This window comes from Secundilactobacillus muriivasis (assembly GCF_054785195.1).
On sequence record NZ_BAABMI010000033.1, the window covers coordinates 1 to 57,671 of the forward strand.

Genomic DNA, 57,671 nt, shown 5'->3' on the forward strand with positions numbered 1-57,671 from the left:
AGGTTTCATAACTACTTTATCAAAAAGTAGCGATAAAATACCGTCGTATTTTATCTGACTTTATCTTAGTATGATTTGGGAAAGTGTTTTCGGTCCACTTTTTCCAAAATGCTATCCGGCGTTTTGATCCGGTGTTGCATACTATCCACTAAATCGTAGTCGTTTTTCAGTTTAAATTCCCGGTTCAAAAAATTGAGCTTGTCCATGACGAAATCCATGGCAGTTCGGTAGCGAATCATAAAAGCTTCCGCTAATTTCATTGAATCAGAGATCGTTCGTTGGTCGACTAAGTCCTCGTAGAAGGCTTGATTATTCATCGTCTAAATTCCTCTTTTTTCAGGTTAACAGCTTACACCTATTATACGACATCCAGCATTTGCCACGCATGATAATTATCTGTGAGACTTGTTTCCGGATAACCCGCAATACGCTATAATAAAGCCAGCGTTAGTTACCGAGTGGGCGGTAATACCCGATTTCGGACTAATTTTTAGGGGAGGAATTTTAATTTGGCACCACAATACGTAACGATCCTAAAATTCACCTGGGTCGCGGCCACCGTTTTCTTGCTGATTTTTCTGGCGAGTTATCTGAGGGATCGCACCAAGTTGCGTAACGGGATCTGGTTTAACCTATTTTTCTATACTTTTTGGGCTGACGTTGGCGCAACGATTCTGGTATCGGGCATCAACGGCCTGATTTATCCAGTTGGCTTTTTATTTTTGTTTCTGCTATTTTGTATCGGCATGTTGTTTGCCTTTCAATCCGTTTTACTATTGTGGAATGCGGCCATTGTTTGGCGCCGAGAGAGTCATTCATTGGCAAACATGCTGACGCTGTATTTAGGCGTTGCCATTATCATCATGCCGTTTATCGCGCAGGCGATTCAGAACCACTTACCGCTATTCTGGTCAACCCTGTTCATTTCGTTTCCCACGTTGTGCATCGCGTACGCCGTTTTCTGGTTCTATAACTATTTGACGGTCTTAGTGCTCTATCAACTGTACTGGCCACGTCACAACAAAGATTTCATCATTGTTTTGGGTGCTGGTTTGATGGACGGCGATAAAGTTACGCCGCTGCTTGCCCAGCGAATTGACCGGGGCATTCATTTTTACCAAATTCAGAAAAAACGGACCGGCAAAGCGCCTAAAATGATTCTTTCTGGCGGTCAGGGTGGCGATGAAACCATTCCTGAAGGCGAAGCGATGCGCCGTTACGCCATTGCTCACGATGTTGACGTCAACGATGCGATTGCGGAGACTGAATCCCGCACGACGTTGGAGAACATGTCATTTTCTAAGAAGATTATCGACAGCTTCAAGTTGAGTAAGCCAAAAGTGATCTTCGTCAGCAACAACTACCACACGTTTAGAGCGGCAATTTTCGCCAAGACGGTGGGCTTAAAGGCAGCCGGAATCGGATCACGGACAGCACGGTTCTTCTTACCAAATGCCGTGGTGCGTGAGTACATCGCCATTGTCATGCGGCAGAAGCGGCTTCATACGATTATGCTGGGACTGATTTTTGTCTTTTCGCTGTTTTGGAGCGTTTTGTCGGCGCATCCGGAATGGATTGCTGGCGTGGTGCGGAGTTTTCAGCATTTTATTAATTCGATTTAGTTTTGAGCGTTAAAAAACGTCATGGGTTCTGAGTGGTTGTCAGAGCACATGGCGTTTTTTTGATGGTTGATTGTTCTGGTTGATTGGGTGGTGATGGTGGGGAGGTGTTTGCGGGAACTGCGCCAAAGATAGGTTTTTCCTATCGTAGAGTGGTTGATGGCGACGTGTGTTGAGGCGGCGTTTGTTTCGGCGTTATTGAGGATGGGGCGTTCCGGAATTTAGTTATTATGAAGTGGCTATTATGGAACTGGTTGCCTTTGCCGCGCCGAAACTCGTTCGGAGAAGCAGAAGGTTATGTGTAAGGTGGCCCAAGTAAAACTGCCCAAAACCCGGGCAGTTTCACTTGGGCCACCTTACACGCCACCTTCTAACCGCTTCTCCTCACGCTCTAAAACTTAATCCGCTTCCCCAACGCATAAATCAAAACCCCACCAATCGACATCGACAACAACTCGCCCAAACCAATCGTCAGCCAGCTCCAGAAGAATGGCAGGTTTGAGATCCAGTGAAGTTCGGCTGCAATGGTCAACATGGATAGTGAGACGATGATATCGGTCACGAGGAATTTGACCCGCATATCCGGGATACGTTTCGTGACCCAGCGAACTAGGATGAGGACCAGTAACGTTGAGAGGGTGCCAATTGGCACGTCCAGTGTCCAGGTTGGTGACGTGAAATTAGCTAAAAACACACCAAGGGTCACGCCCCAGATATACCGCTTGTTATAGAGCGCCAGATAGTTAAACATCTCGGCGATCCGAATCTGGACCACCCCAAAACTAATGGGGGCCAGAATGATGGTGATCGCGATGTAAAGTGCAGCGACCACGGCGGTTTTAGCGATACTCTGAGTTGAGAGACTTGATGTGTTTGCAGAATTCTTCATAATTTCTCCTTTATAACCAATATAGTGGTTAGTGATATACCCCGGCCAAAGGATTGAAGTGTCGGGGATGAAACGAATTGAAAAACATCAGCCACTAGTTTAGCACGTTTGGAAACTGATGCCAAATGCAGTTTAAGCTATCGGGCTAACCAGCCACCATCAATTGGCAACGTGGTGCCGTGAATGTAACTGGCCTGCTCACTAGCAACAAATAACGTGAGGTTGGCGACTTCTTCAGCAGAAGCCCACCGCTTAGCAGGTGTTTGATCAGCCACCCACTTAGCCATGTGACCGTCACCAGCGAAGTCAGCGGCGTTCATTGGCGTGTCGATGGCACCGGGCGCAATGCAGTTAGCGCGGATGCCTTCAGCAGCGTAGTCGATATCGAGTTGTTTCGTCAAACCAATGATGGCATGTTTGGCAGCCGTGTAGGCGATCCCACCACCACCGGCAACGAGACCGGCAATCGACGCCATGTTGACGAAGACGCCGTGTTTTTGGGCGAGAAAGGTGGGAAGGGCGGCTTTGACGAACAGAAACTGACTGTTGAGGTCAACGTTTAAGATGTGTTGCCACTGGTCAAAGCTGGTGTCCATCGCAGGGCTGTACCCGTCAAGAATGCCCGCGGTATTGCAGACGATGTCGAGACGGTTAGTGGCGGATAGCGCTAACGCAACAGCTTGTTCAGCAGTTTGAGGTCGGCTAACGTCACCAATCAACGGATGGAGTCGCTCGCTATCGGCCGTTGTGACGGTTTGTTGAAGCCCCGCCATGTCTTGGTCGACTGCGATAACGTTAGCGCCAGCCTTAATAAAACCGAGCGCTTGCGCTGCACCGATGCCAGAGGCCGCCCCAGTAACGATAACTGTTTGACCATCGAATTGACCAGCCATTAATCGGTCACCAGTTCCCAGTCGGTTGCCAAAATGTCGCAGTCAGTAGGTGACCAAGCACTGTAAGCTTCGTCAGCTGTCTTAATCAGGAAGTAAGGATTCAAGGCATCACCGTTAAAAGTACCAGCAGGCTGAAGTTCGATAAAGAGCTCAGTTCCTTCCCAACCGGTCCGAACCGCACGTTCGCCGTTTTTAATGTGGGGTAAAATTGCTTCAAATGTCATGTGGAATGACCTCCTTGAGTTGTTTGGTTTAGTGTAACATAACAGAGTGCGGAATGGGGCGGTTAAAGAGTGGTGTGTAAGCCAAGCAAGCTGAAATCCCCGGGTCTGGGATTTTAGCTTGCTTGGCTTACATGCAACTCTTTGCCCCATGGAGCACGTTTAGTCTCGAGGACAGTGAACAGCAGGAAATCAAAAGAAACGAGGCAAAGGCAATCCCATTTTAATTCCGGAACGCTCAACCACCTCCCACTACCAAAACATAAAGAATCCCCAACAATTCCCTAACCCCAGTTGTATTTTCCCAATAACGCGCCTATCATTAAAATTAAGTGAAAGAAAATACAACTTTAAAAAAGTGAAAAAATCAACAAGCAAACGGAGGACCTGCCATGGATCTAAAACAACTCAACCCAGAAATTATCGATGTTCAACCCTCAGCCCTACGCCAATTTGACCATCAAATTAGTCAGTATCCGGGAATCGTTAAGCTCACGTTAGGTGAACCCGACTTCAACGTACCAGAGCACATTAAGCAGGCTGCAATTCAGTCGATCAATGATAACCAATCCCACTATACTTACTACTGGGGGATTCAAGAACTTCGCGATGCGGCGTCAATTTACTACCGTGAAAAGTTTGGTTACAACTATTCGGCAGATCAGATCCTCTGTACGGTTGGTGCCACGGAAGGGTTAGCCGCTACCTTTAAGACGTTATTTAACCCGGGTGACGGGGTGATCATTACCGGACCCGCTTATCCAATTTACAAGACGTTAGCCAATGTGAATGGCTTAACAACGATTATGGTGGATACCAGTGATTCTAACTTTGTGTTAACTCCTGAACAAGTTGAGACGGCGATTGCGGCCCATCCCGACGTGACGGTTCGCGGGGTCGTGATTACGGACCCATGTAATCCTACCGGTGTTGTTTATACCGAAGACCAACTCAAGGCGCTAGTGCCAACTTTGAAGAACCGTGAGTTGTGGATCATTAGCGATGAAATTTACGGCGAATTGACCTACGGCGTGAAGCACTACTCCCTGTCGACGTGGCTTCCAGATCAAACCATCATTATCAACGGGTTATCTAAATCCCATGCTATGACTGGCTGGCGAATCGGCTTTGCCTTTGGGCCAACTGGGGTGATCGATGAAATTGCGAAAGCCCATCAGTTCCAAGTCACCACACCAACCTCGATCGTTCAATACGCGGCGGTTGAAGCACTGACCCACGGCCAAGATGATGCCGCTCAGATGCGGGCGATTTATCAAAAACGCTGTGATTACTTGAAGCAGGAGTTGACTAAGCTCGGCTTTGAGATGGTTGAACCTGACGGCGCCTTCTACATTTTCGCCAAGATTCCAGAAGCTTGTCACCAGACCAGCACGCAGTTTGCGGATCGGTTAGCGGCGGACTATCACGTTGGGATTATGCCAGGAAAGCCGTTTGGCGATGACCGTTACTTACGGATCAGCTACGCCTCGAGCGATGAGAATATTCGGACGGCTGTGAGCGCGTTGGGCAAGTTGTTGCAGGATTTAACGAAATAATTTTAGTGTAAAATAAAAAATACCTGAAAATCCAATCTGGATTCTCGGGTATTTTTGCTTGATGGCTGGTCGGAATAATAATCACTGAAATAGTAAGCTGAAGGCGCCGATCAAAGCGCCGGTTACCATAGCGGTCAGTCGAAGTTTGCGATCAAAGTTCACGCCAACATCTCCTTAAATTATGTATACGCTGGTTAGCATACAACGATAAGTTGATAAATTCAAGGGTGAAACGTTCGATAATAGCCATGAAATTAAACTTAAATTAGGATAAATAGTCGCCTAAATCAGTGGGCTTAGCTAACGTTTCCTGTTAGAATGAACTTATTGAGACGACTTAACGTCAATTGAAACGGGGGAATTAACGTGATTGCAGGAATTATTGTTGCCGTGATCGTTGTGATTTTGGTGATTGCTTACATTAGCGCGTATAACGGCTTGATCAAGGGCCGGACCTACGTCCAAGAGTCTTGGAGCCAAATCGACGTACAACTTAAGCGGCGAAACGACTTGATCCCAAACCTGATTGAAACGGTGAAGGGCTACAGTCATTACGAACAAAGTACGTTGGAAAAGGTGGTTGGCTTACGGAACCAAATGGCCAATGTGCCAGCTGGCGACCACCAAGCGGCCATGGAAGTGTCCGACCAACTGAGTGCTTCTTTGAAGAGCATTTTTGCGGTGGCCGAAGCTTATCCAGATTTGAAGGCGGACAGCGAGTACACCAAGTTAATGGAAGAACTGACCAACACTGAAAACAAGATTGCCTACTCTCGGCAACTGTATAACTCAAGTGTGGCCAGCTTTAACCTGAAGATTCAATCATTTCCAAGTAACATCGTGGCATCGATCCACCACTTCAAGTTGAGCGACTACCTTGAGGTGCCTGAAGAAGAAAAGGCAGCTCCAAAGGTTTCCTTTGATAAATAAGCGAGGATGATGCGGCGTGCTATACGAACAAATTGCACAAAATAAACGGCGGACGGTCTACGTCATGGTCGGGTTCGTGTTACTGTTGCTGGTGATTGGGAGTGCCATTGGCTACGTCTTTTGGGATAGCCTGATTGCCGGAGCCGTTATGGCACTGGTGTTTGCGGCGATTTACTGTGGCATCATGATCAGTAATTCTACCAACGTGGTCATGCAAATGAACCACGGCCACGAGATCACCAGTGCGGAACAGGCGCCGGAACTCTGGCACGTGGTGGAAGACATGGCGTTGGTGGCGAAAGTCCCAATGCCGCGAGTCTTTATCATTGATGATCCCAGTCCCAACGCATTTGCAACGGGGAACAACCCGGAACACGCTGCGGTGGCGGCTACCAGTGGGATCCTTGAACGGCTTAACCGTGAAGAACTTGAAGGCGTGATGGCCCACGAAATGACCCACGTGCGAAACTACGATATTCGGCTACAAACGATTGCCTTAGCGTTAGCGGCCGCAATTAGTATGATGGTGAACTTCGTGACCCACTATTTCTGGTGGGGTGGCGGTCGCCGACGAGATAACGATAACGAGGGTGGCGGCTGGTTACAGGTCGTGATGCTGGTGATTTCGATTCTAGCAGTGATCTTAGGCCCGTTAGCCGCCACGATTGCCCAACTAGCACTGTCGCGTAACCGTGAGTATTTGGCGGATGCCGGTGCGGTTGAACTGACACGGAATCCCCATGGGTTGATCTCTGCGCTGGAGAAGATTTCAGTTGCGGATCCTATGAAGGCACCGGATGCTAGTAGCGCAGCGCTTTACATTGCCGATCCGTTTAAGAAGAAACGCAGCTTTGCCCACCTGTTTGACACCCATCCACCAATGGCGGATCGGATCGACCGGTTGGAACATATGTAGTGGAAAAGACGACTACCAGTTTTGGTGGTCGTCTTTTTGGTTGCCCGTTAATCATGAATAAGCTTGTGGCCACAACCGGTTAGTATTTCGCCCGTAATCTCGTTTTCGCCCCCGAACTGCGATAAAATAGAACCGAATAGGAGGGGGTCATGTGAAACAGCAGTCAACGCTTCAAACGGTGGCTTGGGTGATCTGGGGAATTTCGTTACTTGGCGTTCTCTGGGGATTCTTAGGTGCTAGTTGGAGGCATACCGGTATGATGATGGGGATGCGGCACTATGGCATGGGCATGATGGGCAGTCATTCGTACTGGCCAGTTGGCTTCAGCATGGTGTTAGCAAGTTTTTGGAACGTTTGGAAACTGGTGTTGTTAGTCATCGCTTTTGTGGCAACTTGGCGGTTAACGCCAGTTCGCACGGCCACGATGCCAATCGTATTCCTGGTGTTGGCCTTCTTAGGGAGTCCGCTCTACGCAGTCCCGGGAATCTGGGGTCTGGTGGTGTATTTTCAACAATCAAACCTACCCAAAAGATGAAAAATCCAGCAATCAACGCGGTTTTGGTGAACTAGGGCTTTAAACCCCGGCGAGAACATGCTAAATTAAGATTAGAACATTAAAATTTAAGGAGTGTTGCGGCATGACACGAAAAATTGGCATTATCGGAATCGGAAACGTTGGGGCAGCGATTGCCCACCACGTTGTAGTTGACGGCTATGCGGACGAGTTAGTTCTCATTGATACGCGGGAAGAAAAGGTGAACGCGGATGCACTTGATTTTCAAGATGCCATGCCAAACCTCCCACACCACACGAAAATCACGGTGAACGATTACGATGCGTTGAAGGATGCAGACTTAGTGGTTTCATCAGTCGGTAACATTGCGTTACAATTAACGACGACTAATGACCGGTTCGTGGAATTTCCATTTACCAGCAAGGCAGCTCAGGACGTAGCGGGTAAGATCAAAGCGTCTGGGTTCCACGGCATCTTAGTAGTCATCACGAACCCAGTGGATGTGATCACGTCAATTTACCAGAAAATCACTGGTTTACCTAAGAACCACGTCATTGGTACCGGGACGTTATTGGACTCTGCCCGGATGAAACGAGCGGTCGCCAATGAATTAAAGATTGACGCGCGCTCCGTAAACGGGTATAACTTGGGAGAGCACGGTAATTCTCAATTTACGGCTTGGTCCACGGTTCGCGTGTTGGGTCGGCCAATCACCGAGATTGCGGCTGACAAGGGCTTGGACCTAGAAGCGCTTGATCAAGAAGCGCGGGCTGGTGGTTACACGGTCTTTAACGGCAAACATTATACCAACTACGCGATTGCTTCGGCGGCGGTTCGGTTGATCAACGTCATCCTCAGTGGTGCCGCAACTGAATTGCCGGTATCAAACTACCGCAAAGAATACGATGCTTACCTGTCTTACCCAGCAATCGTTGGCCAAGATGGGATTCAAGAACAGATCCAACTTGATCTGACCGAAGAAGAATTGAAGAAGTTACAGGTTTCGGCGGACTTCATTCAACAAAAGTTTGCTGAAAGCCAAAAAAACAGTTAAATTAAAATTGAAAAGGCCTTTTGCCGAACGCGGGAATTTTGCTAACGTTTGACGAAGGGTTTTTGTACGCTATGGGGAATGTTCACTATTGAACGATAGCGACGCCGTGACGGGGGCTGACTCCGCCGTACATAGTCTCAAATTGACCATACTCTATCTGAAAGGAAATGATTTCATGACAGCATCAAAAACGCTCTTATCACCAACAACGCTTTATCAACATGGCACGCTCGCCTTACTCGTACCGGGGTTACTTGCCGGCACCATTACCATGGGCGAACTGTTGAAGCACGGTGATACCGGCATTGGAACCGGGGAAGGCCTTGATGGTGAATTGATCATTTTGGACGGCGTACCCTATCAAGTGACAAGTGACGGCAAAGTGACCGTTGTCGATGACGACTTTACGATGCCCTTTGTGACGGTCCACCAAGCGGCCTTTAAAAAACTAGTGAACGTCAGTGATACCAACCAATTTATGCTAGAACAACAGGTTTTACAGGAGGCGGCTGCGCAAAATACCTTCTTCTCGATCGAAGTCACTGGCACGTTTACCCACGTGAAGACGCGGGCGGTCGAAAAATCAGTCGAACCCTACCACACACTGGCCCAAACAGCACGGAATCAAGGGTTATTTGAAAAGGACGATGTCCGCGGCACCTTAGTCAGCTACTACTCACCAGAAATTTTCGACGGTGCAGCGGTAGGCGGATTCCACCACCACTTCATCTCAGACGACCACGATTTCGGTGGCCACGTGTTAAGCTTCCACGTCGATCAAGCAACAGTGGGGTTACAGGTGTTTGATACGCTGGAACAACACTTACCGACTAAGAACAAACCGTATATGGATCATGATTTTTCGGATGATCAGATTACGGAGACGATTAGGGCGGCGGAAAAATAAGAGTGCGAAGCAAAGCGGTTAAAGAGTGGAGTACAACGGCACCCAAGCAATATTGACTGGTTTTTGGCCAATATTGCTTGGGTGCCGTTGTATGCAACTTTTTGCTTTGCTTGGCACGTTTCGGCGCGGTAGCCAGAACGAAATAACGCTGACAAGCTTCTTGATTGAACTAGACTTTGGGAAAGCAAAAGTTTGAACTGAGCCGAAAATAAAGTAATAGTAGTGAGCGTCGCCCAAAGCATTCAGTATCAGTAATCAGCACTTCCTGGGCTTTGGGGTTATGTTGGTGAGGCCTTATGCTCCAGCTTCTGGTTTGTGGCGCACGTTTCGGCGTGGTGGCCAGAACGGAACAACGCCGACAAGCTTCTTAATTGAACTGACTTTGGGAAAGCAAAAGTTTGAACTGAGCCGAAAATAAGGTAATAGTAGTGAGCGTCGCCCAAAGCATTCAGTATCAGTAATCAGCACTTCCTAGGCTTTGGGGTTATGTTGGTGAGGCCTTATGTGCAAGCTTCTGGTTTGTGGCGCACGTTTCGGCGTGGTGGCCAGAACGGAATAACGCTGACAAGCTTCTTGATTGAACTGACTTTGGGAAAGCAAAAGTCTAAACTGAGCCGAAAATAAGGTAATAGTAGTGAGCGTCGCCAGTCAGCCGTGTTAACAGTAATGATTGAAGCAAAGAAACCACAATAAACCACATTCCCAAACAACTGAATAACCAACCGAAAACCGGCCACCGCAACCAGCCTTGCGAATGACCGTTTTTCGCGTTTAAATAGGGATTAGTAGGGGAATTGATGTCAGCTAAAGGTAATTGATTTGGGATGAAAATGTGTGTTGCTGTTCCCAAACTAAAAATGGATTCTTTATTGAGTTTGTTGAGTGGTACTGGCGATGCGCGTTGCTACTACTGATTTTCGGCGCCACGTTAACTGTTAATTGGCAATAATTGGGCACATTAAGAAGCCTGCTTACGCTACTGGTTTTAGGCCTCCGCGCCGAAACGAGTTCCGAAGGGCAGAGCGCTGCATGTAAGGTGGAGCAAGTAAACCTCCCCAAAACCCGGGGAGCTTCACTTGCTCCACCTTACATACTGCTCTCTAACCGCCCTTCTCCACTCTCTGCTGGACTTCCCCCAAAAACAACTGTTATACTATTCTTTATGCGCAATTTACGAACAAAAAATTAATCAACCAAACAAAGGGAGGAACCGTTCATGTCAGCCAAAGTCAAACGCGCCATTTTTATTTTAATTCTCAGTGAGTTTCTGGTTTGTCTGGGAATCGGTCTCGTTATTCCGGTGATGCCGTTCTTGAAGACCGAACTGCACTTATCCGCATTGGATATGGGAATCATGACGTCGCTGTTTGCGTTGGCGCAGTTCGTGGCTTCTCCCATTGTGGGTCGAATCTCGGATAAGGTGGGGCGCAAACCAATTTTAGCGATTGGTTTGGCGCTCTACATGGTGTCGGAATTTGTCTTTGCCGTGACGAACTACCTATGGGTATTTAACATCTCACGGATCATTGGTGGGATTTCCGCTGCTATGGTGACGCCCACTGGGATGGCGTTGGCGGCTGATATTACGACCAAGCGGCAACGGGCGAAGGTGATTGGCTGGCTCTCGGCGGCATTTAGTGGTGGCTTGATCCTTGGCCCCGGCGTTGGTGGGATTCTTGCCGGCATCGACTACAAGGCACCGTTCTGGGTCGCTGGGGTTCTCGGGTTGTTGAGCACGATTGCCTTGTTAGCGATGTTACCAAAGGATTCGGATATCGACATGGTCAACACCGACGTTGAGCAAATGCAGCGGGATATCAACAGCATGAAGGGCGATTGGCGTGACCTGTTGATCAAGCCCGTCATCTTACTGTTCGTGCTGATTCTCGTGTCCTCGTTTGGGTTACAAGGATTTGAAAGTATCTACAGCCTGTACGTTAACGAAGTGTTCCACTTCAGTATCGATAACATTGCGTTAGTCTTGACGCTGAACGGGTTGATTTCGCTGTTCTTCCAGGTCATGCTGTTCGATCGCCTCGTAGTCCGGTTGAAGGAAACGCGGCTGATTCGTTACTGTTTCCTGTTAGCATTTGCAGGCACGATTTGGATTATTTTTGCCCACAGCAAGATTGAAGTCATCATCGCTACGCTGTTTGCGTTCACGGCGTTTGATCTACTGCGGCCAGCGATTACCACGTTGTTAACTAAATTAAGCGCCAAGAACCAAGGCCTGATCAACGGCCTCAACATGTCACTGACCAGTGTCGGAAACGTCATTGGTCCATTGATGTCTGGCGCGTTGTTAGATATGAATACCCACTATCCTTACATTGTCGTGGCAGGGTTCTTGGGCGTGTCCTACTTGATGACGTTTGCGGTGCGGATCAAAGCCCATGCAATCAGCTAAGGGGTTACCGATGATCAAGGGACTTTTACGGCAACTGCAGCACGATGTGATGATGTGGGTCGCCTTGGCGGTTGCGTTAGTGACAACTGTGATTAGCCGGCCACGCCTCAGCGATGTGAATTGGCAAACGATTGCGTCCTTAGCGGCGTTAATGGCGGTAGTTCAGGTATTTGAACGGCTACACGTTTTGGATGCGTTAGCGGCGCGGTTGATTGCGCCGGTGAAGCATCAACGGCAACTGGTTCAGGTGTTGTTGGTACTGGCATTTTTTAGCGCGATGCTGTTGACAAATGACGTGGCGATTATCACATTGGTGCCATTATTAGTGATGATTTCTGAGATGGTGGGCTTTTCAGCGGTGATGCCCACCGTTTTGATTGCGATGGCGGCCAACCTTGGGAGCCTGTTGACGCCGATGGGCAATCCGCAAAACCTGTTTTTACTCACGCATTACCACTTGAGTTTAGGACATTTCTTGCAGTTGTCTTGGCCAATCAGTGTAGCGAGTGCAATCCTCTTGTGGGGCCTTTCCTGGTTGATTCCGAAGCGCCAAATTGAACGTCCTCAAGCAGTGTCGGTACAACTCAATGGCCGGCTGGTAAGCATTGCCGGAATTGCGACCATTGTTATCTTGTTGGGTATCTTTTCGTTGATTCCGCTTTGGGTGATGGGGCTAGTAGCACTTGGGTTATTGGTACTGATCGACTGGCGACTGATCGTCAAAATCGATTATGGGCTGTTGCTGACCTTTATTGGCTTCTTTATTGCGGTTGGCAATCTAAGCCGAGCGCCGTGGATCGCTGGCGGCGTGCAGCAGTTGGTGCACACGCCCTTGACCACGTACCTGAGTGCACTCGGGTTGAGCCAGTTCATTAGCAACGTGCCAGCCACAATTTTACTGGCCAAATTCACCAATCAAGTTCACGCACTATTTTTAGGCGTCAACGTTGGTGGTTTAGGGACTTTAGTGGCCTCGTTGGCAAACTTGTTGGCGTATAAAGCCTACCAAAACCGGGTGGTGAAGCCTTCCGGACGGTATTTACGTGTGGCCACGGTCTTGAACTTTGGCGCGTTGTTAATCCTTGGCCTCATTGGTTGGGGGTTGCTTCAATTAGCGGGTTAAGCGTACACTGGCCCTATTAGCAAAATGATGGAGGAACGTTGTGAAAAAAGCAGAACTTGCGAGCCGGTTTTTGACCCGGCACTTAACTCAGTTTCAGTGTCCGGTGTGTCAGGGACGTTTACTGACGGCGGATGATGGCACGTTGCGGTGCGAAAACGACCATAATTTTGATGTCTCCAAAAAGGGCACGTTGTTCTTACTCAACGCCCCTGTGAAGACTGAATATTCGGATGAAATGCTGCGGTACCGGCAACAAGTTTTAACGGCCGGGTTCTTTGAACCGATGCTGCAGGAAGTGTTGCGGCACATTGACGGTGGGGGTTTGATTCTCGATGCTGGTTGCGGCGAAGGAACGACGACTAAATGGCTGGCTAACCAGCACGTTGCGGGCGATTATGTCGGCATTGATATCTCGAAACCGGCCATCAACTTGGCTGGTTCTGGCGCGATTGCTGAACACCAACCCCTGTTTGCCGTGGGCGACTTGGCGCGGTTACCGTTTGCGGACCATCAGGTTCAGACGATCGTTAACATCTTATCGCCGGCCAACTACCACGAATTTGACCGGGTGTTAGCTAAGGGTGGCCAGTTGATCAAAGTCATCCCGAATAGCCAATATTTGAAGGAATTACGGGCGCTAGTTTATCCGGAAGGTGAGCACGCAACCTACGATAACACCCCCGTTAAACAGCATTTTATTGACCAGTACGGTGACATTGACTTCACCCCAGTCCATTACGAATTTAGTTTAACGCCAGCGCTGTTTAAAGCGTTGTTTGAAATGACGCCGTTGACTTGGCAGGCGGCTGATCGGAAAGATGCGATTTTGGCGCAGGGCTTGGCGTCGATTACGGCTGACTTTGAGGTCGGCGTTGTGACGGCTTCTTAATTTAACGTTTTATTGGTCTACCTTGTTGAGGTGGGCTTTTTTGTTGTCGCTTGTGTCCAGCGACAGTGTGCGGAGCGAGGCGGTTAGAAGGTGGAGTGTAAGCATGACCCAGCGAAGCTACCGGGTTTTGGTAGGTTGGCTGGGTCATGCTTACATGCAACCTTCTGCCTCGCGCAGCACCATTCGGCGTGGTGGCCAGAAAGCGCGTGGTTGACAAGTTCTTACAACTTCAGGAACCCTAGAAATAACAGTCCAAGTGGCGCCGAATTTTGTAGCCTGAGAGCACCGGTTTTCATGCGACTTTGGCGAGCGAAGCGACGACAAACAGCCAACACCCAAATCGCACCCAACACTTACGCTGGACACAAGTGAAATAACGGAGGACAACACCCAGTAATTGTCCGTAGGCAACCGCCAAAAATGACAGTATATTAGTCCCAAGAATTCAATTGGGAGGCCTTAACATGAAAATTGCACTGTTAGTCGTCTTGATCGTAGTCGGTATCCGCTACGCCATTGTGCTAGCACTAGACATTCACCAACACTGGCAAACCGTTCGCGAGACGCCAATCAATAACACCGCTTTAAGCGTGAGCGCCCTAATCATGATGTTCCTATCAACACTTGGAGTATCTGACTTCGCAGTCGGCACAGCCCTTTATCGGCGGTTAAAGTGGGTGCCGTTAAAGCAATTACCGGCGACGCTCAACACCGAAGTCGTGATTCCAACGTTATTTATGGCGATGCTGTATATCAGTAGCGTTAACGTCGCACCGGCAACGTTACTGACCTGCATCGTCGCGCAAGGGCTTGGTGCATGGATCGGTCCCCGAATCGCGGTTCGGTTACCGGAAAATACGATTCGACTCACGATCGCCATTGGTTTAGTGATCGCAGTTGGGTCGATTATCGGAACGAAACTAGGCTTGTTACCAACGGGTGGTTCAAGCACGGCACTGTCCGGTCCTAAACTAGTAATTGCAGCCGTGTTGCTGTTCTGCTTTGGCTTTTTAAACGATATCGGCATCGGCTCCAACGCCTTGATCATGGCGACCGTTTACCTACTAGGCCTGAGTACGCAAGCAGCTTTTCCAATCATGATGGGTGCTGCTTCGTTTTCGTTGTCATTAAGTGGCGTCAAGTTCGTTCACTTAGGAGCCTATAGTCGTAAAGTAGTGCTATTGATGTCGACAGTCGGTCTGGTCGGCGTGGCATTGGCAGCCTTTGTCTTTAATCACCTACAAACGACTTGGATCCAGTGGCTAGTTGTGGTGGTTTTGCTGTATACGATTTATCAGTTAGTTCTAGAATTGATCAACGTGCATTTTCGAAAGGTGGCAGTTTGTGATGACAAATAACGTTTATTTTATTGGCGGCGGTCAGATGGTGACGGCGATGATTCGCGGGCTATTACGGCAAGGCATGGCGGCTGATCAAATTGGGGTCACGGATATTGATCCCAACCGGTTAACGTGGTTGCAAGAAAATCTGGGCGTTCGGGTGAGTGCAATACCAGATCGAGATGCGATGCATCAGGCCGAGTTTGTTGTCATCGGCGTGCGGCCACAAGATAACATCAAGCAGGTGGTTCAAACGATTGCGAAGGCAACGCCAACTGGAACGGTGCTGTCTATTGTCGCTGGGGTATCGATTGCAACCATTGCGGCGCAACTTGATAACGGCCAAACGCCAATCGCCCGCGTCATTCCCAACACAATGACCGAAACGGGCTACGGCACGAATGCGGTGAGTCTAAATGCCACCGCAGATCAGACGGCCGTGGTTAAGTTCTTAAGCGCCATTGGTAAAGTCGCCGTCATTCCGGAATCACAAATGGCGGTTTTCACGGCATTTGGCGTTGCGGGGCCGAACTACATCTACCACTTCTTCCGGGCGATGAGTAACGCTGGGGTGTTGGCTGGCTTGTCACGGGATCAGGCAAACGAACTGTTGCTTGAGAACTTAAAGGGGGCAGCTGTCATGCTGGCAGATCAGCACCCAGAAGTATTATTGGATCGCAATAATTCGGCCGGTGGAGTTGGCATTCATGCTGCTAACGCACTCGCGCAGGGTGGGTTTGACGCCGCAATTGCTGATGCGGTCTTAGCAGCCAAGACAACGACCGAAGCGTTGGGGGTGCACCATGATTGAACGGCTTTGGGACCATACCATGTTAAACGTGAACGATTTGCAGCATGCCATCGATTGGTTTGAGCAACGTGGACTGACGTTTCAGTTAGGCGGCCACCATCCGCAATGGCAGACGAGTAACGCCGTTGGGTATTTTGGTCTCAACTACATTGAGTTACTGACGACGGATCAGGCGACGAATCCTGGGTTTGGACGTGATGATGCAACGTCACTATATGACGCATTTGAGACATTACCTGAATATGAATCTTTCAATACGATTGGGATTCGAACCAACGACATCGAAGCCGTTCACCGGAGTTTGGCGGATGAATTTCGGGTTGGTCGGATCATGGATGGGTCTCGTCGAACGCCGGCGGGGGAACTCGTCACTTGGCGAATCTTTTTTGTGAACCAATTGATCGATGGGGTGGCAGCCCCGTTCTTTATCGAGTGGCCCGAATCAGATTCCGTGCGCCGCTATCGGCTAGAACAGGCCGGTTTATTAAAAGATCAACCCATCGGCCCAGTCTGGGTCAAATCCCTCCAGTACGACGTCCAGCAGCCACGAGTTGTGGCGCAAGCGTTCGGCCGCTTCTTTGACCAGCCAATTCAACAACGTCACGAGGCGTACCGGATTCAGTTAGGTGACCGACAGTTGGATTTTGTACCGGGAACGGCTAACGGCATCACAACATTAACCTTTGCTGGTACTGGTTTGATGGGTCATCAAGCGCAGTATGGCGACGCGGTGTTTCGATTTGAATAACGCCAACTAAAAAACGATTGACCAGCTTGCTAATCAAGCCCGATCAATCGTTTTTTAGTTTGGTACTAGTCACATCTTACTTCGTCACATAAATATACAACGTACTCGTCGAATACCCTAAATCAAACGATAACCCATTCGAGTGAATCGTGCTGGTAGTCGTTTGACTGGTATTCTTCTTGTTGGCCTTATCTGAGAAAGCCTTCAACACGTGTTTAGCATTAGCTCCTACGCTGGTTGTCAGTAGTGAGAAGCTGGTGATAAAGGTTTTGGCATCGGCCTTATTCTTCAAAGCAGACGTTGGCACCATTAAGGTCAGACCAATCACCTGACCGTTTTGAACGTTAGCCCGTAACGTGTTGCCTGAGGTGGTCGACAGGTTGCTGATGCCTGATTTGGCCGTTGTTGGCAGTGTCTGTGACTTAACCTGTTGTTGGGCTTGTTTCATCTTAGGTGCTAAGGCAGCTTGCGTTTGCTGAAGCTTGGCTGCACTCGCTTTAAGCTGCGTTGCTTTGGCCGCTTCTGTTTGAAGGGTGGCCGAAGCACTGGTATCACCAGCCTTTAACTTGGCTTTTGCAGCCGCAACTTTAGCGGTGATGTTAGCCTGTTCCTGCTTTAACGCTGCGGCTTGACTTGAAAGTTGGGTCGCCGTTTTTTGATCAGCGGCCGATAACTTAGTGAAGGCAAGGGCTTGGTTATACGCAGATTGAAACTTCTGGTAGCTGATCAGCTTGCCAGTTTTGGCGACCGTGACGGTTTGGTGTTGGCCAGCGGTCGTTAACTTCACCGTTTGTTGGTAAGACTTAGCTGGCAGGGTGATTGAATAGCCACCGTTGCTGGTCGTCTTCGATTGTTGGGCGCCACCGTTAATGGTGTAATGCACCTGTTTTTGGTTACTGCGGCCCTTAATGGTTGCGGCCATCCCGTTTGGCGTTAAGTGGTGATCGTCAACGGTGAGGGACGCTTTACCACAGCCCGCGAGTGCCAGTCCAAGTAAGGCGGCTGACAACACGAGTTTCATTGATTTCTTCACGATGACAACCTCCTTAGTTGAATGAGACGCCGTTGGCGAATTGACTGTTGTACAGGTTAGCGTAGAAGCCGTTTTTGGCCATCAAATCGTTATGGTTCCCGGTTTCAACGATTGAACCGTGGTTCATGACGATGATGTTATCGGCATTTTGAATCGTTGATAGTCGGTGGGCCACCACGAAGCTGGTCCGGTTCTTCAACAGTTCGCTCATGGCGTGTTGAATCTGAACTTCGGTCCGGGTATCGACAGAACTCGTTGCTTCATCCAAAATCAGAATTTCGGGGTTGGCAACGAACGCTCTGGCAATCGTGACCAGTTGTCGTTGTCCTTGTGAAATGTTAGAAGCCGATTCGTTCAAGATCGTATCGTAGCCATCGGGCAGTTTGCGGACAAATTCATCCACGTGAGCCGCCTTAGCCGCATCGATGATCTCATCGTGGCTGGCGTCTTCACGACCGTATTTGATATTATCGTAAATTGTCCCGGTAAATAGCCAGGTATCTTGGAGCACCATGGCGAAGTGGGCGCGCAGGTCTTCACGGTCAAGGCTCCGCGTATCGACGCCGTTCAAGCGGATAGCGCCACCCTTGATGTCGTAGAAGCGTTCCAGCAAGTTGATGATGGTCGTCTTCCCAGCCCCGGTAGGACCCACGATGGCGACCTGCTGGCCCGGCTTAACTTTAAGATTGTAGTCGGTCATCAGCAACTCGTTATCGTTATAACCGAACTGAACGTGTTCCAGTTCAAGGAGGCTGTCACTGTCAGCTTTGGCAGGTTGAGCGTCCTTGGTGGTGTCAGCCATTTCTTCTTCATCCAAAACGTCAAAAACCCGTTCTGCAGAAGCGATGGTGGACTGAATCGTGTTCATCAAGTTGGCTAATTGAGAGATTGGTTGTGAGAACTGGTTGGTGTATTGCAAGAAGGCTTGCACGTTCCCAAGGGTAACGGTTCCGTGGGCCACTTGAATCCCACCGATGATAGCGACGAAAACGTAGCCGATGTTGTTCAAGAACATCATCAACGGCATGATGATCCCGGAGATGAACTGGGCCTTCCAAGCGGCTTGGTAGTACTGCTTGTTTTGTTCCTCAAAGGTCACGATGGTGTCGTTTTCCTTATTGAAACTCTTCAGCACCTGTTGGCCGGTGTAGTTTTCTTCGACCTGGTTGTTCATCAACCCAAGGCTCTTTTGTTGCGCCGCAAAATACTTTTGCGAACGCGGTGCCACGATACCGACGATGATCAAACTCAGTGGAATCGTGACCAAGGCAATCAGTGTTAACTTCCAACTGATCGTCAGCATCATCCACAGGGTCCCAATAAAGGTCACGGTACTGGTAACTGCTTGGGTGAGACTTTGTTGCAGGGTGTTGGCGATATTATCCATATCGTTAACGGCCCGGCTCATGATGTCCCCGTTGTTGTGGGTATCGTAGTATTTGATCGGCACAAGGCGCATTTTACGCTTCATGTTGCCCCGCAACTTGTAGACGGTTTTTTGGGAGATCAGGGTCATGATGTACTGTTGCAGAAAGCTGAAAACGCCGGATGCGAGGTACATGATCCCAACAATAATGATAATGTGAATGATCTTTTGGTAGTTGATCGGTAACTTGCTGATGTCAAAACCGGCATTTTGTTGTGACGTGCCCTTCATGACACCCTTGTAAATTTCAGTGGTTGCTTTCCCGAGGATCTTTGGCGTCCGAATCTGGAAAATAACGCTGGTAATCGCAAAAATCAACACGAGCACCAGACCCACGATGCGGTCTGACATGTAGCTCATCAGGCGCTTAGTGGTGCCCCAGAAGTTCTTTGGCTTTTCAACAACGCCTTGGAATCGGCCGCCGCCTGGTCCGTGGCCGTGACTCGTTGTGTGTGTGTCTTCCTTAGCCATTAGTCGGTTGCCTCCTCTCGAATTTGTGACTTCACGATTTCTTGGTAGACGGTGTTGTTGGCTCGGAGTTCGTTGTGCGTGCCCTTACCGACTAACTTCCCGTTATCCAGAACTAGAATCAAGTCAGCATCGGCCACGGTTGCGATCCGTTGGGCCACGATAATGGTGATACTTTGTTGGATATGAGCGTCTTGGCGAAGCGCAGCCCGTAAGTCGGCATCGGTTTTAAAATCCAGTGCGGAGAACGAGTCGTCAAAGATGTAGACGGTGGCCTGTTTAACCAAGGCCCGCGCAATCGCTAACCGTTGCCGTTGACCACCGGAGAAGTTCCCGCCACCTTGTTCAACGTGGAGGTCAAGGCCAGCTGGGTCAGCTTCAACGAAGTCGCGAGACCGCGCAATGTCTAACGCGTGCCAAATCTCTTCGTCAGTGGCATCCGGTTTCCCGTATTGCATATTTTCACGCAGCGTCCCGGTAAAGAGGGTTGCCGTTTGAGGGACGAGGGAAACGTTATCCCGGAGTTCTGATAGGGAGAGGTCGGTTAGATTATGCCCATCAAGGGTGATCGTCCCGTTTTCGATATCGTAGAACCGGGGAATTAAGTTAATCAACGAGGTTTTCCCAGAACCAGTCCCACCAATGATGGCAACGGTTTGGCCGCTCTTGGCGTCAAAGTCGATATCGGTCAACGCGGGTTGTTCCGCGTTGCGATAGCGGTAGGTGACGTGGTCGAATTTCAGATCGTGCTGATTGGTAGCGGCCAGTGGAGCGGGATTTGATGCGATTTTAAGGGTTGACCGCAGATCGAAGACTTCTTGGATCCGCTTAGCTGAAGCTTGCGCCCGTGGAATGAAAATGAGAACCATGGAGAGCATCATAAAGCTCATTAGGATCTGAACGGCGTAAGTCATGAACGCAATCAAGTTCCCGACTTGCATCGCTTGGCTACCAATTAGTTTGGCGCCAAACCAAATAATCGCCACGTTAGTTCCGCTCATGACCAGTGTCATAACGGGCAGTGCCAACGCAAGAATCGTGTTGACGTTGATGGCGTTCTTGGTGTAATCCAAGTTGGCGTCTTCGAACCGGTCTTGTTCAAACTGGTCTTGTCGAAAAGCCCGAACGACCCGGACACCGGTCAACCCTTCACGGAAGATCCGGTTGATGCGGTCGGTCTTGGTTTGCATCGCTTGAAAGAGTGGCATCGCAAATTTCAGCATGATGCCCATAAAGATGGCTAATAGTGGTAGTGACACCACGAAAATCAGCGTTAATTGGTGATCTTTGCTGTACGCTAAGAAACTCGCCCCAATCAACATAATTGGCGCCATGATCATCATCCGTAGCATCATGATCGCCACGTTTTGAATTTGAACCACGTCATTGGTGGTCCGGGTAATCAGTGAAGAGGTTTCCACTTGATTATATTCATCAGTTGAAAAATTCATGACCTTGCGATAAATATCGCTTCGGAGATTTTGGCCCAGTTTTTGAGACGTTCGAGCGGCAAGGAAGACGTTACAGATTGCCGCAACGATACTGAGCAGGGAAAAGGCGACCATTTTCGCGCCGGTTTTCCAGATGTAGCTGATATCGCCAGTTGCAACCCCGTTATTCACGATATCGGAGGTCAAACTGGGGAGATTAAGGTTTGCAATCACCTGAACGGTCATAAAGAGGACCGCGCCGATCACGGCGAGGTAGGAGACACGTCCCTTGGCAATTTTAAGCATCGTACCAGCTCCTTTCATTAGCTGAGTTATTGATAATATAGTTAACAAGACCAGTAGATTAGTTAACAATTCGTAAACATGAACTATTCTACACTTAATTATGGTTAAAGGTTAGCATTATTTCTTGGGATGTGAAATAAAAAAGAACACCACTCAAACTCGGCTGGAGTCGGGCAGTGTCTTGATGAAAGTGGTGTGGTTAAAACCGGGTAATTTTGCGCACCGTGTTCGTTTTTAATGAGATCTTACTGCAATTTGATCGTCCCAGAGTGGGCGGTTCCCGTTAGCGTATAACTTGGGTCAGCACCAGCTTGGCCAATTGCCGCGCCTTGAACTTGAACGTCAAAGTTGGCTGATCGGTCGACTTTGACGGTGCCGGAGTTAGACTGCAGGTTGAATTTGAACTGATCTTGCTGGGGTTGCTGGGTCTTGATGGTGCCAGAGTGCGCATCAAGCTTAAGGTCGCCATCGACGGTCAACCAATCCAGTTTAATACTACCAGAGTGGGCGGAGAAACTACCGTGACCAGTGAGACTGCTACCTTTAATACTACCGGAATGGGCATTAATGTTGAAGTTGGCGGTAGTGTTATTGAGGCGAATGACGCCGGATGTGGCGTTGACCTTCAGCTGGTCAGCCGTCAAATGGTCCGCCTTGAAACTCCCCGAAGTCAGTTGGGTGTTTAACGTGTGAAGGTTAGCCTGCGTAATGGTGACGGTCCCGGACGTTAAGCTGAGGGTGCAGTCCGCGTTGACTTGAAGGTCGGTCATGGTGAGTGCACCAGATTTTAGCCGCAGTTCGATACTGCCCGAAAAATCTAGCGGGAGGGCTAATTCGATTTGAGACGTTGGGTGTCGGAACGGAATAAGGTAGTGGAGCCAACTAGGTGCGGATGCGGTTGCCTGAAGGGTATCTTGAAGTTGGTGAATCTGAAGTTGGCTTGAGGCCAGTTTAGGTTGCTGGTACTGACGAAGATGAATCTGGTTGTCAGCGCTAGGAATAAACCGAACCCGGCTGTCTTCAACGGTTAAAATGATGTGTTGAATCTGGTTAGCTGCGAAGGTTTGTTCAACGACCGCGCCAGTTTGATAGGTTTCGGTGATGGCTTGATCGCTGGTCTCGCTCACGAGTTGCAGTGGTTCTGAAAGGTCACCAAGGCCGGTAACTGCAGCGTGAACGGCTTCTTCTGGGGTTGCTGCTTCACCGTTGTCCAACAAGTCCTGCGCACTTTCTTGAACGTCGGCTTTAACTTCGTTGTAGAAATCAAGCAGGTCGTCCGTTTTGGGATAACCAGCAAAAATTTGATCAAGTTCAGTAGTAATTAAATTGTCATTAATCATGTTTGAGCACTCCTGTCGTGAGTTGCGTAATGGTGTTTTTAGCAAATTCCCAGTCTTGGCGGAACTGAGTGAGTTCGGCTAGACCGGCATCGGTAATATGGTAGTATTTGCGCCGGCCACCCTGGGTTTCACTGCCGTAGTAGCTGTCGATGAGGGCGTTTTTACTGAGACGCCGAAAGACGGTGTAGAGCGTTGCTTCGTTGATTTGATAGGCGCCGTTGGACAGCGTGTTGATTTGCTGAGCCATTTGGTAGCCGTACGAATCGCCCTGCGATAAAATGTTAAGAATGATACCATCGGTGGCACCACGCAGTAGATCCTTTGAAATATCGTGACGCGTTGTCATGACGACCTCCTTTTAATAAATTACTATTTGACACATAACAATGTAATCCATATTACTGTGTGTGTCAAACTAATTTTGAAAGTTAAAATTAATGCGTTGGCTAAATGCTATGATGGCAACGATTATGGCGGAGTGGGTATGAGAATTTTTTTAAAACCACTAAAATCGATTGTGTTTCCGAATGTATGTTCGTATAATGGAGTTAATTCAAAACGGGGTGATCGGGATGGCCGAAAAAAACAATGTCATTATTCAGTTTCCAAAAACGGTGGATATGAGTGAAATTGCACAGATTCTAGAAAACGCTTTCGAGGCGCATGGGATTGAGTCGTATGAGGTGGAGTATAAGAGCGCGAAGCAAGGCGGTTAAAGACCGGAGCGTAAGCCCCTCTTACCAGAAACCCCGTTTTTGGGGGTTTGTGGTAAGAGGGGCTTACGTGCAGGTCTTTGCCTTGCGAAGCGCGTTTCGGCGCGGCTGCCAGAACGAGTGAACATGATCAAATTTCACCTACTTAACTGACTTGTAGAAAAGAACAGGCCAAATAGCGCCGAAAACAAGGTTACCTGAAAGCACGTCGCCAAGTAGCAGTTGTTAAGTGGAAAGCTATCGTTTTTTAAGCGTGTGACAAAAGAGAGTTATGTAGCGGCTGTCTACTGGTCCTACACCATACGTTTCACTGCTAATCAAAACCAACACAAAAAGGGCGTCATGACATCCCCTCGAGGAAGCCATGACGCCCTTAATTTATCATCGTTTAAATTCAACAACTGCGAATCAGCCCAAACTACTTCTCAGGCCACTCATAAATCGCCCGTTCCCCACCAATCAGCTTTGGCCGAGAAGTCAGGAAGGTCGTGTGGGCGGCGCCAATTTCCTTGACGCTAGTTTGGACGGGAATCTGAACCCAACGGACGTGCATCCCGATTTGGGTATCACCAATGTCCATGCCGCCGTCAGCAGTGATTCGTTCAACTTCAACGGGGTCCTTAAAGGCTTTGTAGGCCGCTACTTGGCCGGCACCACCGGCGTGAAGGGCGGGAACCACGCTCACGATTTCGTAACCGCGGCGGTCAGCAACTTCGCGTTCCAAAAGAAGGGCCCGGTTAATGTGTTGACACCCTTGGACGGCCAGATTGACGTGGTGCGCATTTAGAATGGGGAGAATGGTTTGGATCACAGCGTCGCCAACTTCTGCGTTGGTTGCCTGGCCCATCCATTCGCCCATGACGGTACTCGAACTGAAGCCCAGAACGAAGAGGCCGTTTTCGGGCAGTGTGACCTGTTCAAAGTATTCAGTTAGTGCGGTCGTTAATGATGCTTTAATGTTTTCAAGTTCCATACTACTCGATCTCCTTATGTATGATGACGCTTCATAAAGACCATCATACCTTCACTGGTGAATAATTACAATCCACTAGGCTTATCAATCTGAAATTATGATGAGAATCTGTGCTGATCCGCTCAATCCCCGAATAATATAACAGGCCATTCCAAGACTTTCAAGTCAAACGCCTTAGCTGACTAATCAGCAGCGCGCTGGACCGCTTGGACTTGGTTAAATTGGCGCATCATCCACTGTTCGTAGGTAATGTGAGCCGGTTGTGATTCCGTTACCTTAACAACGGGCACGTGAGACTTGTAGGCCAGTTGTAGTAGGTTAGTGGTCATTTTACTGATTTCTTGGCTGTTAACCACGAAGAAGGCGATTTTGTGATTGGTGATGTCGGCCTGCATCTGCTTAATATCTTTAGGTGACGGGTCGGTGTCGTTTTGGACGGCTTGCGCATAATGATTGTTGTTTTGGTGATACCCCATTTCGGTCAGAGCGTAGTCGAAAACCGGTTCGCTGACGTTGACCCGCGCGCCGTTGCTGTTCGCTTTTAATTGCGCAACCTTGCGTTGTAGTGGCGCTAATGAGTTAATGTACCGCTTAGCGTTCGCGGCAAAGTAAGCTTTATTTTGAGGTTGTAAGGTCGAGAATTTTTTGACCAAATACCGCGCTAACTTCGGCATGGTTTTCATATCGTACCAGACATGTTCGTTATCGCCATCGCTCTTGTGCATGACACTTTCACTCACGTTGACGGTCGCAGCCTGCGTATCCTGCGTCAACCGCGTCATCCAAGAATCGTAGCCCAGACCGTTGTAAATAACGACGTCGGCATCGCTCACCGTTTTAGCAGTTTGCGTGGTTGCCTCGAATTCATGGGGTTCCATGCTGGGTTTATCAATAATTGAAGTGACGGTCCCTTTATCACCCAAAACTGCTTTGGCGGCCTCACCGTAAAAATCAAGTGAGCTAACAACGCGGATCGACTGTGGATGAGTCCGCTTGGCTTGGGTGTTTTGGGTACAGCCAGAGAGTGCCAAAAGACTGAAACTAATGGCAATTAAGGTAATCAATGGCAAAATCTGGCGTTTAAACAGCATGATGATGACGGCCTCCTGAAATGTAAAAAGTAATAGTTACTCTTTTAAGAATAGCATAGGTTGGCGGGTGGCGGAAGAATTTGCGTTAAGAAGTTCTAGAATTGCAAAAAAATGTCAATTAAAGTAGTGACATTCTCATTTAAATGTAATGATTTAGACGGCCTATTCCATTCGTGATATAAAAAATCTATCATGCTGAGCTACTGGTATAACAGCATTTATTACGGTACACCCCCCGCTGCTTATACGATTTCGACATGTCCGTTGACAATTAAACGTCAGCGGTCTAACATACAGGGTAATCAATTTAATCGTATTTTAATACTTGGTGTTGACGGGAAGAGTACCTGTTGCGGTTGATTTACAGAAAGTCCGGCTGTTGCGAACGGATAATCAACGAACGGGGAAGATGAGCCCAGAACCTGCTTAGTGGTGAAAGCTGCTAGGCCGCAAGGATGCGTTACCATCCCTAACTTGAACACGAGTTGTTGAGGCCTAGGCGAGCTAGGCGAAAAAGGGTGGTACCACGGTGAAGCGTCCCTTTATCTATCTTGAGCAGAGATGGGTAAAGGGGCGTTTTTTTGCGATTAAAACTGAGTTAACGATGGAAATGGAGGGTTACACATGATTGAAGTTCGAAATATCCACAAAGCGTTTGGTGAAAAAACCGTTTTGAACGGTATTGATTTGAGTGCGGATGCCGGCCAAGCGGTCACGTTGATCGGTCCTAGTGGGACTGGGAAAACCACGTTGTTGCGATGCATCAATCTGTTGGACGCACCAGCGGAAGGCAGTATCGAAATTGACGGCGTGAAGGTCACCGCAACCGATGTTAACAAGAAAAATGCGTTGGCGTTACGGCGCAAAACGGCGATGGTGTTCCAACAATACAACCTGTTCCGGAATCAAACGGTGTTACAAAACGTCATCCAGCCACAGGTGTTAGTGAAGAAAACGGATAAGAAGTTGGCTGAACAGCGGGCCTTCACCTTCCTTGAGCAGGTCGGAGTGCAGGACTTAGCTAAGGCTTATCCAAGTCAACTCTCAGGTGGTCAACAACAACGGGTCAGCATCGCGCGGGCCTTGGCACTTGATCCAAAGGTGATCTTGTTTGATGAACCAACGAGTGCCCTTGACCCTGAGCTTTCCCGAGAAGTGCTGAACTCGATTCGTAAGGTGAAGGAAGCCGGCATTGCGATTATCTTAGCAACTCACGAAATGCAGTTTGCCGAAGAGATTTCTGATGAAGTTATCTTTATGGAAAACGGTCAAATCGTTGAAAGTGGTTCATCGCATGAAATTTTCCATCAAGCACAAAGCGAACGGACCAAAGCATTCTTAAGCAATTATTCAACCCATCAGCAACAAGTAAGTGCACAAATTACAAATATTAATCAATATAAGGCGGTATAGGCATATGACAAAGAAATGGCGTTCATTATCAATTGTATTAACTTTAGTTCTCGCAGTATTTTTAACGGCTTGTGGTAAATCATCTTCAAGCAGCAACAAGAAGACTTACCAAGTTGCCGTTTCGACAGCAAGTAAGCCCCTCAGTTACGAACAAAACGGTAAGTTGACTGGTTACGAAGTCGACGTTATCAACGCCGTTCAAAAGAAGTTGGGCAACGTTAACTTTAAGCTCAACGCGGTCGATCAAACGGCTGAACTCGTTGGTTTGGATTCTAAGAAGTATGACTTTGCGGCAAACGGTTTTTACAGCAACCCAGAACGGGTCAAGAAGTACCACGTTGGCGCTGAAAACGATGCATTGAGCCTCGTTAAGGTCTACAGCAACAAGAAGAACGTTAAAAAGACCATCAAGGACTTAGGCGATTTGAAGGGCTTAAACATTGCGCCAGTTAACCCAGATGGTGGGATGTATAACCTGTTGACCACTTGGAACAAGCAACACCCTAACCAAAAGGTCAACATCAAGACGAGTGATTCATTCCCAACGCAACAATTATTGAAGGATGTTAACAATGGTAAGTACGATGTGATGATCGACCCATCTAACTTAGGTGAAGCCGACATCATCAAGGGCTTGAAGTTAACCAACGTTGCGACTTCAGAACCAGTTCGGGCCTTCCCAACTTACTTCTTGTTCACCAAGAAGAACGCCGCACTTGCTAAGCGGGTTGACAAAGCTTTGAAGGAATTGAAGAAGGACGGCACGTTGACCAAGTTATCGAAGAAGTACTTTGGTGAAGATGTGTTCAAATACCAAGTGAAGGAAAAGTAGTCAGGAGGAACTAGTATGAGCGTAAATGGCATTATTGGCTTATTTAAACAACTCGCAACGGGGGTTCCAGTTACGCTATCATTTATCGTTGTTGCCTGGATCTTAGGATTTGCGTTGGCAACGTTGGTGACGGCAGGGAGACTGAGTCGTCATAAGTGGTTGCGGTATTTATTGAACGTGTACGTTTCGTTTGTCAGAAGCGTTCCCGTGGTGTTGCAGTTATTCATTGTTTACTACGGGGTGCCGTTACTGGTTTTGACGGTGACGGGCATCGATATGACAGCGGTGAATAAAATGGTCTTTTGTGTCATTGCGTTCGTTGTGTACTACGGTGCTTACCTCTCCGAAATCTTACGACCGGCTTACCGATCGATTTCAGTCGATCAACACGAAGCAGCTTACGCATCCGGGTATACCAAGTGGCAAACCAACGTTCACGTGGTGATTCCGCAAATGCTGTCGGTTGCACTACCTGGTCTAGGTAACGAAGTCATTAACCTCGTTCATCAATCATCACTGTTATTCGTGTTAGGCACGGTTGATTTGATGGGGCAGGCAGACACGATTGTTTCAACGGATTACACCGCCTCACCAGTTTTGACTTACTTCTGTGCGGGCGTGATCTACTGGGTCATTACGGTTATTTTAACAACGATCGTTCACGCTGTTGAGCGGCGAACGGATCGTTATAAAATCGGCGATACAAGGGAGGGACGGTTGTCATGAATACGAGTATTTTAACCAGCGATTTTTGGGCGATTTGGACGGTCGTTCCGCAGACGTTAGCGCTGAGTGTGTTGATTTTAATTCTAGGCGTCATCATTGGGACGATCTTGTGGCAGTTGCATGATTCGCGTTTTAGCATTGTTCGCGGCATTTACCGCGTGTACACCTCCTACTTCCGGGGGATGCCATTGCTGATTCATTTGTTGCTGACCTACTACGCTTTACCGGTTGTTGTGAAAGTGTTCAGTGATCAGTTTCACTGGGGCATCGATACGCAACACATCAGCTCAATGTACGCGATCATTGTGAGTTACACGCTCTACTCAGCCAGTTTCTTGGCTGAAATCGTTCGCGGGTCGTTTAAGTCAGTGGGTTCTGATCAACTAGAGGCTGCTCAAGCACTTGGTTACAGCCACACGCAACAGTTTACGGCCGTTTGGTTACCCCAAGCGCTCACCGAAGCCGTTCCGAAGATTTTGAATTACTACACGTTACTGATTCGGCAACTTTCCCTTGCTTTCTTGGTTTCCTTCGTTGATATCTTCGCGAAATCCAAGTTGCAATCATCCCTTAACGCTCATTACATTGAATCATTTGTGGCCGCAGCCATCGTCTACTGGATCCTGTGTGTCATTCTTACCTTTATTTTTTCAAAATACGAAACGTACTTACGCCGATATGAAAGGGGCACTGCTCTATGAACCACGTTGAACGCATTAAAGCAACTTTGAAAGGCCAACCCGTTGACCGGGTCGCCGTTAACCTATGGGCCCACATGCCCGAATACGACCAAAGTCCCAGACTATTGGCACGCAAACAAGTTGAATACGCTAAGAAGTATGATTTTGACTTCATCAAATTAATGCCATTTGGCCTCTACGGGGTTGAAGATTATGGGGCTGAAGTAACTTACTTCGCTCAACGGGACCATCCCGCAATCTTAAATCGTCCCGGTATCTTAAACTACAAGGACTGGGAACGCATCGAACCATTGCCAGGCCGTTACGGTACCTATGGTAAGCAAGTTGAGTTGGCTCAGTATGTTGGCGAATTATCCAAAGGCCAATTTCCATTTATCCAGACCATCTTTAACCCACTCACCACGGCGCTGAAGTTAGCCGGTAACCGGTTGATCTTAGACATTAAGGAACACCCAGAAAGTGTTAAGCAGGCGCTTCAAGCGTTAGCTGAAACCACGATCAACTTCGTGAACGAAAACATTAACGCCGGTGTTGATGGTTTCTTCTATGCCACCCAAACGGCAACTTCGAACTTCTTCACGCGTGAGGAATACTTAGAGTTTGGCCGACCATTTGACTTGGAAGTGTTAGATGCATTTAAGGATAAGACCTGGTTCAACGTGGCGCATATCCACGGCGACAACACCTACTTCGACTTGATCGAAGATTACCCGGTTCAAGCCCTTAACTGGCACGACCGGTCAGTGAGCCCAACGCTGGCAGAAGCCCGCAAGTTAACCGATAAAGTGTTGATCGGTGGCTTACACGAATTACCTTACTATAATGAAGCTGGCGAAGTTGAAAAGCCAAGCATCTTAGTTACCGGTAGTCCGGAAGCAGTTGAAAATCACGTTCACGAAGCCATTGATGAAGTCAACGGCCATGGGTTGATCATCGGCCCCGGGTGTGTGGCAAGTCAGTTGGTGCCAGAGCAGAACATTTATGCGTTGCGGTCGGCGGTTAACTTTGATAGCCGGCGGTTGGCGGCGGAGGGAAGATAGTGCGGAGGCTTAACGCCTAACGTTTTTTGAACCCTATAAATTAAAAATAACGTTCAACTTTCAATCAGAAAGTCGGACGTTATTTTTTATGCTGGTGTCGTTTTAGTTGTCGTTTTTTTCGCTGTTTTCTTTTAACGCAGTATCAGCAGGCTTCTTCTCTGGGAACCAACGGTACAGAATCGCTTTGATCCAGTCAGAACCGTAATCGAGGAAGAAGACCCCGAACATCATACAAATAAAGAGTTGAATGACGAAAACGGGCCAATTGCTAATTTTGATATTCAGTGAAATTTCCATAAACGTCCCCCAAGCCAGTAACCAGGCAGGGATGAACGCAATTTTGAGTAGGGTGCCTTGAAGGATAACGGCGATGAAGGCCATGCCGCCAAATACACCAGAGGTCCACCAGAGCATGTTCATTCCGGGAACCTGAAAGAGATTCCAGGCAATCAGACCCCAGATGATTCCCATGATAAAACTGAAAGAAACGTTCCAAGGATTCTTGAGTGCCGGATCCATACCTGCATAATAGGCCGAGGTAATGAAGGCAACCGGCGCCATCCAGAATTGGAATGATCCAGAAATTAAGCCGTAAAATAGGGTGGCAATTCCAATACCAAGAGCTGTATAGAGAATCTCTTTTCCGCTTGAAGTATACCGTTTCATTGCTAACCGCTCCTTAATGTAGTTGAATTTACTGCAATAAATAAATATTGAGCAATATAATGAATGACTTAATCATACATTATTTTGTAAGCGGTTACACCACGCATGCGGATAAAATTTAGGCGGTTTTTTATCTTCAGCGGTTAACGGTGGCGTCCAGCCAGGTAATCAGCTTTTGATAGACTTGCTTTGTAGCAGCGGTGACGGTACGGTCGAAGTCATGGGCCTTGGCTGAAACGGTGACGAGGGTCGCTTCGGGAAGTTTAGCCTTTAGTGTAATGGCGTTGCCAAACGGGACATCGGGATCAGCGGTACTGTGGCAAATATAAGTTGGTGGAAAAGTCTGTGCCGTTTTCGCATCTAATAGATGATCATTGTCACCTTGGAGAATCATTGTTGCCCAACGTTGCGTTTGCCGAGCGTAAACGTACAGCAAGAAGCGACTGTCGATCGTGCTTCCCGTTAACGGCGTTGATTGTGTGAGTTCATCAGCCTGTTGGTCGCTAACTTTTGGATAACCGTTATACAGTTGGCTTGGTCGTTGCAAGTTTGGTGTCGTTAACGTGGCAAATCCGTAGAAATCAACGAAAGCTTTGGGACGCGGCGTTGTCGGTGTTAGTAGCAGTTGACAACCGAGGTAGGCGCCGGCCGAACGACCAAATAAAATGTAATCAGCACTAGGAAGCTGCCAGTCAGCGTAGTGGTCTGCGAAAAATTGGAGGCCGTCTTGGAGCGACTGCATCGTGGTGGCATAGTCACTCTCAGGTGCTAAGCAATAATCCAGTGCTAACAAAGGATAACCAGCAGCTAAAAAGGCGTCAATATAGGGTTGGGGTAGGTCGTTGCGGTTGCCATAAATGAGGCCACCACCATGAATGTAAATGATGGTGGGGCGTTTAATTGGCGTAGCAGGACACCATAGGGAAGCCTGAATAGGAAGTTCGTGAGTTGCATAGTTAAGGGTTTGCAAGGTTAAAGACTCCTTTTAAAGGTCGGTATCATCCAAAATATTTAAAACGCGCAGACCAACGTTGAGTTCGAAAACCTGGTTAACGTTATTGAAATCGATATTGACCTGTTTATGAATTTTATTGAGCCGATAGCTCATTGTTTTGGGATGAATGAACAGGGTGTTCGCGCTGGCCTTGGTATTTTGGTTATTTTCGAGATAGGTTTTGAGGGTGGTGTAGAGCTCTGAATCGTTTTCATAGAGGTCAAGTAGACTTTCAGGCACAAAAGTCTTTAAGGCATGCGGATCTTTAACCTGTAGTAAAAAGCGGTAAAAGCCGAGGTCGTTGTAGTTGAACAGTGCGTTGGGACGGTGAAGTTGGTTGGCGATTTGGAGCGTCTTCAATGCTTGCGAGGCGTAGTTTTTGAAATCGGCTGGCCGACACTTTTCGCTTAATCCAATTTGAAATTGGTGTTTCGGATTGGTATCACGTAGCAGTTCAACGATTTGTTGGAGGTTAGTCTGCGTTTTGGCGGTTGAAAAAGTCGCTTCTGCAATAATCAAAATGATTCGGTTTTGGCGAATTCGGTAAACTGCCTTTGGCCAGAATTGTTTGAAGAGGGCAATCACCCGATCAGCGCCCTTAGGATTGTCACGGAAGTAGTTTTCTTCAACGTTCCCATCGGCTAAGGTTTGAACAACGGCGATGCGATAGTCGGCCTGTGCGATTAACCCGAAATTATTTAAGGTGCTGTCGAAAGCCTCTGGGGTGATTTTGCCGTTGAGTAAATCATCGATCATATCATTGGCGTAGGTACGGAGCCCTTGGTAGAGGGCATCTTGCTTAAGAACCTCCATTTGAATGAAGTTCACGGCATTTTCAATGGCCATGAAATCAATATCTTGGAGCGGGGCGTTTTGTTGAATGATGGCGAGGTAGAGATTTTGTTGACTCTGTGGAATCTTGACCATGACTAGGACCTGATCAGAGGTGCCTAAATCAACTTGGTAGTACTGATAGTTCGTGTACTCACGCTTGGGTAACGGCCGGCGATGTGAAAAGTCGGTATCAACAAATAACGCCTCGTCGATACCGTTGGGAATCAGGTGCGTGGGGTGACCATGTTCAAGTTGAAAAATGCAGGCAGGATTGTGTACCAAATCCATCAATGCTTTAGCGATGTCAGCAAGTGACCCGTTTTGAATGGCTAACCGAACAAACTGCTGGTTAATGGCTTTATACTGATCCAGCAATCGGTTTTTTTCATTAAATAGTAACTGCATGGCTTCCAGTAGGATGTTGTTGTAACTAACGTCTTTTGAAATTTGAATTAATGGAATCGCAAATTGATTACAGCCGTCAATAATGGTTTGAGGAATCTCGGCAACAAACCGAGAAACTTTAATGATAAGACCGCTACAAGCGTTATCGTTAAGAGACTGCATAAAGTCCCTAACAGCTTCGGTTGAGAGGTGGTTGAAGCCGTAGAGTGACGAGATCAGCACTTCATGCTGCGTGAGCCACTGATTGACGTCTGGTGCTTCAAGGACCATGATGTTATCGACCCGTTTTTGACAGCCGTCTTGGCCCGCAATCAGTTTCGCGCTACTAAGGGCGTTGATTGATTGAATATCGGCTAACTTAACAGTCATGTGGATGACTCCTTTTCTAAATATCTGCATTAAGCATACTCTTGAACGGATAAAAAGCAATCCGAATTCCGCGAATAACGTTATCTTCGAGAGATAGAAAAACGCTTTCACGGTTATCTAAACGAGTAGATGTATTTAATTGATTTGTTTTCTATTATGATAGGCGTAAGACATTAATGAGGAGGGTACCGAATTTGCTCTATACAGTCATTAGAAAAAATAGTTATCAAGATTCCATCAACTTGATGTTGCTGACGCAAAACATTAGTGAGATGCCAGCAGTTAATAAAGTTCAGGTCATGATGGGCACGGATGCTAATAAAGATATCTTTAATGAAGCTGGTTTGTTAACGGATGATGCCAAAACGGCGGAACCAAACGACATGATGATCGTTTTGGACGCTGATACAGCCGACGTAATGGATGATGTTTTAAAGCAGATCGACCAATTTTTGAGCGACCTTTCTGTTAAACACGGTGATTCGGATGATGGTACAACCAATGTCACAAACTGGGAAGCCGCAATGGATCAATTACCGGATGCCAACTTAGCGTTAATTTCAGTTCCGGGATTGTACGCTGCGGATGAAATTGAAAACGCACTGGATCACAATCTTAACGCCTTCGTCTTCAGTGACAACGTTGCGATTGAAGATGAAGCTCGGCTAAAGCAAAAGGCACATGATAAAGGATTATTAGTGATGGGACCCGATTGTGGGACTGGTATTATTAGTAACGTCCCACTGGCATTTACCAACGTTGTTCGTTCTGGCAACATTGGGTTAGTTGGTGCCTCTGGCACGGGAATTCAAGAAGTCACTAGTATGATTGAACGACTTGGTGGTGGTGTGACCCACGCAATCGGTACCGGCGGCCGGGACCTTTCCGATAAGGTCGGTGCAGTGACTATGGAAGATGCCATTATCGGGTTAGCACATCACGATCCAACTGAGGTGATCGGCATTATTTCCAAGCCACCTGCAAAAGAAGTTCGGGACGAGGTTGTGCAACTATTACACAGCATTGATAAACCCGTTGTGGCGATTTTCTTGGGTGAGAAGCCAGATCACCACGAAGAAAACGTTTATTTAGCGCACACTTTGGCCGAAACGGCTGAAATCGCGATGGATTTGGCGCAATCACAACCGGTCAAAGCAAATTACTATGCTACGGAACCGTTAGTGGCCGCTGACGAGAACCTAACTGGCAAACGCATCGTTGGCCTTTATTCCGGTGGTACTTTAGCTTATGAAGCTGGAATGATGATCTCTGAGGCATTGAACTTAGGCGGCATTATCTCGGATGATGGCTACGTGTTGAAGACGGATGGCTACGAAGTCTTGGACTTGGGCGATGATATTTATACGCAAGGTCGGCCACACCCAATGATCGACCCTCGAATTCGGGTTGAAAAAATCGGTGAATACGCTGACTTAGCAGATACCGGTGTGATTTTACTGGATGATGTTTTGGGCTACGGTACGGATGACACCATGGCTGAAAGTTTGGCAGATGCGATCGACACTGCATCGCGGCAACACCCACAACTTAAGTTTGTGGCTACGGTGTGTGGTACCCGGGAAGATCCGCAAGACTACGATGCTGCGCGTCAAACGCTACAAAAAGCTGGCGCAATCGTGTGTGATAGCAATGCGGATGCCGTTCGTTATGCACTGAATTTAGTGGGGAAGGACGTTGAAGAACCTGCTAAATCGGTGGTTCCTTATACAGGTGCAACGACTGAAGTTCCAATGCCAAGTGAAGCTTTGTTAGATTTGCTATATACGAAACCACGAGTGGTAAACGTTGGGGTTGCTGAATTCTTGAAACCAGTAATCACATTTGGTGGCACGGGAGTTCAGTACGACTGGCAACCCGTTGCTGGTGGTAATCTGAAACTGATGAAGGTTCTTCGGAAGGTGAAGGCTTTACAACAACGCGAAGCTGAGAACCAAAAAGTGGTTGACGGCTTTAAACAAGCAGCACCATTCTTAGTGGATGTTGTGCCGGCCGGCAGTGTGATTTCACAACTCAAAGGGCACACGCTCTTACATGCTGGGCCACCAATCGACTACCCTGAAATGACGGAACCAATGCAGGGGGCCTGTGTTGGGGCAGCCTTGTTCGAAGGCTGGGCCGATAATGAGGCGGATGCGCGTCAGATGCTTGAAAACGGTGACGTCACTTTCATGTGTAATCACGAAGTACAAGCTGTTGGTCCAATGGGCGGGATTACGTCTGCCCACATGGCCGTTCTAGTTGTTCAAAATAAGTTAAAGGATAACTTTGCCTATTGCACGATGAACGAAGGTATCGGGAAGGTTCTTCGCTTTGGGGCCTACTCACAAGAAGTGATTGATCGCTTGAAGTGGATGGCAACGGTTCTGGCACCAACCTTGAGCAAGGCTTTGAAGAAGATGGGTGGCTTGAACGTCAACGTCATGATGGCAAAGGCAATCACGATGGGGGACGAATTCCACCAACGTAATATTGCGGCTAGTTTGGTATTTTTGAAAGAAGTGACGCCAACAATCATTGCGTTGCCAATCGATGAACAGGATAAGCAAGATGTCATTCAATTTTTGGCTGATACCGATCAATTCTTCTTGAGTATTATGATGGCAACTGGTAAATCCATGGTAGATGCTGCTCGGACTTACGAGCACGGGACAATTACCACGACGATGACCCGGAACGGGAAAGATTTCGGCATCCGGATCAGTGGTCTTGGCGATCAATGGTTTACCGCACCTGTTAATACGCCACAAGGTCTGTTCTTTACGGGCTTTAGTCAAGATGATGCTAATCCAGATATTGGTGATAGTGCCATTGCTGAAACGGTTGGTTTCGGTGGAATGGCCATGGTTGCTGCGCCAGGTGTAACTCGGTTCGTTGGCTTCGGCGGCTTTAAGGATGCACAGCGAATCAGTGACGAAATGGCGACAATTACGATTGATCGTAACCCGAACTTTACGATTCCAACGTGGGATTTCCAAGGTACCGCAACGGGGATCGACATTGTGAAGGTTGTTGAGACTGGGGTGACCCCAATTATCAACACTGGGATTGCCAGCAAGGTTGCCGGGGTTGGCCAAGTAGGTGCCGGAACGGTTCGCGCACCACTTGCTTGTTTCCAAAAGGCGTTGGTTGCCTATGCGGAAAGTCAGGACCTATTAAGCGCTGATGAAGCTGAATCGATAACGAAAGAATTAGTTAAAAACTAGGGGGTGTTTGTTATATGACACAACCGGTCAATGGAGAGAAGAGCAATATGCTCTCTCTCTATTTGTCTAACCAGGATAAGGGCGTTGTTAAAACGGTTTTCAGACACAGTTTTAATGTGGCGTTACCGCAGATTCTGTTACACGTTGGCAATGCCGGTGATTCGCTGTCGTGTCTTGGATTAACGTTGCCAGATGAGGTGATGGATCAGCTGATTACGAAGGTTGACGTAGGAAATCTAGTTCGAGCAGTCCACGAAAAGTTGTATGTCTATACTGAGCGTGAAATTGTGACCATCAACTTAGCAGCATTAGCAACCGTGGATTTACAGATACCGCGAGTTGTGGTTTCGCCAACGGACCTAACGACAGTTGTTCAGCATCTACAAGCAGTCTCGTTTACTGAAAATTGGGGATTACGTGATGTGACCACTCCGGACAAGCTTGTGGCGCAATTAATGAGTAGTCGAACGGTAACGGAGATGACCGAAATAGCGACCTATCTCTATGGTCGCGGTCGGGGGTTAACGCCAAGTGGTGACGACATTCTTGTGGGATTTTTGAGTGTGCTACAGGCAGTTGACGCGCCAATTTTGTTGCAGTGGCAAAACGTTGTGAGTGAAGTCATGACAACTCGGACGACAACGGACGTTTCGGCTGCGTATTTAAAAGCCACGTTAGCCGGGTATACCTCAGCTAGGGTCAAGGCATTATTGACCTGTATCGATACGCAGGAGCTGACACAATTACCAGCGTTAATTGATGCGATTCAACACTTTGGCCATACGTCAGGGACGGATCTGTTGCTGGGAATTGCCACGGGATTTAGACGCTATCAGCAGTTATCTATGGGAGATAAAAAGGCTTAGAGGAGCTTATCCCAAAAAATCATGGAATCTCATGTAAATTGTGCAATAATGAATTTGTAAGCGCTAACAAAGTGACATCATTCTTGACTGATAAACTAAGGAGACTTTTAAGATGGATATTCTGTTAAAGCAAGTACGGTTAAATGATGAAGAAACTTTAAAAGACGTCGCAATCACGGATGGCAAAATTGCGGCAATTGCGGAACACATTGATGAACCAGCCGACCAAGTCATTGAAGCTGATGGCAACGTGTTGATTCCTGGATTGGTGGAATCTCATATTCATTTGGATAAGGCGTTGATCTCTAATCGGGTGCATAATCAATCCGGGACGTTGAAGGAAGCCATTCAAGTGACGGCAGAAGCCAAGCCAACCTTTACCAAAGAAGATATTTACACTCGAGCAAAAAAGGCCCTCGAAATGGAAATCGAACACGGGGTCACCAACATGCGGACTCATGCGGAATTCTCACCAGACACTGGGATGGATGGGTTTAAAACTATTTTGCAGTTGAAGGAAGAATACAAGGACATGGTGGATATGCAGGTCGTAGCTTTCCCTCAAGATGGGATCTTCAAACTGCCTGGCATGACGGACATGATGGAAGAAGCAATGCAGTTAGGTGCCGATGTAGTTGGTGGGATTCCTTACGTTGATCCTGATCCAGAACAACATATTGATTTCATTTTTGAATTGGCACAGAAATATGATAAAGACATTGATTTCCACCAAGACTTCTTTGACGATGCGGATAAGATCACGGTTGATTACATTGCCAAGAAGACTATTGAAACTGGTTGGGAAGGTCGCGTTACGGTTGGTCATGAAACGGCACTCGCTGCCTTACCGCCTAAAGAACTGGAAAAGATGATTGAGCTTTTACACAAGGCACAAATCAACGTCATCTCAGTACCAGAAACTGATTTACACTTGGGTGGCCGGACTGATTCGTACAACGTTCGTCGTTGTGTAACCCCAATTCGGGCTTTGCGGAAAGGACACGTCAACGTGGCCCTTTCAACCAATAACATCCGTAACCCATTTACCCCATTTGGGAACGGCGATATCATGCAAGTTGGGTTCTTAGCAGTACCGGCGGCACACCTTGGTGGCTTAAACGATTTGCCATCAGTGCTTGAAATGCTAACAACTGATCCAGCCAAGATCTTACACTTAGACGACTATGGCATTAAGGAAGGCAATACTGCCAACTTAGTCCTGCTTGGGACGAAGCGTAAGGCGGATGCTGTGATTGACATCCCAGAACGACTCTACGTGATTAAGGATGGTCGCATCACGGTTAAAACTGAGAAACACGTCACGGTTTACCGGAAATAATTGAAACTGAAAATGCAGTGCTGGATGATGAATCGGCACTGCATTTTTTAGTTTGAAAACGGTTCCTTAAGGGATAAAAAGTAGTCCACTTTTTTAGACCGTGAAGTGACGATTTGACAGTTGGTTTTTCCTATAATGAAAATAATAATTAAACCGGGTTATAGGAGGATACTTACTATGGGAAAAACGATTGTAGTGGCACTGGGCGGAAACGCAATTTTGGCAAAGGATGCCAGTTATGAAGCGCAAAAAGCGGCGGTTGATCAAACAGCTAAGAGTCTAGCGAAACTCGTCCGCGCTGGCAATCGACTTGTAATTACCCATGGTAACGGGCCCCAAGTTGGTAATTTACTGCTTCAGCAGTTGGCTGGGGATTCTAAAAATAACCCAGCGTTGCCGTTAGATACGTTGGGCGCGATGACGCAGGGCAGCATCGGTTATTGGTTGGCCAATTCACTAACGAATGTGTTAGCTGACTATCAACCGGCGATTACAACCGTTCTGACTCAAACGGAGGTTAGCGTAACGGATCCGGCGTTTAAGCACCCAACGAAGCCGGTAGGGCCGTTCTATTCTGAGCCAGAAGTCGCAATTTTACGTCAAGAGAATCCGGATTTTGTGTACAAAGAAGATTCGGGCCGTGGCTGGCGGCGGGTAGTACCGAGTCCCGTACCGTTACGAATCAATGAAATTGAAACCATTAAAACGTTAGTCAACAACAACGTCCTCGTTATTGCTGGTGGCGGCGGTGGTGTGCCTGTGGTTCGTCGTGATGGTCAGTTAGTTGGAGTTGAAGGCGTTATTGATAAGGATCTGACGACGGCTAAATTAGCAGAACAGTTGGAAGCCGATGAATTGTTAATTTTAACGTCGGTTGATCACGTTTGTTTAAATTATGGCAAATCGAATCAAACTGAACTGGGAAAGTTAAGCTTAGAGGACGCCGAGGTTTTGATCTCGCAAGGTCAATTGGGCGCTGGCTCAATGTTACCAAAGGTACAGGCAGCTAAAGAATTTGTTGAAAAACGCCCCTTTGCGCGAGCGATTATTACGAGTCTTGATAACCTGAATCACTACTCAAGCAATCAAGCGGTTGGTACGACAATCACAAGTTTGATGGCGGAAGCAGTTGGACGATAGTCTGATGTCATTAAGATATAACTGTAATGAAATATACCGTGGATTTCCGATGGGGTGAAATCTACGGTATATTTATTTCTGTTTTGAAATTAAAGGTAACGTTATTACATTAAATCCTCAACAAAACGTACTGAGGATTGCTCCCAATACTTTAGATATTGCCGTTGCACATTACCATCTCGATTCAACAAGTACAATCGAAAGTGAACTGGATAATTCTTAGGCTGCCATTGCTCTAAATAGGTATACTGGTAAACCATCCCTAAACGTTGCATAACTGCGCCACTTTTCGGATTCTGAACATCATGAGTGGCGGTAAGGTAAGGGTAGTCGATAATGGATAATTGGGCAATGAGTGCCTGACAGGCCTCGGTCATGTAGCCGTGTCCCCAAAAGTCACGATTCAAGCCATAGCCTAAATCGTGACTTTCATCAGCATCGATGTTGAGATAGCCGATTGCTTTGTTGGTCATTCGCTGGCAAATGGCCAAATGGTAGCCGGTGGTAGTTATTAAATACTGGTCATGTAATAGTTGCCGAGCCTCGGTCATTGTTTTAGGCACGAACCACGGTAGAAATCGGTTAACGACTGGATCTCGTTGAATGGCCATGAATTCAGGCAAATCGGCCTCGGTGAAAGGCCGTAGAATGAGACGCCTAGTTGTGATTGGGGTCATAGTGAGTCTCCCTTAGTAGATTGATTGAGTTTAGTCTATCATAGTTAATGTGAGCGTTACGGATTTTTAGTGGATTTGAATGACGGATGATTTCCCGGGAAATGGACAACAAGCAATCGGGGTGTGCCTTCTGCAACACCCCAATTGCTCGACACAACACCCCCAACTCAGGTAAGCTAAACACATCAAAAGCACACAGGAGAGCAGGGGAGACAACAATGACATTAACCTTCGGCAAACAACTGCAAACGCAGCGACAAGCGCTGAAAATGACACAACAGGACTTAGCAGAACGCCTACACGTGACGCGGCAGACGGTCTCACGGTGGGAGACAGAAGCGTCTTATCCTAACTTGGATATCTTAGTTGAATTGAGCACGGTATTGAATCTATCATTAGACGACTTGTTAAAGGCAGATCAATCTAAAGTGGTTGCTGATATTAGTCAAGATGTGCGGTTAAAGCGTCGCTATCGGCGGTGGTTATTTGGGTTAGGGAGCGTGATTTTGATCCTCATTATTGGACTGGGGATTCTCAGTTGGGGTCGGTATACTCAGAACGAATTGATTGATCGCTTTAACCCGTTTTTGCCAACGGTGCGCGGTTATGCTGTTGTGCCGGAAAAGACCCCAACTAAGATCGAAACGGAGACGGTGACGCTTCAAAATGGTCGTCACAAACAGGAACGGGTTAAAACGCCACAGCCAGTTAAAGCGTTTGTTACGGATAATGCTTTTGGCGAGGGTCAGTGGTTAACCTTTCGTGTTGGCATGATCCCCAAGAAGGGCATGAACTACGCATACGTGCAACATAAGGGCAGTTATGTGAGCCGGGCACGGTTGTTAACGGCGTCGGACCTACCCAAATTAATGCGCAGTGTCATTGGGAAGACCTACTTTCCGTTTGATCAGCATAGGGAACCCACGCATGGACCGTTGAATCCGTTTAGTGCAGTGACCAGTGAAACGATGGTTGCAACGGATTAAGGACGACTATTCAGGGGACGATAAAGCGCACCACAGATGCCATGAATTAGGCATCCGTGGTGCGCTTTAATTAGGAGTTGAAGTTAGTCTAAAATATTCAGCCCAGTCGCCTTAATATCAGCTTCAAAGCCCTTAACGGTATTCATCGTCACTTCATCGCCAGTTTGACCAAACTTAGAGACTAACTTAGCGATAATGGTCGGTGGAACGGTGATGATGTCCACACCCTCTTGTTCAGCCTGGATGATGTTGTAAATCTCCCGGGTACTTGCCCAGAGGAGTTCAACTTCGTCGCGACCAGCGGTTAATTTCACGCTCTCACGGACGAATGACATTGGGTCAGCACCGGTATCGGCAACCCGGCCCACAAAAATCGAAACGATACTTGGAGTGCCAGGGGCGATGGCAGCAACACTTTCCTTCACTTGGTCAACGGTGGCGATTGCCGTGATGTTGACTTGGATGCCAGCAGCGGTCAAATCGCTGATCAATCCAGCGGTTGATTTGCCGTCAGTTGTGCGGATCGGTACCTTCACGTAAACGTTAGGGCCGAGGTCGTGCAACAACTTGGCTTCTTTAGCCATGGTGTCGAAGTCGTTACTGAAAACTTCGAAGGAGATCGATTCGTCAGGGAAGGTTGCGACAGCCTTCTTCGCGAATTCGAGGTAGTTCGTCACGCCAGCCTTCTTTAACAGGCTAGGGTTAGTGGTAAAGCCGGTAACAAATGCATTTTGGTTGATGGCCTGCATATCTTTTAAATCAGCACCATCGGAGTAGATTTTAGTTTTGAACGTTGGAGTAGCCAATGTTAATTCACCTCATCAAGTTTAGTTTATAAATCCAAGTAAGCATCCCGAACGGCGTCAGCGGTAATGCCGAACTGTTCGATGATTTGGTCTGGGTTCCCAGACTCGCCGTAACGGTTGTTGATCCCGATGGCCTTGCCATCCAAACCAACGTAGCGTTCCCAGCCAAAGGTCGTACCCATTTCGATGGAGACCCGCTTGGTGACGCTGGCAGGTAAGACCTGTTCGCGGTACTCGGCTGGTTGTGAATCGAAGAGTTCGAAACATGGGAGGGAGACAACGGAAACGTCGTGGCCAGCCTCACGGAGCTTGGCTTGGGCGTCCATTGCGGCCTTCACTTCGGAACCAGTGGCAATCAAGATGCCTTCTGGCTTGTCGGCGTGGGCTGGTGATAAGACGTAGCCGCCGCGGCAAACGCCTTCGTCAGCTAAGTTTTCGGTTTCTGGCAAAGTTGGCAAGTTTTGACGGGTCAGCACTAACAGGGTTGGTGTGTGCGCTGAAGCTAAGGCTGCCTTCCAAGCCGCCGTCGTTTCGTTGATGTCAGCGGGCCGGATCACGTTAATGTTTGGCATTGCCCGGAAGCCCATCAGTTGTTCGATCGGTTCGTGGGTTGGGCCGTCTTCACCGACTGCGACAGAGTCGTGGGTGAAAATGTAGGTTGCGGGGATCTTTTGGATCGCCGCTAACCGAATCGCTGCCCGCATGTAATCGGAGAAGACGAAGAAGGTACTACCAAATGCATGGATGCCACCGTGCAAAATCATGCCGTTAACGGCAGCGGCTTCAGCGAATTCACGCACCCCGAACCAGATGTTTTTACCCAGTGGGTTGTCGGCTTCGTAAGCGTCGGCAGCCTTAACGTTAGTCTTGTTAGATGCAAACAAATCAGCTGAACCACCCCAGAAACTAGGAAGTTGTTCAGAAAGGGCTTGAATGACCCGTTGGCTGGTGTTACGGCCAGATTCGGATTCACCCACGTGACTGACGGGTAAGTCGAGTTCGGCGTGAACGGGTTTGAAGCCGGTTAAGAATTTATCAGCCAGTTCAGGGAATTGAACGGCATAAGCTTCAAACAAGGCGTTCCACTTTTCTTCAGTCGCGATGCCACGGGCCCGAACGTTTTCGTCAAAGCCGTCTTGCACGTCTGAAGGAATTTCGAATGGCTCGTAGTCCCAGTGAAGGTTTTCGCGGGCGTACGACATGTGAGCGGAGCCAAGTGGCTTCCCGTGAACGGCGTTGGTCCCAGCGTCTGGGGCACCGTAGCCAATCACCGTCTTGATATCGATCAAGGTTGGTTGGTCGGTATGTTGCTTAGCGTATTCGATAGCGGCGCTGATTTCAGCCACATCGTTACCGTCAGCCACGTGCAACACTTGCCAGTCGTAAGCTTCGAACCGCTTGGTGATGTCTTCGGTAAAGGCCATATCGGTTGGACCATCCAACGACACACTGTTGTCATCGTATAAGACGATCAGTTTACCAAGCTTCAAGTGTCCAGCAAGACTAGCAGCTTCGTGCGAAATGCCTTCCATCAGGTCACCATCACCGGCTAACGCATAGGTGTAGTGATCCATAATGTTGAAGCCAGGTTGGTTGTATTGGGCAGCTAAATGGTTTTCAGCCATTGCCATCCCGACAGCCATCCCAAAGCCTTGGCCAAGGGGACCAGTCGTTGCTTCAACGCCGTCAACCACCCCGTATTCAGGGTGACCAGGGGTTTTACTGCCTAATTGACGGAATTGCTTCAAATCGTCAATGGTCAGCTGGAAACCTGACAGGTGTAACAGACTGTAAAGCAAAGCGGAACCGTGGCCGGCAGAGAGAATAAAGCGGTCGCGGTTGACCCATTTTTGGTCAGTTGGGTTAATGTTTAAATGTTTAGTCCATAAAGTATAAGCCATTGGCGCTGCGCCTAATGGGAGACCAGGGTGGCCAGAGTTAGCCTTCTCAATCATATCGACACTCAAGAATCTTAAGGCGTTGATTGATCTTTGGTCTAGGTTACTATTTTGCATGTCATCACGCTCCTATGTCCGAAAATATAAGGTATTAAACCGATTCTGTCAACTCGTTAGCCCGGGAATGGTATAGCTGAAACTTATGATTGTTTCAGGCTAATTCCAACAAATTAAATCGGCTTGAAAGCGCGTTACCATTGGTTTTTCCGGGAAGAAGCACCTGAGGATGGTAACGAACTGAAAATTAAAGGACGTTGATTGGAATATTGAAATAATGATCATTTCAATGCGTGATGCGAAGCAAGTTAAATAAATTGAGAATCAAAAATGAGTACCTTGAAAAAATATGAAAGCAAGTTTCATAAGGGAATGGTGGCGCGAAATTCAGGAATGCACCAATCGTTTTCAAATTTGTTTCAAGAAACCTCCAAAAATTAAAGGGAATTTAATGTAATTTTTTGAAAAGGTTAATCTTATGATACTCGATTGATTGCTAAAAAGCGAGGTTCTAGCTGAATTATTTTGCAACTTCTAAAATTGTTTGGGTACGCTGCTGGTTCTGAATTCGCGAAAGGGTTAAAATTTGAGGTGAAAACAATCGATGAGGAGGACTTCAAATGACGACGTTTGATCGAAATAGTTTTTCGCTGAACGGTAAGGTGGCGTTGATCACGGGTGGCGCCCGCGGATTGGGTCAGTTTTATTCCGAGGCACTCTCGCTTTATGGGGCAGATATTTTCGTGGTGAGTGCGTCCCAGAATGGTTGGGATGACACCCGACAAAAGGTTGAGCAAAATGGTCAGCAGATTGGGTTCTTACAGCAAGACATTACGGATCCGGCCGCTGCCGACCGCATCGTGGCCGCTGTTTTGGCTCAGTTTGGCCACTTGGATATTTTAGTGAACAACGCGGGCATCCAGATTCGAAACGACGTGCTCGACTTCAACGATGAAGACTGGCAAAAAGTGATCGACGTAAACTTGAACGGGTTGTACTACTTGTCTCACGCGGCCGCCAAGGTGATGGTCAAGCAACAACACGGTAAGATTATTAACATCGGGTCGATGCAGTCGTACCGGGCAGGTAAGCGAATTTTTCCATATGCCGCTAGTAAGCACGCTGTGTTAGGACTAACGCGGGCCTATGCGGATGCCTTAGCGCCAGACCATATTCAAGTGAACGGAATTGCGCCGGGATATATCAAAACGGATATGACCACGGCGCTACAAAATGATCCTGTCCGTGGTCCTGAAATTCAAGGGCACATTCCATCGGGTGATTGGGGCACACCAGACCAATTGATGGGGCCGATGGTCTTCTTAGCGAGTGCAGCCTCGGATTACGTGACTGGCGTGATGTTGCCGGTTGATGGTGGGTATTTGCTACGTTAGACGACGCTTGCGAAACTTGTGCTATAATGACAACAGAACTTAATTTAAATTAACTAGGGGCGCAATTTGCTGAGACGGTGTCGAGCCGAACCCTTTGAACCTGTGAGCTAACCCTCGCGTAGGAAAGTTAATGTGACTTGCTAACTAACTGCCGACTGGGGATGACTCCGGTCGGCTTTTTTGCGCTTGAGGAGGACCTATTTTGACAACCTTTACAGATCAGATCCATACGGCGGCAGCCCCATTGTGGCAGAAGAGTTTTGACCATCCGTTCATTCACCAGTTGAGTGCGGGGAGCTTACCCAGTGAGGTATTTCGGTACTATTTGATTCAAGACCGGTACTATTTGAGCGAGTTTGGTAAGTTGCACGAACAGATTGCCGATCAATTAACGGATGACAAGGCCAAGGCCTTCTTGATGGCCGGTGCACAGGGCTTAAAAGACGGCGAAATTGCTGTACGTGAGGGTTTCTTTGAGCAACTCAACATTACTGATGACGAATTAGCACACACACCAATCGCGCCAACGGCGTACAACTACGTCAACCACATGTACGCGGAACTTTACCGGGGCACGACAGCCCAAGCGATTGCGGGTTTGTTGCCATGCTATTGGCTCTATAACCAAATTGGCCAGCAACTAGTCGCGCAAGGCTCACCAAAAGAGCTGTACCAACGGTGGATCGAAACGTACGATAGCGATACCTATACGGATAGCGTCAACCAAATGATCGCGCTGACAAACCAAGCAGCCGAACAAGCGGATGACGACACGCGCGCGAAGATGCAGACGTCCTTTGTGCGGAGTAGTGCGTATGAGTTGGCGTTTTGGCAGATGGCGTTGGATGAGCAAAAGTGGTAGAGCGTGAAAAAATCGGTTAAAGTGTGGCGTATAAGGGCGCCCAAGCAATATCAGCCGGTCCTTGGCTGGTATTGCTTGGGCGCCCTTATACATAACACTTTGATTTTTTTCACGCATTTCGGCGTGGTGGCCGAAAAACACAACTGCTGACAAACTTCACAAAATAAGCAAAATCTGAGAAATCCAAGCCCAAACAGAGCCGAAACCAACGCTGCCAGAAAGCACGTCGCCAGTATCACAAGGTCGTGACCAAGACGCGCTCATACCTAACGCACTACCAGAACGTACCGGAAAATACGCCACAATCAATCTAAAACCGCTAACCCCAATCTCGTTCAACCACTACTTTCTAATTTTCCCCAGCCCCTTGCACAACCCCCAACACACCAGTACAATAACTCAAAAGCAACCACGAAAGCAGATGGAAATAATGGAAATTCGAGAAATCACCCCACAAGACGACGCCCAAATGGCGCACATTCTCCGGACTTGTCTGGAACAGCTTCACCTCAACCTCCCGCACACAGCCTACTACGACCCATTTGTTGACCACTTAAGCGAGTGGTACGCCAAGACCCCGGATGCCAAATACTTCGTGGCCCTAGCAGATGACGGTCGGGTAGTCGGCGGCTGCGGTGTTGGCCCAATTGCACCAGAAGAAGGCATCGCGGAGTTACAGAAACTTTACGTTGATCCTGAATACCGGCACCACGGTACGGCAACCCAGTTATTGCCACCGTGTTTTGCCTTTGCAAAACAGCATTATCAAAAGCTCTATCTGGAGACCTTTGATACGATGTTGGCAGCTAATCAGTTGTACCTGAAAGTGGGCTTTGAACAGCTCGACAAACCGTTACCACAATCAGAACACGGGGCATGTAACGTTTGGTATCTGATGAATCTTTGAAACCGAGCAAAGCGTTGCTAGTCGTGAGTTAGGGTAGCGGTGTCAGGTGAGTATTTTTAGCGAAACTGAAAATTAAATTTGACAACTGCTCATAATCAGACTATATTTGTCATTAAATTTTAATTCGTCAAATTAAAAACTTTGAAGAGAAGAGCGTCAGTTGCGCGTCTGCAGAGAACTCCGGTTGGTGGGAAGGAGTCGTCGTTACGCTGACAAAGATGAACTCTGAGTAGTTGATGATTGGTCCGTGGGGCTGGTCATTCGGTGGCAACCGTTACGTGTTCGGGACGCGCTTGCGTCTCGATGAGGTGCGAGTGATCGCACACAGTAAGGGTGGTACCGCGCATTGTCGCCCCTTGTCGTAGAGACAGGGGGCGGCTTTTTTTATTCTTAGCAATCTTTGACGTTAACTTCCAGGAGGCAATTCAATATGACTGAAACTACTTTAACCCAATACCCAAACCGTTACGATGTCGTTGGCAGCTTATTACGGCCAGCAGATTTAAAACAGGCCCACAAGGATTTAGCAGCTGGCAAAATCACTGCCGCTGAACTCACTGAGATTCAACGTAAGGAAACGAAGCGGATCGTTGAAAAGCAAGTTGCGTTAGGTTTTAAGGACGTGACTGACGGTGAATTTAACCGCAGTTGGTGGCACTTAGACTTCTTGTGGAACTTGACCGGGGTCGATAAATACGATTACCACAAGAGCTACAAGTTCAAGGGCGACACAACGCGGACCGATAACGTTGAAATTACTGGTAAAGTTGCCGCTAACCCGGATCACCCATTCTACGACAGCTTCAAGTACCTGCAAGCAATCACGCCAGCTGACGTGCGCGTCAAGCAAACCATTCCATCACCAACGATGTTATTCCGTGACAATCGGAGTGACCGTTGGAACGAATTTTACGAAACTTGGGATGCTTACTTGGCAGACGTTGCGCAAGCTTACCACGATACGGCCTTGCACTTCTACGACCTCGGCTGTCGTTACCTTCAAATCGATGACACGACTTGGGCCTTCTTGATCAGCAAGTTAAACGAAACCAAGGACCAAGCGGATGAACATGCTAAATACGTGAAGTTAGCTGAAGATGGCGTTCGGGTGATCAACGCCTTCTTGAAGGGCTTGCCTGAAGACTTGACTGTCGCAACCCACATCTGTCGTGGGAACTTTAAGTCAACCTACCTGTTCTCTGGTAGCTACGATGATGTGGCTGACTATTTGGGTCAATTGAACTACGACGGCCTCTTCTTGGAATACGACAACGAACGGGCTGGGAGCTTTGCGCCACTAGCACGGATTTGGAACAACGCGCCAAAGAAGCGGTTGGTACTGGGCTTGATCACTTCAAAATTCCCAGAATTAGAGGATAAGGACGCTGTGATTGCGCGCATCCAAGACGCCGCTAAGGTTGTGCCACTTGAAAACTTGGCACTATCAACGCAATGTGGTTTTGCGTCAACTGAAGAAGGTAACCAGTTAACGGAAGACCAACAATGGGCTAAGTTAACCTTGGTAAAAGAAATTGCCGAAACAGTTTGGCCAGAAGCCTAACTATAATATAGAAGATTAAATTGAGACGATTCCCGGCAAGTGTCAGTTAAACTGAACACGAAAGCGGGAATCGTCTTTATTTCGGCTTTGAGATTCCGCTAAATTTCCGGTAAGATAGATAGCAGACTAAAGAAGTGAGGGACTGACATGATTAAACTAGTTGCAGTGGATATGGACGGGACGTTTTTGCGGGATGACCGGACGTACGATAAGGACCGCTTTCTGCGGCTTTTCCGGGTGATGCAGGAAAAGCACATCCGGTTCGTCGCAGCCAGTGGCTCTCAGTACCAGCGGTTGCGGTATAAGTTTGCTGAAGTGGCGGATGAGATGGACTTTATCTCCCAAAACGGTGCCATCGTGCACAGTGGTAGCGAGCTGAAGCAGATCACCCCAATTTCGGATGACCAAGTTCACAGCGTGTTAAACCTGTTGCACCAGCGGTTTGGCGGCAACGACATTAATCAAGAAGTGGTCGCCGGGTTAAACGGTACCTACGTGGGCACTGATATTTCACCAGAAGCGTTAAAGGTGGTCAAATACTACTACCGGCCCGTTGTGTCGGTACCGAGTCTCGCCAAGTTGGTGGGCCATTCAGTGACCGATCAATTTACGAAAATCGCGATCAACTTTGCGGACCACGTTGATTTCCAAGCAGCATCGTCAGCGTTAAGCCGCGCATTACCTGAAGCATTATCAACGGAAACCTCAGGCTTTAACACGGAGTTGATCGGTTCCAGCAAGGCTAACAAGCGCTCCGGTATCCGGGCGCTGCAGGAAGCTTATCAAATCGCAGACGATGAGGTCATGACCTTTGGCGACAATGGCAATGACTTAAGCATGTTGACACTGACCCCACACAGCTACGCCATGAAAAACGCTGCAGCAAACATCCAGCAGGCGGCTGGTCATGTTACGACGGTTGATAATAATCATGATGGGGTGTTGGAGACGTTGGCGGGGGCGTTGTAGGAGCAGAGCGTAAAAAAATGCGGTTAGACCCCAGAATATAAGAGAAGGACCCCCAAGATGCCTGGGTTTGGCATCTTGGGGGTCCTTCTCTTATATGGCCGGGGTCTGCATTTTTTTGCGCGTTTAGGCTATATAACAGTAGCGAGCTGATAGATAAACATCCTGAGATGTGCAAGTTAAGAAGTTAGTTCGATCCTTGTCGATGTCGAGACTCACAACATTGCAATAACCAGCTTTGAACGCTAAAACGAAATATAGTAGTAATCATGATAACGCCTTGAATCAACCCAGCACACCCGCCAACAGCGCTCTCCGGCAACAATTTTCGGCGCGATTTGTGACTGTGCTGGGTGGGGTTGCTTTAAACGAGTGGTGGCTTGAATGCCGGTGCGTTTTGGCTACCACGCCGAAACGCGTTCCACGAAGCAAAGCGCTGCATGTAAGGTAAAACCCGCAAAAAGGCCCAAAAACCGGGCCTTTCTGCGGGTTCTACCTTACATTTCGCGCTTTAACCGCTTCTCCTCACGCTCTACACAAACTCAATATCCATCGGAATCGACCCCACCAACGATTCATGCACCGTACATTTTCTCACCACTTCATTCAAGAAGAACTGGTGATCAGATGGGGTGAGGTTGGTTTCAGCCGTAATCTTGATGGTGATATGGGTAACGCGTGAGCTACCATCCTGATACGTTGTGGTTTCGCCCGAGACGTCAACTTGGAACTTTTTGACAGTCAGGTGTTGATCGTCATTTTCGATGTCACGAGCAGTAACGCTCATACAACTCCCAACGGCGGCCAGCAAATATTGAACTGGGTTTGGCGCAGCGTCAGTCCCTTTGGCGACAACGGGTTCATCTGCTAGAAATGTGTGACCACCGGTTCGGTTCATGACCTGAGTGCCGATGGGGCGTAATGTTGAATGGACAATGTATTTTCCCATAAGTGTGGATCCTCCTCGTAACGCTATAATTGGTCTCATTGTACCATACCTATCCAGTAGTGATTGGGTTTGACACTTGGCTAGCGGCGCCGGTAATGGCACGAAAAAACGACTTTCAGAAGGGGTGAGCCTTCTAAAAGTCGTTTTTTAATGACTATTGAATTAACCAATAACCCGAACTTGGATCGATTGACGACCAAATTGCATGGCTTCGGCGTTTGTCATTGAGATATCGAGTTGGTTGGGGTTGCTGTAAGCAAAAGTCCCAGTATCGTTAACCACTCGTTGCTCAGTGTGACCGTCTTGGAACTTGATTTCAAGTTCAGTCCCCTTAGGGAAACGATCTAAAGCAGCGGCAACGCCAGTCCCGGTTGGGATTGAAGTGCCTTGGCCACCAGCGGCGATTTGAGGATCGTAAGCCGTTGCGACCATGGTTTGCCAGCCTGACGTTGCGGTGCTGTTAGTGTCAGTGCTGGTTTTAGTTGTCGTACTCGTTTCAGGGAGATCCTTGATCTGAGTCGAAGCCGTTGATTTAGCGGCTTTCTTAACGATGAGGCGTTCATTTGGATGGATCGTTGCGCTAGTGCCAGAGAGGTGGTTAGCGGTCACGATTGCTTGAGTCGTGGTGTTGAATTGGTCGGCGATAGCCCAAAGACTGTCACCAGACTTAACGGTATAGGTGGTAGCGGCGGAAGCTGAAGTGGTGGCAAAGCCCAAACCAATCAGGGTGCCGAACAGGATTAAACTACGAGTAACGAACGTTTTTTGTAACATCGAGTATGTTTCCAACCTTTCAAGATATCCGAGTAATATAGGATTTTATTTAATAGTATGATAAGAATATTGTTAATATTTCTGACCACGCTCACTACTATAACATGCAAAAAGTGGATTTCAGTAACAAAATCGCTACATTAATTCAGGACTCGTACATCTAACTGTAATATTGTCATATTCGTGTGATGTTATGAAATATGTAAGCGAAACATGACTAAAACGTTACAACGAAATGAAATCAAAGTTAGAAAATGAGAATTAGCTCGACATATAAAACGGGAATTAAACAAAGATAAACGAAAAAAAGCGCCTCCACCGCAAAAGAGACGCAAAATCAAATTTTTGATGAGGGCGGTTCAAATTGAAAATTAAGGTGACAGAATTGTTACAATAGCGCTAAAATTGCTGTTTCATCGACGCTAAGTTGGTCGAGTAAAAACGCATTTTCGGTGATCAATCCGAGTTCGGCACTTTGGTCGCGACGCCAGTCTTGCACCTGTTGTGCCGAGATAGGATGTAATGATGTCGTGTGATCAAGGTGACAAGCTAAAAGGTAAAACGTTTGGTGATCCGCAGATGAGAGATTGGCGGTGATGAGTTGATGATAAGCAGTTGCTAATTTTGCCGCAAGTGGATTTTCAAAGTGCTGATTTAACTGAGCAGCTTGTTTAGCGAACGTTTCTTGCTCGGTGGTCGTGAGTGCGTGATCGAGCATGGTTAATTTGGTAGTGTTGTAAAATGCTGCGAGTTCTGGGGTGAGTGACGACATTGAACGGACCTACTTTCTAAAGATAGTGTCAAACTATGTGAGGGCGGCTATAAAAAACGCCATTGTTTGCTTAGTAATCAAACAGTTTTTCTCACCATAATCGTAACAGATTTTTATGGCAGTTAGAAACTAAATTGGGTACAATCAAATCGGTATAGACAACAGGTGCGCATGTACGAATGGGGTGAACGAAGTGAAGTGGCAATTAAATCGACTGAGGCTGTCACCGGTATGGATTGCGGTGGTACTGAGTACCGGTATCATTGGCTGTCAGATCCTATTCGCACCGGGATACGTTGATAATGGTGACTTTGCTGGCATTTTACGATCAAATGGCCTTTATCAATTAGCGCATACAACGCGATTTAACTGGCACTTTGGTGTGATGCAGTACTATAATCCGGCATTTTTGGTTCACGGGACGACCCAGTCGTTATTGATTCAAATCGCCATGTTGCTGAGTCGGTTAACTGGGCATTCGCAATTGTTCGATATTCGCTACCTTGGTTTTGTGTACGAGTTAACCTATCTTGGTGGTATTGGTCTGTTAACACGGGCGATTACAACGCCCCAACGAACCGTTAAGAACTACTTTTTAGCGGGGTTAGTGGTCGTTGTTTTGGCGGATGCCGGCATCATTCGTTATTTTAATTCCTTATATCCGCAGGCGGCAACTTTGATTCTGATTGTTTACGTGGTGGCACTAGCATTATTACTTGTTAGATATAAAACTGTTAATCTATGGCTGATTGTTAGCTATTTTATGGCAGTGATCCTACTCTTAATGGTTAATGAGGATGGCAACTTCTGGTGTGTTGGGGTCATCTTTATAACTTTGAGTCTCTGGTGTGGACCGATGCTAGAAAAAAGGCGGCCCTACCTCATTGCGGGTATTGGTTTGATTTTGATGTTCAGCGTGATAACGGCGACTAACTTACCGAAGGATGCGCAGATGATGAACAAGTACCAAGCTTTTACTCAAGGTGCGTTAGTTGAAAATCAGCATCCGGAGCGGTATCCGGCCGCTAAACAGATCAACCCCCAGTTTACGTTGATGCGGGGGAACGCCTATTATCCAACGGCGTATGCGGCCCTTAAACCAAATGGGGCATATACCCAACGTCACTTGCTACAGCGCTACAACCTCTCTTGGGTGGTGACGTCGTATGTGAATAGCGGCGCTCAATTTTCACGGTTGCTAAATGTCATGGCTAAAAACACGCTGGTAATCCCACTCACGACGCAAGGATCAGTGGTTAGCTTTGCCGGTTATAGTCAGTTGATGGCGACGTTTTATCCGAAAACGTATGGCTTTAATGTGTTGTTAGCCTTAGTGATCCTTAGCGGTTACGCGGTGGGCTTAGTGACTGGTCTCCGACGTAATCAGTGGGCGGGGTTTAGTCGCTTCATGATGATGTTTGGGTTGTTAACGACGATTATATTGATTCCAATCGTAACAATCGTGAACTATGGCTTAGCTAATCTGGCAGTGCACTTAGTTCCGGTCGTAGCCTGCCTGAATTTAAGTTTGATCTTGGTGGTAGCTGATTGCTGCCACCGGCGCATACTGCGCGGAACGGAGGATGAGTGATTACGAGAAAATGGCAACGGTGGTGGGCGGTGATTGGCGTGGTATTCGGATTGGGATGGGGACTACTGTCGCAACCGACAAGGACTGAAGCAGCAACCAAACCCGTTTTATTAGTAGTTGATTCTCAAAATGCCGCGACGACCGCTCCCGCACAACTGGACGCCCTGCAACGGTTGCTGACCAGCATGGCGCTACCGGTAGAAACAGTTCGGTTAACCGCGTATCGTGCGCACCAATTAACGCCGCGGCGATATTCAGGTGTGATCACAATGATCAATTGGCCGCAATCACGTTTGGGGAACGCCACTTTTGAACGAGATCGTCAAAAGTTCAACGGCCCTGATCTGCACATTGGCGCTAATTTAACAGCCTGGGAGGCCAAACGGCTAGGGGCAAAACGAGTGGCGTTGCACCATCAACAGTTCAACCTACGAGAAGGTGAACAGCAACAGTTACTGCCGTATCAAGTTGCAATGACGGGGCTGACGCGCTTGGCAACGACTAGTCAAATTCAGGGCTGGTTGGTCACCCAAACTGCTCAAGAAAGACACTACCCGTTTGGCTTGGTCACTCGTCACTGTGGATATCTGCCATATTTTGAATCACAGGGATTAGCGTTGATTATGGCTGCCAAGACGATTAGGACACTGTTTCATAGTGGTCAACCGCAACCGCCACTTTTGACGATTACTGGTGTGACACCGTATTCGGATATGAACGCGTTACTTCGAGTCATTCGGTTGCTTTATCACGAAGGAATTCCATTCGCAATTAGTACGACGAGCGTTGACGTTAATACGAAGCTTCCGGCCTTTGAACGGTTTAGCGCAGTACTTCGGGCAGCGGAGAAACGTAATGGCATCATTTTTTTAAGGACGCCGATTGAAACGGGGATCCAACGGTTGCGTGGTCGGACGCTCCAGCGAGTATTACGGACAGAGGTTACGGCGCTTAGCCAGCACAATGTATTTCCAGTGGGGTTAAGTTCACCAGGGCGATGGAACCAAACGCTTCGAACGCAAACAGCGGGGCTGTCATTGGCCTCGACTAATTTACTGTTACCTACGCCGACCACTGTTAAACTGACTGATCACAACCAACGAGCCCGAACCTATGCCCACAGTTTTTTCGGAGTTCCACTGAACCAACTATCAACAGTGACGCATACTGAAGCGGTTCAGTTTCAGATGCCGACGGCGTTGACGGTGCCGTTACCACAACGGGCGACTGACCGTCAGGCCCTACGCCGGCAACTGAGGCGATTGCAGTTAACGTGGTTTAATCCGGCACTAGGGGCGCTTACAACGCGAATTAAGACGGGATCAGCGGATGTGCAATATCAAGCTGGCACGTATCAGTTAAATGGGCGAATCGTTGCTGATTTGGATGTCGGCCCCGGTTGGTGGCATCAACGGCAGCCTAAGCGGCAAGTGAGATGGATCGATCGCTATTTTCAAGTTCAGTCACACGTTTTGCTGGGGGTGTTTATCGGGTTTACCGCCGAATGTTTATTAAATCTGATTAAAGGAGTACGTCACGCTAATGTCAGCAGTTGATACAGTTTTATTCGTTGCCGTGTTGGCAATTTGGTTGATTTTAATTGTGAACTTGATCCTCACCATTGCGGGGTATAGCTTTTATTTGAAATGGCACCGGACGCCAGAAGCGCGCTTGCCGAAGCAACCGCCGATGGTGTCGATTTTAGTGCCAGCCCATAACGAAGGTCGGGTGCTGGCCAAGACCGTTCAGGCGTTAATGGCGTTCGATTATCCGGCCAACCGTTATGAGTTGATCGTCATCAACGATAATTCCAGTGATGATTCTGCAGCGGTGTTGGCCCAATTACAGACAGCGTATTCAGGGCGAGCGTTAACGGTGATCAATACGGATGCAAAGACGGGTGGACGTGGTAAGTCCAACGCGTTAAACATTGGCCTAAAACGTGCTCGCGGGAGTCTCATTTCAATCTATGATGCCGATAATACCCCGGAGACGGGTGCGTTGCGGGCGTTAGTTGCAACGTTGATGCGAGATGAACAGGTCGGGGCGGTGATCGGTAAGTTTCGAACCCGTAATAAACTAGCGACCATTTTGACTCGCTTCATTAACATTGAAACCTTAGCCTTTCAATGGATGGCGCAGGCCGGCCGCCAACAGTTATTCAAACTTTGTACGATTCCTGGCACCAATTACGTCATTCGCCGGTCAGTACTGACGGCGGTTGGCGGTTGGGACGTTCAGGCGTTGGCTGAAGATACTGAGATTAGTTTTCGACTCTATCAATTGGGCTATCGCATTCAGTTTCAACCACAAGCCGTGACGTGGGAACAGGAGCCACAGACGTTGGACGTTTGGTTTCGGCAGCGGACGAGGTGGGTGAAGGGCAACATCTACGTCGTTTTGAAGAACTTACCGTTACTATTAAGGCCTCAGGGACGCCGGATCCGGTTTGATTTGCTTTACTTTTTTGCGATTTACTTCCTATTGATGACGGCGCTTCTCTTTTCCGATACGGTGTTTGTGCTTAGTGTGGCGGGCGTGGTCCATTCGACCCTTCCCGGAATCGGTAACGGACTTTGGGTGTTTGCGATTGCGCTCTTTATGATGAGTACGTTTCTAACGATTACAACGGAAAAGGGCGAGATGACGTGGGTTAATTTGGGATTGATCGGCTTAATGTACGTTGTTTACAGTCAGATGTGGTTAGCAGTTGCAGCTTACGGAATGGGGGCGTATGTTTGTGAACACATTTTTCACCAACAAGCAAAGTGGTATAAAACAAAGCGTTATTAAAATACTGGGGCTGGTGACCGTTGTTATCGCTGGTTTGATGAGTTTCACGATGGTGGCGCGGGCCCAAAGTTATACGCAACCGTTCCAGAATCAAACGACAACGTTAATGGGAAAATCAGTGCAGGCCAATATGTATTTTGTCAAAATGGGGTACTGGCGCTTAAAAACGGCGACCCTTAACCTTAATTTTCAATTATCGCAATTGAGCGATCGCCAGACGTCGGACGTCACCGTAACGTTAAACGGTGTGGCAGTTGCTTCGTTTCGACCACAAGCAACGACTGGTCTTCAGACTAAGCAACTCAATATTCCAACGCGATTGATCGCGGGAACGAACAACCTTCAAGTTCGAGGGCAATTACTGAATCGGGTTGATCAGCAACGGGTGACTGTTGCCCCAACGCCAGCCAACTGGTTGACGATCGACCAACGGAGTAACGTGAACTTTGAGTATGATATTGCGCCGGCCGAGTCAAAAATTAATTCCTTTTATGAACACTTTACTGGAACTGACACGATTGTTGACCAGCAA

General features: G+C 47.9%; 53 protein-coding genes and 1 riboswitch (1 of these 54 running past the window's edge). Of the genes, 33 read left to right on the top strand and 20 right to left on the bottom strand.

Features of this window, described 5'->3' with window-relative positions:
• Positions 1-65 precede the first annotated feature (65 nt).
• Positions 66-317 carry a hypothetical protein gene (locus ACYVR3_RS08630; protein ID WP_461243920.1) on the bottom strand — a complete coding sequence of 84 codons (252 nt, stop codon included), beginning with the start codon at positions 315-317 and terminating at the stop codon, positions 66-68.
• Between the two features lie 192 nt (positions 318-509).
• On the opposite strand from ACYVR3_RS08630, the gene ACYVR3_RS08635 reads away from it, so the two are divergent.
• Complete coding sequence (locus ACYVR3_RS08635) at positions 510-1,622, top strand: YdcF family protein (protein ID WP_461243921.1); 1,113 nt, start codon at positions 510-512, stop codon at positions 1,620-1,622.
• A gap of 388 nt (positions 1,623-2,010) precedes the next feature.
• Here the strand turns inward: ACYVR3_RS08635 and ACYVR3_RS08640 are convergent, their stop codons facing one another.
• From ACYVR3_RS08640 to ACYVR3_RS08650, 3 genes are all read right to left on the bottom strand, one after another.
• Positions 2,011-2,508, bottom strand: a complete 498-nt coding sequence (locus ACYVR3_RS08640) for a QueT transporter family protein (RefSeq protein ID WP_461243922.1) — start codon at positions 2,506-2,508, stop codon at positions 2,011-2,013.
• A 137-nt stretch (positions 2,509-2,645) separates the two neighbouring features.
• Complete coding sequence (locus tag ACYVR3_RS08645; RefSeq protein ID WP_461243923.1) at positions 2,646-3,401, bottom strand: 3-oxoacyl-ACP reductase; 756 nt, start codon at positions 3,399-3,401, stop codon at positions 2,646-2,648.
• A complete protein-coding gene (locus ACYVR3_RS08650; protein WP_054735257.1) occupies positions 3,401-3,625 on the bottom strand; it encodes a DUF2829 domain-containing protein in 225 nt (74 codons plus the stop codon). The genes ACYVR3_RS08645 and ACYVR3_RS08650 overlap by 1 nt, the downstream gene beginning before the upstream one ends.
• Before the next feature lie 389 nt (positions 3,626-4,014).
• Between ACYVR3_RS08650 and ACYVR3_RS08655 the strand changes: the two genes are divergently transcribed.
• The 12 genes from ACYVR3_RS08655 (at position 4,015) to ACYVR3_RS08710 (ending at position 16,817) form a co-directional block, all read left to right on the top strand.
• Complete coding sequence (locus ACYVR3_RS08655) at positions 4,015-5,178, top strand: aminotransferase class I/II-fold pyridoxal phosphate-dependent enzyme (protein ID WP_461243924.1); 1,164 nt, start codon at positions 4,015-4,017, stop codon at positions 5,176-5,178.
• Positions 5,179-5,544: 366 nt separating this feature from the next.
• The gene (locus ACYVR3_RS08660; RefSeq protein WP_461243925.1) at positions 5,545-6,108 is read left to right on the top strand and encodes a LemA family protein; all 564 of its coding nucleotides are present in this window, start codon (positions 5,545-5,547) and stop codon (positions 6,106-6,108) included.
• A gap of 16 nt (positions 6,109-6,124) precedes the next feature.
• On the top strand, positions 6,125-7,024 hold the full coding sequence (htpX, locus tag ACYVR3_RS08665) for a zinc metalloprotease HtpX (RefSeq protein WP_461243926.1): 900 nt from the start codon (positions 6,125-6,127) through the stop codon (positions 7,022-7,024).
• Between the two features lie 151 nt (positions 7,025-7,175).
• Positions 7,176-7,559 (top strand): hypothetical protein, encoded by a 384-nt coding sequence (locus ACYVR3_RS08670; RefSeq protein ID WP_461243927.1) that lies wholly within the window; start codon positions 7,176-7,178, stop codon positions 7,557-7,559.
• Between the two features lie 103 nt (positions 7,560-7,662).
• Positions 7,663-8,592, top strand: coding sequence for an L-lactate dehydrogenase (locus ACYVR3_RS08675; protein ID WP_461243928.1), 930 nt, complete (start codon positions 7,663-7,665; stop codon positions 8,590-8,592).
• Between the two features lie 175 nt (positions 8,593-8,767).
• On the top strand, positions 8,768-9,499 hold the full coding sequence (gene budA, locus ACYVR3_RS08680; RefSeq protein WP_054735277.1) for an acetolactate decarboxylase: 732 nt from the start codon (positions 8,768-8,770) through the stop codon (positions 9,497-9,499).
• A 1,216-nt stretch (positions 9,500-10,715) separates the two neighbouring features.
• Positions 10,716-11,906 (top strand): MFS transporter, encoded by a 1,191-nt coding sequence (locus ACYVR3_RS08685; protein WP_461243929.1) that lies wholly within the window; start codon positions 10,716-10,718, stop codon positions 11,904-11,906.
• Positions 11,893-13,029: an SLC13 family permease gene (locus ACYVR3_RS08690; RefSeq protein WP_461243930.1), complete on the top strand. Its 1,137-nt coding sequence runs from the start codon at positions 11,893-11,895 to the stop codon at positions 13,027-13,029. The genes ACYVR3_RS08685 and ACYVR3_RS08690 overlap by 14 nt, the downstream gene beginning before the upstream one ends.
• Positions 13,030-13,069: 40 nt before the next feature.
• Entirely contained in the window at positions 13,070-13,918 is an 849-nt protein-coding gene (locus tag ACYVR3_RS08695) for a methyltransferase domain-containing protein (RefSeq protein WP_461243931.1), read from the top strand.
• Positions 13,919-14,382: 464 nt separating this feature from the next.
• Positions 14,383-15,276 (top strand): sulfite exporter TauE/SafE family protein, encoded by an 894-nt coding sequence (locus ACYVR3_RS08700; protein ID WP_461243932.1) that lies wholly within the window; start codon positions 14,383-14,385, stop codon positions 15,274-15,276.
• Entirely contained in the window at positions 15,266-16,069 is an 804-nt protein-coding gene (locus ACYVR3_RS08705; RefSeq protein ID WP_461243933.1) for a pyrroline-5-carboxylate reductase family protein, read from the top strand. Before ACYVR3_RS08700 ends, ACYVR3_RS08705 begins: the two co-directional genes overlap by 11 nt.
• Positions 16,062-16,817, top strand: coding sequence for a VOC family protein (locus tag ACYVR3_RS08710; RefSeq protein WP_461243934.1), 756 nt, complete (start codon positions 16,062-16,064; stop codon positions 16,815-16,817). The genes ACYVR3_RS08705 and ACYVR3_RS08710 overlap by 8 nt, the downstream gene beginning before the upstream one ends.
• Positions 16,818-16,893: 76 nt before the next feature.
• On the opposite strand, the gene ACYVR3_RS08715 is transcribed toward ACYVR3_RS08710, so the two are convergent.
• The 5 genes from ACYVR3_RS08715 to ACYVR3_RS08735 all read right to left on the bottom strand — a co-directional run bounded on the left by ACYVR3_RS08715 (position 16,894) and on the right by ACYVR3_RS08735 (position 23,166).
• Positions 16,894-17,850, bottom strand: coding sequence for a hypothetical protein (locus ACYVR3_RS08715; protein WP_461243935.1), 957 nt, complete (start codon positions 17,848-17,850; stop codon positions 16,894-16,896).
• A 13-nt stretch (positions 17,851-17,863) separates the two neighbouring features.
• The gene (locus ACYVR3_RS08720; protein WP_461243936.1) at positions 17,864-19,747 is read right to left on the bottom strand and encodes an ABC transporter ATP-binding protein; all 1,884 of its coding nucleotides are present in this window, start codon (positions 19,745-19,747) and stop codon (positions 17,864-17,866) included.
• Positions 19,747-21,480 (bottom strand): ABC transporter ATP-binding protein, encoded by a 1,734-nt coding sequence (locus ACYVR3_RS08725; protein WP_461243937.1) that lies wholly within the window; start codon positions 21,478-21,480, stop codon positions 19,747-19,749. The genes ACYVR3_RS08720 and ACYVR3_RS08725 overlap by 1 nt, the downstream gene beginning before the upstream one ends.
• Positions 21,481-21,725: 245 nt before the next feature.
• Complete coding sequence (locus ACYVR3_RS08730) at positions 21,726-22,820, bottom strand: DUF4097 family beta strand repeat-containing protein (RefSeq protein ID WP_461243938.1); 1,095 nt, start codon at positions 22,818-22,820, stop codon at positions 21,726-21,728.
• Positions 22,813-23,166, bottom strand: coding sequence for a PadR family transcriptional regulator (locus ACYVR3_RS08735; RefSeq protein ID WP_461243939.1), 354 nt, complete (start codon positions 23,164-23,166; stop codon positions 22,813-22,815). The genes ACYVR3_RS08730 and ACYVR3_RS08735 overlap by 8 nt, the downstream gene beginning before the upstream one ends.
• Positions 23,167-23,362: 196 nt before the next feature.
• On the opposite strand from ACYVR3_RS08735, the gene ACYVR3_RS08740 reads away from it, so the two are divergent.
• Complete coding sequence (locus tag ACYVR3_RS08740) at positions 23,363-23,536, top strand: hypothetical protein (RefSeq protein WP_156405686.1); 174 nt, start codon at positions 23,363-23,365, stop codon at positions 23,534-23,536.
• Between the two features lie 415 nt (positions 23,537-23,951).
• On the opposite strand, the gene ACYVR3_RS08745 is transcribed toward ACYVR3_RS08740, so the two are convergent.
• On the bottom strand, positions 23,952-24,506 hold the full coding sequence (locus ACYVR3_RS08745; RefSeq protein WP_054735655.1) for a TIGR01440 family protein: 555 nt from the start codon (positions 24,504-24,506) through the stop codon (positions 23,952-23,954).
• A gap of 182 nt (positions 24,507-24,688) precedes the next feature.
• Entirely contained in the window at positions 24,689-25,597 is a 909-nt protein-coding gene (locus tag ACYVR3_RS08750) for a metal ABC transporter solute-binding protein, Zn/Mn family (RefSeq protein ID WP_461243940.1), read from the bottom strand.
• A 624-nt stretch (positions 25,598-26,221) separates the two neighbouring features.
• On the opposite strand from ACYVR3_RS08750, the gene ACYVR3_RS08755 reads away from it, so the two are divergent.
• Genes ACYVR3_RS08755 through ACYVR3_RS08775 form a run of 5 tightly spaced genes read left to right on the top strand, consistent with a single transcriptional unit; the run spans position 26,222 to position 30,309 of the window.
• The gene (locus tag ACYVR3_RS08755) at positions 26,222-27,010 is read left to right on the top strand and encodes an amino acid ABC transporter ATP-binding protein (RefSeq protein ID WP_057151548.1); all 789 of its coding nucleotides are present in this window, start codon (positions 26,222-26,224) and stop codon (positions 27,008-27,010) included.
• A gap of 4 nt (positions 27,011-27,014) precedes the next feature.
• On the top strand, positions 27,015-27,842 hold the full coding sequence (locus ACYVR3_RS08760; protein WP_461243941.1) for a transporter substrate-binding domain-containing protein: 828 nt from the start codon (positions 27,015-27,017) through the stop codon (positions 27,840-27,842).
• 15 nt (positions 27,843-27,857) lie between these two features.
• Positions 27,858-28,568: an amino acid ABC transporter permease gene (locus tag ACYVR3_RS08765; RefSeq protein WP_461243942.1), complete on the top strand. Its 711-nt coding sequence runs from the start codon at positions 27,858-27,860 to the stop codon at positions 28,566-28,568.
• Positions 28,565-29,269, top strand: a complete 705-nt coding sequence (locus tag ACYVR3_RS08770) for an amino acid ABC transporter permease (protein ID WP_461243943.1) — start codon at positions 28,565-28,567, stop codon at positions 29,267-29,269. Before ACYVR3_RS08765 ends, ACYVR3_RS08770 begins: the two co-directional genes overlap by 4 nt.
• Positions 29,266-30,309 carry a uroporphyrinogen decarboxylase family protein gene (locus tag ACYVR3_RS08775; protein ID WP_461243944.1) on the top strand — a complete coding sequence of 348 codons (1,044 nt, stop codon included), beginning with the start codon at positions 29,266-29,268 and terminating at the stop codon, positions 30,307-30,309. Before ACYVR3_RS08770 ends, ACYVR3_RS08775 begins: the two co-directional genes overlap by 4 nt.
• A gap of 102 nt (positions 30,310-30,411) precedes the next feature.
• Here ACYVR3_RS08775 and ACYVR3_RS08780 read toward each other — a convergent pair whose 3' ends face one another.
• The 3 genes from ACYVR3_RS08780 to ACYVR3_RS08790 form a co-directional block, all read right to left on the bottom strand.
• On the bottom strand, positions 30,412-30,975 hold the full coding sequence (locus ACYVR3_RS08780; protein ID WP_461243945.1) for a DUF1097 domain-containing protein: 564 nt from the start codon (positions 30,973-30,975) through the stop codon (positions 30,412-30,414).
• A gap of 136 nt (positions 30,976-31,111) precedes the next feature.
• Entirely contained in the window at positions 31,112-31,945 is an 834-nt protein-coding gene (locus tag ACYVR3_RS08785; RefSeq protein WP_461243946.1) for an alpha/beta hydrolase, read from the bottom strand.
• 15 nt (positions 31,946-31,960) lie between these two features.
• Positions 31,961-33,577 carry a PucR family transcriptional regulator gene (locus tag ACYVR3_RS08790; RefSeq protein WP_461243947.1) on the bottom strand — a complete coding sequence of 539 codons (1,617 nt, stop codon included), beginning with the start codon at positions 33,575-33,577 and terminating at the stop codon, positions 31,961-31,963.
• Positions 33,578-33,771: 194 nt separating this feature from the next.
• Between ACYVR3_RS08790 and ACYVR3_RS08795 the strand changes: the two genes are divergently transcribed.
• The 4 genes from ACYVR3_RS08795 (at position 33,772) to arcC (ending at position 40,146) form a co-directional block, all read left to right on the top strand.
• On the top strand, positions 33,772-36,801 hold the full coding sequence (locus ACYVR3_RS08795; RefSeq protein ID WP_461243948.1) for a bifunctional FdrA/YlbE family protein: 3,030 nt from the start codon (positions 33,772-33,774) through the stop codon (positions 36,799-36,801).
• 14 nt (positions 36,802-36,815) lie between these two features.
• Positions 36,816-37,667: an oxamate carbamoyltransferase subunit AllH family protein gene (locus ACYVR3_RS08800; RefSeq protein WP_461243949.1), complete on the top strand. Its 852-nt coding sequence runs from the start codon at positions 36,816-36,818 to the stop codon at positions 37,665-37,667.
• A gap of 112 nt (positions 37,668-37,779) precedes the next feature.
• Positions 37,780-39,006 carry an amidohydrolase family protein gene (locus ACYVR3_RS08805; RefSeq protein ID WP_461243950.1) on the top strand — a complete coding sequence of 409 codons (1,227 nt, stop codon included), beginning with the start codon at positions 37,780-37,782 and terminating at the stop codon, positions 39,004-39,006.
• Positions 39,007-39,183: 177 nt separating this feature from the next.
• Complete coding sequence (gene arcC / locus ACYVR3_RS08810) at positions 39,184-40,146, top strand: carbamate kinase (RefSeq protein ID WP_461243951.1); 963 nt, start codon at positions 39,184-39,186, stop codon at positions 40,144-40,146.
• A gap of 104 nt (positions 40,147-40,250) precedes the next feature.
• On the opposite strand, the gene ACYVR3_RS08815 is transcribed toward arcC, so the two are convergent.
• On the bottom strand, positions 40,251-40,823 hold the full coding sequence (locus ACYVR3_RS08815) for a GNAT family N-acetyltransferase (protein ID WP_461243952.1): 573 nt from the start codon (positions 40,821-40,823) through the stop codon (positions 40,251-40,253).
• Positions 40,824-41,041: 218 nt separating this feature from the next.
• Here ACYVR3_RS08815 and ACYVR3_RS08820 point away from each other — a divergent pair, with 218 nt between their 5' ends.
• Positions 41,042-41,809 carry a helix-turn-helix domain-containing protein gene (locus ACYVR3_RS08820; protein WP_461243953.1) on the top strand — a complete coding sequence of 256 codons (768 nt, stop codon included), beginning with the start codon at positions 41,042-41,044 and terminating at the stop codon, positions 41,807-41,809.
• Between the two features lie 83 nt (positions 41,810-41,892).
• On the opposite strand, the gene ACYVR3_RS08825 is transcribed toward ACYVR3_RS08820, so the two are convergent.
• On the bottom strand, positions 41,893-42,615 hold the full coding sequence (locus ACYVR3_RS08825; protein ID WP_082624440.1) for a transaldolase: 723 nt from the start codon (positions 42,613-42,615) through the stop codon (positions 41,893-41,895).
• A gap of 26 nt (positions 42,616-42,641) precedes the next feature.
• The gene (gene tkt / locus ACYVR3_RS08830) at positions 42,642-44,630 is read right to left on the bottom strand and encodes a transketolase (protein WP_461243954.1); all 1,989 of its coding nucleotides are present in this window, start codon (positions 44,628-44,630) and stop codon (positions 42,642-42,644) included.
• 560 nt (positions 44,631-45,190) lie between these two features.
• Between tkt and ACYVR3_RS08835 the strand changes: the two genes are divergently transcribed.
• The 5 genes from ACYVR3_RS08835 (at position 45,191) to ACYVR3_RS08855 (ending at position 50,263) form a co-directional block, all read left to right on the top strand.
• Positions 45,191-45,964 carry an SDR family NAD(P)-dependent oxidoreductase gene (locus ACYVR3_RS08835; protein WP_461243955.1) on the top strand — a complete coding sequence of 258 codons (774 nt, stop codon included), beginning with the start codon at positions 45,191-45,193 and terminating at the stop codon, positions 45,962-45,964.
• 45 nt (positions 45,965-46,009) lie between these two features.
• Positions 46,010-46,106: riboswitch (TPP riboswitch) on the top strand.
• 60 nt (positions 46,107-46,166) lie between these two features.
• Complete coding sequence (gene tenA / locus ACYVR3_RS08840) at positions 46,167-46,826, top strand: thiaminase II (protein ID WP_054735682.1); 660 nt, start codon at positions 46,167-46,169, stop codon at positions 46,824-46,826.
• Positions 46,827-47,256: 430 nt separating this feature from the next.
• Positions 47,257-47,733, top strand: coding sequence for a GNAT family N-acetyltransferase (locus ACYVR3_RS08845; RefSeq protein WP_461243956.1), 477 nt, complete (start codon positions 47,257-47,259; stop codon positions 47,731-47,733).
• Between the two features lie 430 nt (positions 47,734-48,163).
• On the top strand, positions 48,164-49,294 hold the full coding sequence (locus ACYVR3_RS08850; protein ID WP_461243957.1) for a vitamin B12 independent methionine synthase: 1,131 nt from the start codon (positions 48,164-48,166) through the stop codon (positions 49,292-49,294).
• Positions 49,295-49,441: 147 nt separating this feature from the next.
• On the top strand, positions 49,442-50,263 hold the full coding sequence (locus ACYVR3_RS08855) for an HAD-IIB family hydrolase (RefSeq protein WP_461243958.1): 822 nt from the start codon (positions 49,442-49,444) through the stop codon (positions 50,261-50,263).
• Between the two features lie 529 nt (positions 50,264-50,792).
• Here ACYVR3_RS08855 and ACYVR3_RS08860 read toward each other — a convergent pair.
• From ACYVR3_RS08860 to ACYVR3_RS08870, 3 genes are all read right to left on the bottom strand, one after another.
• Positions 50,793-51,209: an OsmC family protein gene (locus tag ACYVR3_RS08860; protein ID WP_054735691.1), complete on the bottom strand. Its 417-nt coding sequence runs from the start codon at positions 51,207-51,209 to the stop codon at positions 50,793-50,795.
• Positions 51,210-51,371: 162 nt separating this feature from the next.
• Positions 51,372-51,983 carry a LysM peptidoglycan-binding domain-containing protein gene (locus tag ACYVR3_RS08865; RefSeq protein ID WP_461243959.1) on the bottom strand — a complete coding sequence of 204 codons (612 nt, stop codon included), beginning with the start codon at positions 51,981-51,983 and terminating at the stop codon, positions 51,372-51,374.
• Positions 51,984-52,371: 388 nt separating this feature from the next.
• Positions 52,372-52,755 (bottom strand): hypothetical protein, encoded by a 384-nt coding sequence (locus ACYVR3_RS08870; RefSeq protein ID WP_461243960.1) that lies wholly within the window; start codon positions 52,753-52,755, stop codon positions 52,372-52,374.
• 193 nt (positions 52,756-52,948) lie between these two features.
• On the opposite strand from ACYVR3_RS08870, the gene wsfD reads away from it, so the two are divergent.
• The 4 genes in view from wsfD to ACYVR3_RS08890 are tightly spaced (each overlapping or abutting the next) and all read left to right on the top strand, a layout consistent with a single transcriptional unit that may run on beyond the window.
• A complete protein-coding gene (gene wsfD, locus ACYVR3_RS08875; protein WP_461243961.1) occupies positions 52,949-54,346 on the top strand; it encodes a glycan biosynthesis hexose transferase WsfD in 1,398 nt (465 codons plus the stop codon).
• Positions 54,343-55,902, top strand: a complete 1,560-nt coding sequence (locus tag ACYVR3_RS08880) for a hypothetical protein (RefSeq protein WP_461243962.1) — start codon at positions 54,343-54,345, stop codon at positions 55,900-55,902. Before wsfD ends, ACYVR3_RS08880 begins: the two co-directional genes overlap by 4 nt.
• Positions 55,889-57,139 carry a glycosyltransferase family 2 protein gene (locus ACYVR3_RS08885; protein WP_461243963.1) on the top strand — a complete coding sequence of 417 codons (1,251 nt, stop codon included), beginning with the start codon at positions 55,889-55,891 and terminating at the stop codon, positions 57,137-57,139. Before ACYVR3_RS08880 ends, ACYVR3_RS08885 begins: the two co-directional genes overlap by 14 nt.
• Positions 57,081-57,671, top strand: the 5' portion of a protein-coding gene (locus ACYVR3_RS08890; RefSeq protein WP_461243964.1) for a cellulose biosynthesis cyclic di-GMP-binding regulatory protein BcsB. The gene runs 1,530 nt beyond the window's last position; only the first 591 of its 2,121 coding nucleotides appear in the window; the start codon lies at positions 57,081-57,083; its stop codon lies off the right edge, out of view. The genes ACYVR3_RS08885 and ACYVR3_RS08890 overlap by 59 nt, the downstream gene beginning before the upstream one ends.

Excerpts from the sequence above, each read along its gene's own strand:
- ACYVR3_RS08870 (WP_461243960.1), bottom strand. The coding sequence starts at position 52,755 with ATGTCGTCACTCACCCCAGAACTCGCAGCATTTTACAACACTACCAAA.
- ACYVR3_RS08820 (WP_461243953.1), top strand. The coding sequence starts at position 41,042 with ATGACATTAACCTTCGGCAAACAACTGCAAACGCAGCGACAAGCGCTG.
- ACYVR3_RS08855 (WP_461243958.1), top strand. The coding sequence starts at position 49,442 with ATGATTAAACTAGTTGCAGTGGATATGGACGGGACGTTTTTGCGGGAT.
- ACYVR3_RS08700 (WP_461243932.1), top strand. The coding sequence starts at position 14,383 with ATGAAAATTGCACTGTTAGTCGTCTTGATCGTAGTCGGTATCCGCTAC.
- ACYVR3_RS08775 (WP_461243944.1), top strand. The coding sequence starts at position 29,266 with ATGAACCACGTTGAACGCATTAAAGCAACTTTGAAAGGCCAACCCGTT.
- ACYVR3_RS08725 (WP_461243937.1), bottom strand. The coding sequence starts at position 21,480 with ATGCTTAAAATTGCCAAGGGACGTGTCTCCTACCTCGCCGTGATCGGC.
- ACYVR3_RS08655 (WP_461243924.1), top strand. The coding sequence starts at position 4,015 with ATGGATCTAAAACAACTCAACCCAGAAATTATCGATGTTCAACCCTCA.
- ACYVR3_RS08730 (WP_461243938.1), bottom strand. The coding sequence starts at position 22,820 with ATGATTAATGACAATTTAATTACTACTGAACTTGATCAAATTTTTGCT.
- ACYVR3_RS08705 (WP_461243933.1), top strand. The coding sequence starts at position 15,266 with ATGACAAATAACGTTTATTTTATTGGCGGCGGTCAGATGGTGACGGCG.
- tkt (WP_461243954.1), bottom strand. The coding sequence starts at position 44,630 with ATGCAAAATAGTAACCTAGACCAAAGATCAATCAACGCCTTAAGATTC.
- ACYVR3_RS08755 (WP_057151548.1), top strand. The coding sequence starts at position 26,222 with ATGATTGAAGTTCGAAATATCCACAAAGCGTTTGGTGAAAAAACCGTT.
- ACYVR3_RS08765 (WP_461243942.1), top strand. The coding sequence starts at position 27,858 with ATGAGCGTAAATGGCATTATTGGCTTATTTAAACAACTCGCAACGGGG.
- ACYVR3_RS08630 (WP_461243920.1), bottom strand. The coding sequence starts at position 317 with ATGAATAATCAAGCCTTCTACGAGGACTTAGTCGACCAACGAACGATC.
- ACYVR3_RS08645 (WP_461243923.1), bottom strand. The coding sequence starts at position 3,401 with ATGGCTGGTCAATTCGATGGTCAAACAGTTATCGTTACTGGGGCGGCC.
- ACYVR3_RS08800 (WP_461243949.1), top strand. The coding sequence starts at position 36,816 with ATGACACAACCGGTCAATGGAGAGAAGAGCAATATGCTCTCTCTCTAT.
- ACYVR3_RS08865 (WP_461243959.1), bottom strand. The coding sequence starts at position 51,983 with ATGTTACAAAAAACGTTCGTTACTCGTAGTTTAATCCTGTTCGGCACC.
- ACYVR3_RS08850 (WP_461243957.1), top strand. The coding sequence starts at position 48,164 with ATGACTGAAACTACTTTAACCCAATACCCAAACCGTTACGATGTCGTT.
- ACYVR3_RS08735 (WP_461243939.1), bottom strand. The coding sequence starts at position 23,166 with ATGACAACGCGTCACGATATTTCAAAGGATCTACTGCGTGGTGCCACC.
- ACYVR3_RS08760 (WP_461243941.1), top strand. The coding sequence starts at position 27,015 with ATGACAAAGAAATGGCGTTCATTATCAATTGTATTAACTTTAGTTCTC.
- budA (WP_054735277.1), top strand. The coding sequence starts at position 8,768 with ATGACAGCATCAAAAACGCTCTTATCACCAACAACGCTTTATCAACAT.
- ACYVR3_RS08835 (WP_461243955.1), top strand. The coding sequence starts at position 45,191 with ATGACGACGTTTGATCGAAATAGTTTTTCGCTGAACGGTAAGGTGGCG.
- ACYVR3_RS08685 (WP_461243929.1), top strand. The coding sequence starts at position 10,716 with ATGTCAGCCAAAGTCAAACGCGCCATTTTTATTTTAATTCTCAGTGAG.
- arcC (WP_461243951.1), top strand. The coding sequence starts at position 39,184 with ATGGGAAAAACGATTGTAGTGGCACTGGGCGGAAACGCAATTTTGGCA.
- ACYVR3_RS08650 (WP_054735257.1), bottom strand. The coding sequence starts at position 3,625 with ATGACATTTGAAGCAATTTTACCCCACATTAAAAACGGCGAACGTGCG.
- ACYVR3_RS08790 (WP_461243947.1), bottom strand. The coding sequence starts at position 33,577 with ATGACTGTTAAGTTAGCCGATATTCAATCAATCAACGCCCTTAGTAGC.
- ACYVR3_RS08770 (WP_461243943.1), top strand. The coding sequence starts at position 28,565 with ATGAATACGAGTATTTTAACCAGCGATTTTTGGGCGATTTGGACGGTC.
- ACYVR3_RS08740 (WP_156405686.1), top strand. The coding sequence starts at position 23,363 with ATGGAGTTAATTCAAAACGGGGTGATCGGGATGGCCGAAAAAAACAAT.
- ACYVR3_RS08780 (WP_461243945.1), bottom strand. The coding sequence starts at position 30,975 with ATGAAACGGTATACTTCAAGCGGAAAAGAGATTCTCTATACAGCTCTT.
- ACYVR3_RS08690 (WP_461243930.1), top strand. The coding sequence starts at position 11,893 with ATGCAATCAGCTAAGGGGTTACCGATGATCAAGGGACTTTTACGGCAA.
- ACYVR3_RS08640 (WP_461243922.1), bottom strand. The coding sequence starts at position 2,508 with ATGAAGAATTCTGCAAACACATCAAGTCTCTCAACTCAGAGTATCGCT.
- ACYVR3_RS08710 (WP_461243934.1), top strand. The coding sequence starts at position 16,062 with ATGATTGAACGGCTTTGGGACCATACCATGTTAAACGTGAACGATTTG.
- ACYVR3_RS08860 (WP_054735691.1), bottom strand. The coding sequence starts at position 51,209 with ATGGGAAAATACATTGTCCATTCAACATTACGCCCCATCGGCACTCAG.
- ACYVR3_RS08805 (WP_461243950.1), top strand. The coding sequence starts at position 37,780 with ATGGATATTCTGTTAAAGCAAGTACGGTTAAATGATGAAGAAACTTTA.
- ACYVR3_RS08720 (WP_461243936.1), bottom strand. The coding sequence starts at position 19,747 with ATGGCTAAGGAAGACACACACACAACGAGTCACGGCCACGGACCAGGC.
- ACYVR3_RS08750 (WP_461243940.1), bottom strand. The coding sequence starts at position 25,597 with ATGCTGTTTAAACGCCAGATTTTGCCATTGATTACCTTAATTGCCATT.
- ACYVR3_RS08675 (WP_461243928.1), top strand. The coding sequence starts at position 7,663 with ATGACACGAAAAATTGGCATTATCGGAATCGGAAACGTTGGGGCAGCG.
- ACYVR3_RS08885 (WP_461243963.1), top strand. The coding sequence starts at position 55,889 with ATGTCAGCAGTTGATACAGTTTTATTCGTTGCCGTGTTGGCAATTTGG.
- ACYVR3_RS08745 (WP_054735655.1), bottom strand. The coding sequence starts at position 24,506 with ATGGAACTTGAAAACATTAAAGCATCATTAACGACCGCACTAACTGAA.
- ACYVR3_RS08845 (WP_461243956.1), top strand. The coding sequence starts at position 47,257 with ATGGAAATTCGAGAAATCACCCCACAAGACGACGCCCAAATGGCGCAC.
- ACYVR3_RS08815 (WP_461243952.1), bottom strand. The coding sequence starts at position 40,823 with ATGACCCCAATCACAACTAGGCGTCTCATTCTACGGCCTTTCACCGAG.